The sequence below is a fragment of the Massilia sp. SYSU DXS3249 genome (genome assembly GCF_053668055.1).
Genome location: NZ_JBSIPX010000001.1, coordinates 168,745 through 225,188, shown reverse-complemented (window position 1 = coordinate 225,188; position 56,444 = coordinate 168,745). Strand labels below are relative to the sequence as shown.

The following is a 56,444-nucleotide window of genomic DNA, read 5'->3' as shown; positions in this document are numbered from 1 at the left end:
TACAGGTAGATGTCGCTGTCGGCCGTGGTGTTCGGCTTGCCGAGCGCCAGCCAGCGGCCGTCGCGGCTGATGCTCTGCACGGTGCGGCCGGTCTCGTTCTTGTAGACCAGCGTGCGCGCATAGGTCTTCGCGTCGTAGCGGTACAGGTCGAAGAATTTCGGGTCGCGCTCGTTGGTGGCCACGTAGAAGGCATTGCCGTCGGGCTGCCAGCCGGCGAAGGAGGCCTTCAGCTTGTCGCCCGGCGTCAGGTCGCGCTCGCTGCCGTCGAGTTCGCGCACGAACAGGTGGTTCTGCTCGTTGCCGCCTTTGTCGCGCGTGAACAGGATGCGGTCGTCGTTGTAGAAGAAGCCGACCGCATAGGTGCTGTCCGTGGTCGACGCCGTCAGCGCGCGCGGCGTGCCGCCGGTGACCGGCAGCACATAGGCGTTAAAGATGCCGGAAGCATTGCTGGAAAACAGGATCTGCTTTTCATCGCGGCTGAAGGAGGCGCCGGTGACCGAGGTGGTCGCCATGAACTGCTCGATGGTGTAGCGCTTGGGCAGCTTCTGGGCTGCTTTCGCGCTGGGCGCCGGGGCGGCGGCATGGGATGGGAAAGCAGCGGCCAGGCAGATGGCCAGTGCGGAAAGACGGACAACATGGTTGAAACGCATGAATTCTCCCGTTCTGATGACGATGCGCCGCAAGCGGTGCGGGCATGGCGTATTGACGCCGCACAAGTGTTGCAAGAACCACATCCAGTGTCAATGCGAAAGAATCCGGTTATGCTGGCGGGATGACCGAACTCGAGCGCCTGCAATCCGCCGCCAACCGCACCGAACTGGCCGCCGGCCGCAGGCTCGCCCTGCGCGCCGGGCTGGCGCAGGGAATGACGCAGGAAGCAGCGCTGCGCCTGGTGCTGGAAGCGAGTGCCGGCGCCGCCGGCTTGCCTGCGCTGCTGGCCGAACGCGAGGCCCTGCGCCGCGCCGAGGCGGCCCGCACAGTGCAGCGGGCGGAAGCACGCGCGCAGGCGGCAGCCGTGCGCGCCGCCCGCCGGCTGGGTACCTCCACCGCCTGGCGCGCCTGGTTCGACGGTTCGGCGCGGCCCAACCCCGGACGCTGCGGCATCGGCGGCCTGCTGCGCGGCCCGGCCGGCGAACTGGTCGAGCTGTCCCGCGCGGCCGGCTTCGGCAACAGCAGCGAGGCCGAATACCTGGCGTTGATCGCAGTGCTCGAGGCGGCGCTCGCGCAGGGCGCCTTCCCCCTGACCGTCTACGGCGACAGCCAGGTCGTCATCGACGACGTCAACGGCCCGGCCGCCCAGGGCGCGCCGGTGCTGGGCCCCTATCGCGCGCGGGTGCACGCCTTGCTCGCCGCCATGCCGGCCGTCACCCTGCGCTGGGTGCCGCGCCACCGCAACCTGGAAGCGGACGCCCTCTCGCAGCGCGCCAGCGACCTGCCGGCGAGCGATGTCGATGCCTTGAGCCTGCTCTAAGCGACAGTTGCCCGGCGCAAGCGACCGAAAAATGACTGTCGGAAATCTTTACAAGCAGCATTAACGCCGACAGCTCAGCAGAAGCAAGCCATTGATTCTGCATAAAATTTTACTGCTGGCATGGAGCGTGCTTTGTACGTACGCATACCTACAACGCCAGGAACAGTCCAACATGAAAAACCTCAAACAACTCGCTTGCAGCGTAGCGCTGGCCCTCGCCACCATGGGCAGCGCCCAGGCCTCGGTCCTGATGACCGACTGGGTCTTCAACCCGAACGGCGGCGGCTTCGAGAAAGGCCAGCTGGTCGGCGAATACCTGGACACCAACGGCAAGGCCTTTATCGAGCTGAGCGCCTATGGTGAGAACTCGTTCACCTTCACCGAGCACGCCGTGTTCAACCTGTTGCAGGCCGACAGCAACGGCTCGACCTTCTCGTCGGCCTTCCCGGGCGGGAACATCACTGCGACCCTCGAGGCCAGCGGCCGCGGCAATTTCAGCGGCGCCTTCCGTTTCGAAGAGGGCACGATCCGCATGTACCAGAACCCGGTCAAGGGCCAGTACGCCTCGAAGAACGGCATCTATGGCGCCAACCTGGGCAACCTGATCGCCGAATTCAACGTCCTGGTCGGTGGCGGCGGCAGGGTCGACGCCAACGGCAGCCCGCTGAACAACGGGCAGGTTACCGTCCATGCGGCGGCTGCGGCCGGCAAGCTGGCCGCCGGATACTTCTTCAACAAGGATGGCGTCGACCTGTCGACCCAGCCGACCTTCGCGTTCGCCTTCACCAATGCGAATACCCTGAGCAACCCAAACTCGCCGGCGACCCCGAACCTGGTCAAGGAAGTGGCCTGCGAGTTCGCAGGTTTCACGGGCGTGGGCTGCAGCGGCACCACCCGCTACAGGAACGTGAACGGCAAGCACTTCTTCATCAACGCTAACGGCCAGTTCAAGCTGGCCGAAGTGCCGGAGCCGGGTTCGGTCGCGCTGTTCGGCATCGCCCTGGCCGGCATCGGCGCCCTGCGCCGCCGCCCGCGCAAGGCCTGATCGGGGAATAAAAAAACCAAAAAAGGCCCGGCGGGATGCAGATCCCGCCGGGCCTTTTTTATCCTTCTACTTTTTTAAAACTTCAGTTCCAGCGTCGCACGCACCGACGGTCCTGCCGGGAAGCTGAAGTTGCGCACCACCAGGCCGCGGCCCGGCTCGAGGTAGCTCTGGCGGTTCACGAAGTCGTCGCCCAGGATGTTCGACATGGCCACGCGCAGCTGCTGTTTCGGCGTGAACTTGTAGAGCGCGAAGGCTTCGAGGTCGCGCCGGCCCTTCAGGAAGGAAGTCTGGCGTTCGGAGACGCGGATCGTGGCGTCCTGGCGCCAGGCCATGCTGGAGCCGAGCTGGAGGTTGCCCTTCTTGTAGTCGATGCCGAGGTTGCCCGACAGCGGCGCCTGGCCATCGAGGCGGTTGTCCGGACCCGGCACGCCGTCCACTTCCGACCAGTTGGCGCTGACGCTGGCACGCAGCTCGATCGCCGGCGCGTCCTTCATGATCGCCTTCAGCGGGAACTTGGTTTCCAGTTCCAGCCCGCGCGTGATGGCCTGGCCCGCATTCATCGGCATCGCGACCCAGCGCGCGCCATCGAAAGTGACCAGGTGGCGGGTGTAGTCGTCGATGCGGCGCATCGAGGCGCTGATCGACACCAGCGCGCCTTCGGCCCAGAAATGCTCGTAGGAGGCGTCGAAGCCCAGCGCCAGTTCCGGCTTCAGGGCCGGGTTGCCCGAGAAGTCAGGATCGGTCGAGCGGTTGTCGATCGAGGTCTGGCGGCGCGCCAGCAGCTGCTGCATGTTCGGCGCCTTGTAGGTGCGGGTGACGGCGAAGCGCACCTGGTCGCCCTTGGTTTCCGGGATCTTCCACAAGGTCTGCGCCACCGGACTCCAGACGTTCGAGCTGGAGCGGGCATCGGGGAAGGTGTTGCCGGTGGCGCGGGTGCGGATGCCTTCCCAGCGCGCGCCCAGATAGACCGACCAGCGCGGGGTCAGGTTCCATTCGTCCTGGGCATAGGCGGCAAAGCGCGTCACTTTGGCGTCGAACTGCTCGCCGCCGTTGAACAGCACCGGGAAGACGAAGCGCCCGGCTTCGGTCTCGGTGCGCACGTCTTCGCGCAGTCCCCAGCCGCCGTCCCAGCCCATGGCCAGCGCGTGGCCGTTGCCCAGCGTCTTGCTGTACTTGCCGGTGGTGGTGGCGCCCAGCTCGTCGGCTTCGAGCACGATGTCGGTGTCGAGTGCGCGCGGGGCGCCGGCCGGGGTCGAGCGGCGCTGGACCGTCGTGTTCTGGCCCCAGACCGCGCTGCCCTTGACGTCGAGCCTGGCGCCGTCGGCCATCTTGTGCACCCAGTTCAGTTCCGTGCGCACGACGTCGTTGTCCGAACGGGTGGACGAATCGGCCAGCGGGTATGGTGCGGGCGCGCCCAGGGTGGTGACCGTCGTCTCGCGGTTCTGGTTGCGGAAGCGCGCCACGTTCACGAAGGTCTGCGAGGTCACCGTGTCGCCGTTCGCCAGCGTCCAGTTCAGGCGCGGGGCCAGGTTGAACAGGTTCAGGCGGCCCTTCTCGTCGCCGACCGTCTCGCGGTACAGGACCTGGCGGCCCTCCGCGTCGTAGACCGTCTCGTCGCTCGGCGGCCGGCGTGCGAACTGTTCGTACATGGCGCTGCCGGCGATCGCATACGACATCTTGCCCAGCTTGTCGGAGAGCTGGAAGTTGGCCGTCGGGCCGGAGAAGCCGCCGCCGTCGCGCGCGCCGATCTTGAATTCGCGCTGGCCGGTACGGATGGCCTTCTTCAGCACGATGTTGATGGTGCCGGCTACCGACTGCGTCGAGAACTCGGCGCTGGCGGCGCGCAGCACTTCGATGCGCTCGATGACGTCGGGCGAAATCGAATCGATCGAGAAGCCGGCCGGCGCGCGTTCGCCGTTGATCAGCACCTGCGTGTAGCCGGCGCCCAGGCCGCGCATGCGGATCTCGCCGCCGCGCCCGTTCGGGCTGCTGACGGTGATGCCGGGCACGCGCTTGAGCACGTCGGCCACGCTGGTGTCGCCGTACTTGGCGATTTCTTCCTGGTTGACGACGATCTTGGTCGCGGTGTCGTCGCGGCGCGGGTCGTAGCCCTCGGCGGTGCCGCGCACTTCGACCGTCTGCATTTTCTGCTCGGGTGCGGACGCTTGCGGCGCCTTGGGCGCTTGCGGCTGAGTTTGGGCGGCGCTGGTGTTCGTTGGCGTTTCCTGCGCATGCAGGGGGAAGGCGGCGGCCAGCAGTGCGGCCAGCAGCGTCAGGCGAATCGAGGATGGGATATACATATCAGAGAGACAATTTTATGAGATCGTATTGTCCGCGAGATTCTCCGGTTTGGGTTGCCCGAGGGAATATATTTTCGATATGCATGTTGGACGGACGCCACCATGCGCCAGCCTGCCCGCGGCGGACGATGCGCTACACTGCGCTTCGCCGCCCGCGCAAACAGTTATATGCACAGGCACGGCTGTTATTTATAATTCGCCATCACCACAAGTAATAAGGGCTGCCATCGTGTCCGACCGCTTCAAAGTATTGCCGCAATATGTCCTGCCCAAGCAGGCCTTGACCTCGTTCGCCGGGCGCGTGGCCGGCCATCGGGGCGGCAGGATGACGACCCGCCTGATCCGCTGGTTCGTCGCCAAGTACGGCGTCAACATGGACGAGGCGGCCAACCCGGACATCGCCAGCTACCCGAGCTTCAACGAATTCTTCACCCGCCCATTGCGCGACGGCGTGCGTCCGCTGGCGCAGGCGGACTTCGTCTGTCCGGTCGACGGCGCGATCAGCCAGTTCGGCGCGATCGACGACCACCACATCCTGCAGGCCAAGGGCCACAAGTTCACGACGACCCAGCTGGTCGGCGGCGACGCCTCGCTCGCTGCCCACTTCCAGCACGGCAGCTTCGCCAACCTCTACCTGAGCCCGAAGGACTACCACCGCCTGCACATGCCCTGCGACGGCCGCCTGACGCGCATGATCTACGTGCCGGGCGCCCTGTTCTCGGTGAACCCGACCACGGCGCGGGGCGTGCCCGGCCTGTTCGCCCGCAACGAGCGTGTCGTATGCGTATTCGAGTCCGAGGAATTCGGCACCTTCGTCATGGTGCTGGTCGGCGCCACCATCGTCGGCAGCATGGCAACCCCGTGGCACGGCGTGGTCAACCCGCAGCGCCTGGGGCGCCTGAGCGAATGGACCTACGACACCACGCCGGTCGTGCTGAAAAAAGGCGAGGAGATGGGACGCTTCCTGCTGGGGTCGACGGTCGTCATGCTGTTCAAGGAAGAGACGATCGAGTTCAACAAGGAATGGGCGCCGGAGCGCAAGGTGCGCCTGGGCGAAATGATGGGCAACCGGCCCCTCTGATGGCGCTTGCGGCAGCGCGCTGCATGATCCCTGCGTCGCGGCGCCTTGCCGCCTGCGCGTGCTTCATGCTGGCTGCCGCGGCGCCGTGGCAGGCCTGCGCGACGCCCCCGCCGCCGCCCAAGCCTTGCGTTCCCCTTCCCGCCAGCGTGTCCATCGACGCGCTGCGGGCCATCATCACGGGCGACGGCGATTATTACCGGAAAAACTGCGCGGCGACCGACCTGGCGGCGCGCGGCGCCCCGGCCCTCGCCGTCGCCCTCGGCCTGCTCGACAGCCGCGATGCCGACACCGTGCACCTCGGTTTCGCCGTGCTGGCCCGGATGGGGCCCCCGGCCAGAACCGCGATCCCGCTCCTGATTGCCAGAAGTGCCGATCCGGCCCACCGTTATGCCGCGTTCGACGCGTTGGGCCAATTGGGGAAATACGATCCCGAACGTGTCGTTCCACACCTGGCAGCGATGATGGAACGCCCGTACGACCCGGACATGTCGCTCGACGCTCCCCTGGCGCTCGAAGCCTTGCGCGAGATCGGCGCGCCGGCACGGACCGCATTGCCGGCCATCCGGGCTTCGCTCGAACGGGCGCGGGCGGAAGGCACGCTCATGCATGTCGTGGCGGCGGAACGCGCGCTCGCCGCGCTGACGCCGCCGCCGGCTGCCGGCCGGAAGTAAGCGGCTATACCGCAGCCCTTAGACGGCGTCCTTGCCCTCCCCGCCGAATACTTCTTCCATCATGTCGAGGAAAGCCCGGGTCTTGGCCGGCATCAGGCGCCGTCCCGGGAACACCGCCCATCCCGTCGCCGTCGGCATGTCCCACTCCGGCAGGACCCGCACCAGCTCTCCCTTCTTCACCAGCGGCAGCGCGAACAGTTCGGAACTGGCCGCGATCCCCGCGCCGCTGCAGGCGATCCGCGCCAGCAGGTCGGGCGAGTTGGCCGTCAGGCGCGCCGGGAGCGCGCGCTCCCAGCGCACCTTGCCGCGCGTGAGCACCCAGGGCAGCGCGCCGCCGCTGCGGCTCAAGAGGCACAGCACGTCGTGCCCCAGCAGGTCGTCCGGATGCTCGGGCAGCCCGCGCACGGCCGTGTAGCATGGCGAGGCATACAGGCCGAAGCGCTGCAGCGTGACGCGGCGCGCGGCGAGCGAGCTGTCGTCCGGCAGGTCGCCCATGCGGATCGCGATGTCGAAGCTCTCCGCCACCAGGTCGACCCGGCGCGGCGACAGGTCCAGCTCCACGTTCACCGCCGGATAGCGCTCGAGGAAGCGCCCGATCATGGCGCTCATGCCGAGGTTCGCGAAATCGGCCGGCAGCGAGATGCGCAGGCGTCCGCTGGGCTCGCCCTGGCGGTGCTGCGCCAATGCGCCGGCGGCTTCGGACTCTTCCAGCACGCGGCGCGCATGCTCCAGCAGGCTGGCGCCGAACTCGGTCACCACGAGTTTCCGGGTGGTGCGCTGCAGGAGGCGCTCGCCGAGGCGGGACTCCAGCAGCGCGATGCGCCGCGAGACGGTGGACTTCGGCTGGTTCACGCGTTCCGCGGCGCGGCTGAAACTGCCCGCTTCCACGATGCGCGCGAACAGCAGCAGGTCGTTCGGTTCGACTTCCATGGGATTGTTCCACTGGCTGAATAATGTTATCCATTCTAGCGTCTTCCGCTACGTTTTTGGAATGGCTACACTGGCCTCCATTGAAACACCAACCATTCAACGAGGAAGCCACCATGAACATTCTGCAAATCACCTCCAGCCTGCGCGGCGCCGAATCCGAATCGACCCGTGTCGCGGGCAGCATCGTCGCCAAGCTGGTCGCCGCCAACCCGGGCGCCCAGGTCGCCACCCGCGACCTGGCACGCGATCCGCACCCGATGCTCGACGAAGCGGCCCTCGGCGCCCTGTTCACCCCGGCCGGCCAGCGCAACTCCGAGCAGGCCGCGCGCGTGGCCCTCGACGACGCCCTGATCGCCCAGGTGCAGGCGGCCGACGTGGTCGTGATCGGCGCGCCGATGTACAACTTCGGCATCCCGGTGCAGCTGAAGAACTGGTTCGACGCGATTGCCCGTGCCGGCGTCACTTTCCGCTATACCGAGAGCGGCCCTGAAGGCCTGCTGAAGAACAAGAAGGTGTTCGTGGCCACCGCCCGCGGCGGCATCTACCCGGTCGAAGCCGACCCGCAAGTGCCCTTCGTGCGCATGCTGCTGAACTTCCTGGGCATGAGCGACCACACCTTCGTCTACTCGGCGGCGCAGTCGATGGGTCCGGAAGCATCCGCCAAGGGCCGCCAGGAAGCCGACGACGCCATCGCCGCCGCACTGGCCTGAGCTGATTCCGATCGGGCGTTCCCGCGCCCGGCATCCAGGAGAACATCATGACTGAAGCACTCATCGAACACACCGTCACCAGGGGCCGCGGCGTCGAGCGCCTGATCGCCGGCCAGTTCGTCATGGACGGCGCCGGCGTGAAGATCAACCGCGTGCTGACCGGACCGCTGCAGCGCCGCCTCGATCCCTTCCTGATGCTCGACGCCTTCGGCAGCGACAAGGCGGGCGACTACATCGCCGGCTTCCCGGAGCACCCGCACCGCGGCTTCGAGACCGTCACCTACATGCTGTCCGGGAGCATGCGCCACCGCGACAGCGCCGGCAACGAAGGTCTTGTCACCGACGGTGGTGTGCAGTGGATGACGGCCGGGCGCGGCGTGGTCCACGCCGAGATGCCCGCGCAGACCGAGGGGCTGATGGAAGGCTTCCAGCTGTGGCTCAACCTGCCGGCGAAGGACAAGATGCGCGCGCCCTGGTACCGCGACATCCCGAACGCCGAGGTGCCGCGCTTCACCCTCGACAACGGCGTCACCGTGCAGGTGATCGCGGGCGCCAGCCATGGCGTGGCGGGCGCGGTGCAGCGCGAGGTCACCGAGCCGCTCTACCTCGACGTCGAACTGCCGGAGGGCGCCGTTTTCGAGCAGCCGCTGCCGGAGGGACACAATGCGTTCATCTATGTGTTCCGCGGCGAGGCGGTGGTGGCCGGACGCGGCGTGGCGCAGGCGCGCATGGCGATCCTCGACAACGCGCCGGGCGCCGACGGCGTCGTCATCAAGGCGTCGCAGCCGACCCGCCTGCTGCTGCTCGCCGGAAGGCCACTGAAGGAGCCAATCGCGCAGTACGGTCCGTTCGTGATGAATACCCAGGCCGAACTGCAGCAGGCAGTGGAAGATTTCCGGGCGGGGCGCTTCGGCGAGTAAAACAGCTTTCCCCGCGGCTGGGCGGTCGATGGATCGCCCGCCGCGCTTGCGTTACACTCCCGGCATGCGCACTTCCCGCCCTCTTCCATGCCTTTGATGCCCATCGTGCTCGACCTGCTCTCGCGTGCCAGCCATGCGCTCGGCTTCGAGACCATCGACCGTTTCCCCTCCCATCACCCGTATGCGCGCACGCGCTGGGACCGGGCCTACTTCGACATCGCCTCCGACCTGAAGCCCGAGGCCATCGAACGCAGCCTGTGCGCATCGATCGCCAACACGCCTTCGGTGTTCGCCCACATCGTCAACCCCACGCCGGCCATGCAGCGCACGCTCCTGGGCCTGATCGACACCCGCCTGCGCCGCTCCTGCGGGGCGCCGACCGACCTGGTCGCGCTGCTGGTCGAAGCCTACCGCAGCCCCTACACGCTGGAAGCGCGGCCCGGCCTGCGCGCGGCCATCGAGGCGACCCAGGGACAGGACATGCGCGAGCGCGTGCATGCGACGCTCGCCTTCCTCGGCGCGATGCCGGCCGCATTCGACGTCATCGACATCATCGAGTAAGAGGACTGAACACCGGCGTCGCCAGGTTGCTCGGCACCCAGCGCTCGCGCAGCGCCATGAAGGGCGTCTCGACGACCCGGTACAGCAGCCACCCGGACAGCACGCTGAGCGCCAGCAAGGCGACGATGGCCACCCCCGACTGCGGGCCGTAACCCAGTTTGGCGAGCCACTGCGCGCCGACCGAGCTCGCGCCGCGGTGCGCCAGGTAGATCGCGTAGGACCAGAGGGCGAGGCTGCCGGCGCCGGGCACACGCAGGTCGCGCAGCAGCGAGCGTTCTGAGAGCGCCGCCAAAATCAGCAGGCCGAAGCCGAGCGCCAGCAGCGGGTAGCCGAACACGGTCGACGCGAAGCTGTAGCGGTCGGCCAGCAGCATCCAGAAGGTGCAGGCCGTGACCACCGTCCCGGCCGCCAGCCAGCGGTTGCCGTGCTGCGCCAGGCGCGTCCACAGGCCGGGATACCGGTTCTTCAGCAATGCCAGCGCCACTCCGGCCACCAGTTCGTCCAGCCTGCAGAAGCTCGAGTAATAGATGAGCTTGTAATAGAACCAGGTCCCATACTTCTGGCCGTCGACGTGTTCCAGCCAGAGCTGGGTCCGCAGCAGCATGCCGCCTGCCACCACCAGCGCGATCGCGATCCAGGCGGCGGGAATGCGCAGGCGCAGGGCCGCGCCCAACATGGCCAGCGCCGGCAGCAGCAGGTAGAACTGCTCCTCGATCGCCAGCGACCAGCTGTGCGAGAAGGCCGTGCCCGGCTCCAGGCCCAGGTTTTGAGTGAAGCTCAGGTAGCGCCACAGTGGCGCGAGCGGCGCCCCCTCGCGGAAGGCCGGCCACAGGAAATAGATCGCGAGGATGACGAAGTAGTTCGGCAGCGTGCGCAGCAGGCGGCGCGCGTAGAAATTCTTCATCGACAGGCCGGCGCTGCTGCGCATGGCGGCGAAGATCTGGTTGCCGATCAGGTAGCCCGACAGCGCGAAGAACAGGTCGACCCCGACCCAGCCGATGCGCCCGACCCAGCCGAAGGTGTGGTCGTCGTTCGAGACGAACAGCGTGTAATGGTGCAGCACCACGAGGGTGACGGCGAGCGCACGCAAGGTATCGAGGCCGTGCAGGCGCGGGCTGCGGGAAGTGCTCATCGGAAGGCAGGAGAAAAGGACTGCCGGATCATGCCACGCCCACTCCACATCGGCCAGGGTTTCCCGATAAAATGGCAGCACCGATATTTCCCTGGATCACTACGCATGAGCTCCGCACCTAACCTGCAATTCAAATTCGTCAACTATACCGGCATGGGGGAAGGTCCGAGCGTGATCATCATGGGTGCGACCCATGGCAACGAAATCTGCGGTACCGAGGCGATCCGGCGCGTCATGGCCGAGCTCGACAGCGGCGCGCTGCGCATCGCGACCGGCAGCGTCACTTTTGTGCCGATCGTCAATCCCCTCGCCTACGCAAAGAACGAGCGCAACGGCGACCGCAACCTGAACCGCAACCTGTTCCCGAAGGACGATCCGCAGGATTTCGAGGACCGCATCGCCAACTGGCTGTGCCCGCTGCTGGCCCAGCACGACGTGCTGCTCGACCTGCACTCCTTCAATGCCGCCCACGGCGAGCCCTTCGTGATGGTCGGCCCTGTCAACAACGACGGCCCGCTGGAGGCTTTCCGGCATGCGGAGAAAGAACGCGCGCTGGCACGCCGCCTCGGCGTGCGCCGCTTCGTGACGGGCTGGATGGCGGCCTACGGCGGCGGCGTGCAGCGCCGTACACGCAACACCGGCGGCAATGCGGCGGAACTGGAAACGGTGCTGCGCTACGGCGTCGGCACTACCGAATACATGCGCACCACCGGCGGCTATGCGCTGACGCTCGAATGCGGCCAGCACGTCGACCCGCAGGCGCCCGAGGTGGCCTACCGCGCCATCATGAACACCCTGGCCTTTTTGAAACTGATCGATGCGCCCGAGCCGGAGCCGGTGCCTTTCGAGGAGATGGAAGCGCTGCAGATGGTGGTGGTGCACGACAAGCAGGACGCCGGCGACGCCTTCATCAAGCCCTGGGCCAGTTTCGACCCGGTCAGCGAGGGCGAGCAGATCGGCACGCGGGCCGACGGCACGCCGGTCGTGGCCGAGTTCTCGGGCCGTATCCTGTTCCCGGACGCAAAGGCCGGCGCCAACTCGGAGTGGTATTACCTGACCCGCCCGAATCCGCAGTTCGGGCGCGATTGAGGATTGCAGCGTATTGCAGCAGCTTAACGGGGCGCCGACGCGAATGAACACGACTAACATGGGCTCTCACGTGCACCACGGCTTCCCCGACGTTTCGCCCTTCCATGCCCTGCTCAACGGCATCGACTGGAGCGCCTCCCCCTTGGGGCCCGTGGCTTCCTGGCCGATGTCGCTGCGCGCGAATACCAACCTGATGCTCGACGCCATGGTGCCGATGTCAATCGTCTGGGGCCCGGAGCGCATCCTGCTCTACAACGAGGCCTATACCCAGTTCCTGGGCGAGAAGCACCCGGCTGCGCTGGGCCGGCCGCTGGACCGCGTCTGGCCCGAGATCTGGGACGAGATCGGCCCGCTGGTCGACCGCGCGCGCGCCGGCGAAGCCTTCCACCTGGAAGACGTGCCGCTGCCGATCGCGCGCAAGGGCACGCCCGAGCCGGCCTGGTTCACCTTCTTCTACTCCCCGCTGCGCGGCGACGACGGCCAGCTCGCCGGCATGTGCAGCACCGTGGTCGAAACCACCAGCCGGGTGCTCGCCGAACAGCACGTGCACCAGCTGAACCGCACCCTGGAGGAGCGCGTCGCGACCGGCACCGCCGACCTGCGGCGCAGCCAGTCGCACTTGCAGACGCTGTTCGAGCAGACGGCGGCGGGCGTTGCGGAAATCACCCTGGACGGGCGCATCCTGCGCGCCAACCGGACCTTCTGCCGCATCGTTGGCCGCTCGCCCGAGGAGGTCGCGGGCATGCGGCTGGAAGACCTGATCCACCCGGAAGACCTGCCGGACAACCTGGAACTGCTGGGCCGCATGCTCGCCAACGGCGAGCCTTTCGAGGTCGAGAACCGCTACCTGCGCCCGGACGGCAGCGTGGTCTGGGTCGCCAAGATCGTGGCGCCGGTCGTCGAGCCGGGGGCGAGTATGCCATCGAGCGTCATCGCCAACGTGGTCGACATCAGCCGCCGCAAGGAAGCCGAGATACAGCTGCGCGCGAACGCCGAGCGCCTGCGCCTCGCGCTCGACGCCGCCAAGCTCGGGATCTGGAGCTGGGACGTGGCCGACGAGAACCCGGTGTGGGAAAACGACCGCCTGTACGAGATGGTAGGCCTGGTACGTGGCAGCGCCCCGGTCGACACCGTGCGCCTGCTGGCCGAATTGATCCATCCGGACGACATCGCGTCCTACCAGATCGCGATGGCGCACACGCTGGCGACGGGAGAACCCTTCCGCTTCGAGGGCCGCTTCCACCGCGTGTCCGACCGCGCGCTGCGCTGGTTCGAGTACACCGGCGCGCTGCACCGCGACGAAGACGGCCGCCCGCTGCGCATGGTCGGCACCACCGCCGACGTCACCGAGCGCCGCGAAGTGCAAGAGCGGCTGCAGATGCGCGAGGAGCGCTACCGCACCCTCCTGACTTCGATCGACGAAGCCTTCTGCGTCATCGAACTGGTGTTCGACGCCGGCGGCGCCGTGGTCGACCACCGCTTCCTGGAAACCAACCCGGCCTTCGAGCGGCATACGGGCCTGGCCGACGTCGTCGGCAAGACCGTGCGCGAGGTGGCGCCGGACGTGCAGCCGCTCTGGAACGAGCTCTATGCGCGGGTGGCCGCGAGCGGCGAAGCGCTGCGCGTCGTCCAGCACGAAGCGGCGCTCGGGCGCTGGCTCGACGTGTTCGTCGCCCCGGCCGACGCGAATGCCGGCAACCGGGTCGCGGTCGTCTTCCGCGACATCACCGAGCAGCGCCGCGCCGACGAAGACCTGCGCGCGCTGGCGGCCGACCTGGCCCAGGCCAACCGGCGCCAGAACGAATTCCTGGCCACCCTCGCCCACGAGCTGCGCAATCCGCTGGCGCCGATCAAGACCGGCCTCGACCTGATGCGCATCGGCCCCGACAATCCGGCGGCGCTGGCCAAGGTGCGCGGCATGATGGAGCGCCAGGTGAACCACCTGATCCACCTGGTCAACGACCTGCTCGACCTGGCGCGCGTGCAGAGCGGCAAGGTCGAGCTGAAAAAGACGCGCGTCGCGCTGCAGGACATCGTCGCCAACGCGGTCGAGACGGCGCTGCCGCTGATCGAAGGCAAGCGGCATGCGTTCGACGTGCAGCTGCCCGAGACCCCGCTCGTGCTCGACGCCGACGCCAACCGGCTGGCCCAGGTCATCGGCAACCTGTTGACGAACGCGGCGAAGTACACGCCGCTGGAGGGCAGGATCACGCTGGCGGCGCAGCAGGAAGGCGACGCGGTGCGCATCGACGTGCGCGACAACGGCATCGGCCTGCCGCCGGACGCCCTGCCGACGCTGTTCGAGATGTTCAACCAGGGCCGCCACGGCATGGACTACGCCCAGGGCGGGCTGGGCATCGGCCTGAACCTGGTCCGGCGCCTGACCGAGAAGCACGGCGGCAGCGTCAGCGCCGCCAGCGAGGGAGCGAACCGCGGCAGCACCTTCACGCTGCGCCTGCCGCTGGCGGACGTGCAGGAAGCTGCTGCGCCCGCGGCGCCGGCCGCCGCGACGGCAGGCGCGCGCCGCCCGCTGCGGATCCTGGTCGCCGACGACAACCACGACGCCGCCGAGCTGCTGGCCCAGCTGCTGCTGTCGCAGGGACACGCCGTACGCACCGTCCACGACGGCAGCGCCGCCCTGCTCGCGGCCGAGGCGCAGGCGCCGGACCTGGCCCTGCTCGACATCGGCATGCCCGGCATGACCGGTTACGAAGTGGCGATCGCCATGCGCCGCCTGCCGGCCCTGCGCCACACGGTGCTGGCGGCGGTCACGGGCTGGGGCGCGCAGCACGACCGGGAACGGGCGCGCGAGGCCGGCTTCGACCATCACCTGACCAAGCCGGTCGACTTCCAGCGCCTGGAGCGGCTGCTGGCGGAGGTGGGGGAAATGCGTGGAACAATGAGGGAGTCAGCGAGCGGAACCGCCGGCTAGGACGGGTCGTAGCGGGGAGGCGAACGGCGTGGCCGTTGTACGCGCCGCGGTTCTGGTGGATAATTCGCAGCATGAACGATACCGCAACCCTCCCCCCGCTCCCAGACCGGCTCTCGATCGACCCGAGCAGCCCTTTCCATAACCGCGACGTCTTCCAGCACGAAGTCGGCATCCGCTTCAACGACAAGGATCGCCACGACGTCGAAGAGTATTGCCTCAGCGAAGGCTGGATCAAGGTCGCCGCCGGCAAGACGCTCGACCGCAAGGGCAAGCCGATGCTCATCAAGCTCAAGGGCAAGGTCGAAGCCTTCTACCGTTAAACGGCTGCGGCGCGCATGCGCACCGCTTCCTTGCGAGTGATACACGGCGCCCTGGTGGCGCCTTTTTCTTACACGGCGCCTCAGGCTGGCGTCAGCAGTTTCAACCCCGCAATCCCGAGCGCGATCAGGCCGATCGAACCGATGCGCAGCGCACCGGCCGGTTCGTTCAGCATCAGCATCCCGAAGGCGGCCGTGCCGATGGTGCCGATGCCGGTCCAGACCGCATAGGCCGTGCCCAGCGGCAGGTGGCGCAGGGCCAGCCCCAGCATGCCGACGCTGCCCGCCATCGTCGTCAGGGTGAACACCGACGGCCACAGGCGCGTAAAGCCCTCCGTGTACTTCAGGCCGACCGCCCACGCCACTTCCAGCAGCCCCGCCACCAACAGGAAAAACCAGCTCATCTCGTCCTTTCGCGGGCCCTGCCCGTTCTTGAAAATGGCCGCGAGTATAGCACTGCGTACCCAGCGGTTCGCTCGTGCCTGGGCGCGTGCGGCCTCCGGCGCGGCCCGGCCTGTCGCATGGCGCTGCGACGGGGCGTACATACGTTTTTCGAGGCGTTTTTCCTGCTGGAGCACGCGTTGCACTCATGCTATTCTTGCGCGATTCGCATTCAGCGCCCGCCGGGGCGCCCCTCTGAGGAACGACCTTGACCATTTTTGCACCGCGCTTCGCCCCCTCCGCCATGGCCCTGGCCCTGGCCGCCGTATTCGCCCTGAACGCCACTGCCCACGCCGCCCCGGCGCCCGCCCGCGCCGAGAACGCCTACCTGTCGCAGCAGGACGCCGCCGCCCGCGCCGCGCGCGTCTCGAACGTCGATTACGCGCTCGAGTTCACCCTCACCGGCAAGGAAAGCTTCAGCGGCGTCACCACCGCCAGCTTCGACCTGGCTGACACGGGCTCGCCCCTGACGATCGACCTCGACAAGGCGACCGTGAAATCGGTGACGGTCAACGGCAAGACCGTGCAAGCCAAGTACAACAACTGGTTCGTCACCATCGCGGCGAACGACCTGGTCAAGGGCCGCAACACCGTCGTCATCGCCTACGAGCGCCTGCACAGCACCAACGGCGAAGGCCTGCACCGCATGGTCGACCCGGTGGACGGACGCGTCTACACCTACTCGCACTTCGAGCCGGCCGCCGCCCACCAGATGTTCGCGGTCTTCGACCAGCCCGACCTGAAGGCCACCTACCAGGTGACCGCACTGGCCCCGGCCGACTGGCACGTGGTCACGACCACCCGCGAGACGGGCATCGAGAATGCTGGCGCGATGCGCCGCTGGACCTTCCCGACGACGAAAAAATTGAGCCCCTACAATTTCTCGCTGCACGCCGGGCCGTACAAGGTGTGGGAAGACAAGAGCGGCAAGTACCCGATGCGCCTGTTCGCGCGCCAGTCGGTGGCCGCCCAGGTCACGCCGGAAGACTGGTTCCGCTACACGAAGCAGGGCCTGGCCTTCTTCGACGACTACTTCGGCATCCCTTACCCGTTCGAGAAATACGACCAGCTGCTGGTGCCGGACTTCCTCTATGGCGCGATGGAAAACGCCGGCGCGATCACCTTCGCCGAGGCACGCTTCCTGCACAAGGCGAAGATGACCGACGCCCAGCGCCTCTCGCTCGCCTCGGTCATCATGCACGAGATGGCGCACCAGTGGTTCGGTGACCTGGTCACCATGCAATGGTGGAACGGCCTGTGGCTGAACGAAAGCTTCGCGTCCTTCATGGGCACCCTGGCCACGGCCGAAGCAACCGAATTCAAGGACGCCTGGCAGAACTTCTATTCGACCGGCAAGCAGGCCGCCTACGTGCAGGACCAGAAGGTCACCACCCACCCGATCGAGGTGCCGGTGCCCTCGACCCTGAACGCCTTCGACAACATCGACGCCATTACCTATTCGAAGGGCGCGTCGACCCTGGTGCAGCTGCGCCATCTGCTCGGCCCCGACACCTTCCGCAAGGGCGTCCATAACTACCTGACCAAGTACTCGTACCGCAACGCGAAACTGGAAGACTTCATCGGCAGCCTGGGCCAGGCGGCCGGGCGCGACCTGTCGGGCTGGACGCGGGAGTGGCTGTACGAGCCGGGCGTGAACACGATCGCCGCCAACTTTACTTGCAAAGGCGGCGCCAACGGCAAGATCAGCGCCTTCACGCTGCAGCAGACGGCGCCGAGCCGCGCCCTGCCGACGCTGCGCGAACAGCGCGTGCAGGTCGCAACGTTTACATTGGTTGGCGGCAAGCTGACGCCTCTGCAAACCGTACCGGTGACGTACAAGGGCGCCACCACCCGTGTGCCTGGCCTGGTCGGCAGCGCCTGCCCGGACCTGGTCTATCCGAACTACCAGGACTGGGGCTTCGTGAAGGTGCAGCTCGACAAGCGCTCGTTCGAGACCGCACGCGGCAACCTGGCCAAGGTCGACGACGCCCTGCTGCGCACCATGCTGTGGCAGAGCCTGTGGGATGGCGTGCGCGACGGCAAGCTGCCGCTCGACGAATTCATCAAGACCGCCCTCGTCAACGCGCCTCAGGAAAAGGACTACACGCTGCTGGGCGACGTGCTCGGCAAGGTGGCCATGGCGCGCGAATACCTGGACCTGATGGGCGACAAGTCGGCCTGGGCCACCCGGACCCGCGCCGCCCTGGAAGACATGGCCTGGAACGGCGTGCTCTCCTCCAAGGGCAACGACAACTTCCAGCGCCGCTGGTTCGGCAGCTACGTGAGCCTGGCCAACACCCCGGCCGCGCTCGACCGCCTGGCCGCCATCGTCGACGGCAATGCCCCGGTCGAGGGCCTGGCCATCAACCAGGACCTGCGCTGGGCCATCATCCGCCAGCTGAACCGTTACGACCATGCGGGCGCCGCCGCGCGCATCGACGCCGAGCTCAAGCGCGACAATTCCGACGCCGGCCAGGCCGCCGCGCTGGCCGCCTCGGTCAGCCGCCCGGATCCGAAGGTCAAGGCGCAATGGCTGGGTACGGTGGAAGACCTGCAGACCAAGCTGCCCTTCTCCAAGGTGCGCACGGCAATGAACAGCCTGTACCCGGCCGAGCAGAACGCGCTGGGCGAACAGACGGCGGCCAAGCGCCTGGCGCAGCTGCCGTCACTCGACAAGGCGGCAGGCCCGGTCTACATGCGCGCCTATGCCGGTTCGCTGATCCCGGCCAGCTGCACGCCGGCCAGCGTCAAGCGCCTGGACGCGGCCGTCGCGCAGATGAAGGACCTGTCGGCCGGCACCCGCCGCGCTCTGCTCGACGCGCAGCAGGAAGACCAGCGCTGCGTCACCATCAAGGGCGCGATGACGGCGGCGAAGCAGGAGGCCAAGTAAGCCGCCAGCTTAGCTGCCAAGCGAGCTGCCAAGCGAGCTGCCAAGCGAGCTGCCAAATAAGCTGCCAAGCGAGCGGTAAGGCAGCAGCCAGGCAAGCGGCCGAGTACGCGGCCAAGTACGCGGCCAGGTAAGCGGCCAGGTAAGCGGCGAATGCGCGGCATGCACCTCGATGGCCTGGCCGCCGCGGCGCCTTTCCCCAGGCGTCCGCTGGCGCCGCTCGCGCTTACGCTGGGCCTGCACCTGCTGCTGGTGCTGGCCTGGCTGGGCGGCGCACCACACCAGCCCGCCGGCGTAGCGCCGCCGCGCGAGCAGGTCTTCGTCTTCGTACAGCCGGTTGCCAGGCCACGGCCAGCCCAGGCCGTGCCCCAAGCTTCCTCCCAGCCGCGTCCACGCCCGGACAACCCCGCCGAGTCTGCCACGGTTGCGGCGCCGTCGCGCGTCCCTCCCATGTCCCGGTCCGAACCGGAAGCGATTACCCAGCCGCCGGCGGACGGGGAAGCGCCTGCATCCGAACCTGCATCCGACTCGACATCGCACGCCACATCGCGGCCCGCCCCCGCGCCTGGCGACCTGCTTGCCACCTCGAAGGCGATGGCCGGCAGTGTGGACCGCGCCCTGCGCAAGGGTTCCAGCCCGATCACGGCCGAACCCGACCGGAAATGGGAACGCTTCGCCGAGGCCTTCGCGGCCGCGCGCAAGGACGTCGGCAACACGGTCACGCTCGACAGTTATACGGCGCCGGATGGCGTCATCATTTACCGCAAGACTGCCGGCAGCCGGGTCGCCTGCTACCGCAGCGGCAGCGCCGGCGGCCCCGTGACCGCCTCCGGCCGCCCGCTCGACACCAGCGGCGCCGGCTCCGTGCCCTGCCCGACGGGCGTGCCCTGGATGCGCCAGTGACTCCTTTTCCGCTTCCTCCTTGCCCTGTCTTTTCTTCAGTTCTCCCCACCCCGCCGGGCCGAGCACGACTCGGCCATGCGGCGCCAGGCGCCTGTCGCGCCGCAACCGGTCGGCGGCTGCACTTCGAGCAGGCGGCCGATATCGCGCGGTGCCAACTCGTTCACTTTCGTGTCGCGGTTGATCGGCAGGCAGACTGCGTCGTACCAGGCCGCGTCATGCGGGCGTGGCACGGGCAGCGGCCCGCGCAAGCGAACGGCGGCAGCCTCGCACTCGGCACGGCTGCGGTAGACGCCGCGCAGGCTGCTGCTCTCGAGCGTGACCTCGAGGTGAGCCTGCAGATACAACAGCAGGACGATCGTGAACATGCTTCTTGGATGCCTGTATGGGCAATCCGGTTCGGCGCGCACGCCTGAGGTGGATCAGGAACGGCCGCGTTGCCGGGCATAGGCTGGGCCAACCATGAAAGGACAGCCATGCCCAAGCTCATCTCCTGGAACATCCAGTCGGCCCGCAGCGCAGGCGGTGGCGCCGATCCCGGTCAGGTCGTCGCCACGCTCGACCGCTTTTCCGAGTTCGACGTGCTCTGCCTGCAGGAGGTCGCCTGCGGACTCGAGGCCCGCGACGGCTCGCGCATCGAGGATCAGTTCGCCGCTCTCGCCGCACGCCTGCCCGGCTACAGCGCCAGTCACGCCACCCCGCTCGATACGCTCGCGCCCGACGGCGGCCGCCGCCGGCTCGGCAGCATGGTGTTCTCGCGCTATCCGGTACTGCAGGTGCTGCGCCACTTGCTGCCATGGCCGGCCGACCCGAAGGTGATGAGCATGCCGCGCGCCGCCCTCGAAGTCACGCTCGCCACGCCGGGCGGGCTGCTGCGGGTGGTGTCGGTCCACCTCGAATACTTTTCGCCCCTGCAGCGCGGCGCCCAGGTCGACCGCCTGCGTGAACTGCACCGCGAAGCCGTGCTGCACGCGCGCCAGCCGCGCCCGGGATCGCCCGAGGCCGGCGCCTTCGCCGCCGTACCCCGCGCGGCGCCCGCCGTCCTGATGGGCGACTTCAACATGCTGCCCGATTCGCCCGAATACGCCCGCCTGCTGGCGCCCTTCACGGACGGCACGCCCGCCCTGCGCGACGCCTGGCGCCTGGCGCAGCGCGGGCGGCCCCATGCGCCCACCGTCGGGCTGCACGCGGACGGGCCTGACGCCGGCCAGCCGTTCGCCTTCGATTTCGCCTTCGTCAGCAGCGACCTTGCCGGCCGCGTGCGCCGCGTGGAGGTCGCCGGCGCCAGGACCGGTTCGGATCACCAGCCGCTGCTGCTCGAACTTGGCTAGCCAACCGCTGGCCCCGACCGGGCTGCGCGGTCAGCCCAGTCGTTTGGCGGACGCGGCGAGCGACCCGGCAAGGGGCTAGAATGGCGGTTTTGCCGACAGCCGCGCCACGGCTCGCCGCCATGCGCTACAAGGGCGCCCGCGCGCGCCGCGTGCCGCTGCGTGGCGCCCTGCCGCTGCAGGCTAACGCCGCCTGCCGGCTGGCCGGCGCCGCCCGTTTTCGAGGAACCGATTTGACCTGGGATTTTCCGCAACCATTCACCCTCCCGCTCGCGCCAGGCGCCGGCGACATCGATGGACTGAACCACACCAACAATGCCGTCTACGTGCGCTGGTGCGAACAGGTCGGCTGGGCCCATTCCGAAGCGCTGGGCCTGGGCATCGGGGACTACCGCCGCCTCGACCGCGCCATGGCGATCCGGCATGCCGAATACGACTACATCCTGCCCACGCTGCTGGACGAAGCGCTGCTGCTGGGGACCTGGCTGGTCGGCGGCGACGGCAAGCTGTCGATGGAGCGCCGTTTCCAGCTGGTGCGCGCGAGCGACGGCGCGACCGTGCTGCGCGGGCGCTGGGAGCTGGTCTGCATCGACATCAGCGCCGGCCGCCCGCGCCGCATGCCGCCGGAATTCCTCGCCGCCTACATGCCGCAGGTCGTCCCGCCGGCCGCATCCGACAGCATTCCGCCCTGAGCATCCCGGCCTGGGCACCGGCCTGAACATGGCGGACTCAGGCATACATGGGCTCGTGCAACGCACCTTGCGCCCGCTCAAAGGCAAACTTGAGCGAACCGGGCCGGGCGACGTTCGCGCCGAGGGACACTTAGTTGGTGTCCGCCGTCCACGAGGAACGCTATGTCCTGCCCAGCCGTTCGCCCTGCCAACCCCTTTTTCGCAGTGCTGTTCTGCGCCGTCCTGCTCGTGCTCGACGGCTGCCGCCTGCGCGACGGCTCTTCCGAACAACTGGTGATCCCCGAGGTCGTGCGCACCAACCTCTATGTCGCGCCAGGCGGCTCCGACGCCAACCCCGGCACCCAGGCCGAACCCTTCCGCACCATCAAGCGCGCGGCCCAGGTCGTCACACCCGGCACCACGGTGTACGTCGCGCCGGGCCAGTACACCGGGGGCTTCCGCACCACGGTCAGCGGCACCCTGGAAGCGCGCATCATTTTCCAGTCGATGGAGCGCTGGGCCGCGAAAATCGTCCCGCCGCTCGATTCGAACACCAGCAGCGCCTGGGACAACCGCGGCAGCTTCGTCGACATCGTCGGCTTCGAGATCGACGGCACCCACTACCAGAGCGGCAACAAATGGCTCAGCGGCATTTATAACGGCGGCTCGCACAACAGCATCCGCCAGAACCACGTGCACCATATCGGGCTGGACGTTCCCTGCGAGAGCGCCGGCGGTTCCGGCATCGGCGTCGACAGCTACTACAAGGGCAAGCATGCCGAGGTCATCGCCAACAACGTGCACGACATCGGCCCGCTCGACTGCCGCTACCATCACGGCATCTACGTCAGCACCCAGGCGCGGGTGCGCAACAATGTCGTGTACCGGGTATCGGGCGCCGGCATCCACCTGTGGCACGACGCGCACCGGGTCGACATCACCGGCAACACGGTCTCCACCTCCGGCTCGGGCATTGTCGTGGGCGGCGGCGACTTCTACTATTCGAAAGGACCGAACGACTACACCGTGGTGGCCAACAACATCGTCTTCGACAACCGGCACGGCATCCTAGAACAGGGGGCGACCGGCGACAACAACCGCTACGAGAACAACCTCGTGTTCCAGAACGCCGTCAGCGACTGGCGCCTGGCGCCCGGGCGGCAGCATGTCGGCACCATCGCCGCCGAGCCGGCCTTCGTCGAGTACAGCCGTACCGGCACCCCGGACTTTCGCCTGAGCGCCAAATCGCCCGCCATCGGCAAGGGCGCCGCCCTCGACCCCGAACAGGACTTCCAGGGCAAACCGCGCACGAAGGCGACCGGCTTCGATATCGGCGCCTTCCAGCACTGATCAGCTGCCGGAGCCCTGCGCATTCCCGGAAAATAAGGCTGGTGGAGTCGGGACGCCACCCTACGCATGGCGCTAAACGTAGGGTGGAGTCCTGACTCCACGCGTGTGTCCGCCGCGCCCTACCGCCGTTCCTGACCAAGCTTCCTCAACACGACTTCGCACCTGCACTGCATCCCGCCTAATACGCTTCCTCCATACAACAGGCCAACGTTTTTGCTTGTCGCTGTTGCCGTAGCGCTATAAAATCCTCCGCTTTGTTTTGCGTGCGCCCAAGTTTTGTTTCCTTGTGCGAACGACAAACGGCGAACGAGACCGCGGCCTGCGGCAAGCAAGACGGAGAAAACATGACTGACCACCTGCTGCGCCCTGCAGCCCTGCCTACCTGGGGCCAACGCACCGCCCTGCGCCTGCTGAACCTGTTCGGCTGGAAGCTGCGTTACAAACCGCTGCCCGGGCCGCACGGCATTGCCGTCGTCTATCCGCATACCTCGAACTGGGATTTCCCCATCGGCCTGCTCGGCAAATGGGCGGTGGGGTTGCCGTTCCGCTGGCTGGCCAAGGACTCGCTGTTCCGCGGTCCGATGGGGCGGGTCATGCGCTACTGGGGCGGCGTGGCGGTCGACCGCCGCGCACCGATGGGCGCCACGCGCCTGCTGGCCGATCGTATGCTGGGCGAGGAATGGTGCTGGGTCGCGATTACGCCGGAAGGCACGCGCAGCTACCGGCCGCACTGGAAAAGCGGCTTCTATCACCTGGCCGTCGCCGCCAAGGTCCCGGTGCTGCTGGTCTACCTCGACTATGCGAAAAAGGAACTCGGCCTGGTGGACACGCTGGAGCTGACCGGCGACCAGGACGCCGACATGGCGGCCATCGCCGCCGTCTACAAGGGCAAGCAGGCGCTCTACCCCGAGCACGCCGCGCCGGTCGAGCTGGCGCCGCCGCATACCGGTCCCGAGCGCCGCAAGCGCGCCTGAATCAGGTCCGTGCAGGGACGCCGGGACGCCCGCTTAGCCCTGCGCCTGCTTCCGATCCGGGCGCAGCGCGTCCTGCCGCTCCCGCACGAACAGCGTCTTGTAATAAATCGCGGTGGCGCGCCAGGCGCCGTCGGGCGTGGCGCAGTATTCCGGCAGTTCGCCCACCCGCGTATAGCCGAGCCGCTGGTACAGGCTTTCGGCGCCCGACCCCGCTTCGGTGTCGAGGAACAGCAGGCCGCGCCGCAGCGCCAGCGCCTGCATTTCCGCTGCCGCCATCAGGGCGCTTGCCGCTCCGGCCCGGCGCGCGCCGCTGTGCACCAGCAGCTTCTGCACCTCGGCCCGGTTGCTGCCGTTGGGCTTCATGCAGAGATCGAGCTGTACCGTGCCGACCATGACGTGGTCACGCCAGCCCACCAGCAGGATACGTGAGCCGGCCGCGACCGCCTCCTGCACCTCGCGCCAGTAGGCGTCGGCCGCGGCCTCGCCCAGCGGCGACACGAAGCCGACCGATGCGCCATGCGCGACCGCGTCCAGCAAGAGCGCGCGCAACTGCGCCGCGTGTCCCGCGGTCCCGGCGGCGTCGAGCATCCGAATTTGCATCATTTGTCCCCCAAAGTCGTCGACTCCCCGAAGTCTGCAGGAATCATGCCCGCTTTCCAAGCCTGTGCCGGATCGAACCTGCACCAGCATGGTGCGGGTTAAAGGCCGTGCACGATAAGGGAACCCCAAAAGCGGGCAGCATGCCGCAACAGGCGCCGCGGGCGGCCGAGGCGCTACAGCAATCGACCGCGGCCTCAAGCCGGCGCCAGCGCGTCCCAGGCCATGGCCGTGCTGAGGAACACCTTGCCGCCCAGCGCACCGAGCAGCTCGCTCTGCTTCAGGCGGTCCATCACCGGCCCCTTCACTTCGGCCAGGTGCAGCGTCACGCCGCGCGCCGCCAGCATCGCGTTCAGCTCGCCGAGGGCGAACAGCGCCGAGGTGTCGATCGCGTTCACGGCCGACAGCACCAGCACCAGGTGGCGCGTGTCGGGCCGGGCCGCCAGCTCGTCCTCGATGCGCTCATTGACGGCCTCCACGTTGCCGAAGAAGAGCCCGGCGTCCACGCGCAGCATCAGCAGCCCGGGCGAGGTGTCGGCCGAGTAGCGTTCGACGTTGCGGAAGTGCTCGGTGCCGGGAATGCGTCCCAGCACTGCGATGTGCGGCCGGCTGGCGCGCCAGATCAGGGCGCCCATCGACAGCGCCACACCGATCACGACGCCCGCCTCGACGCCGAGCGCCAGCACCCCGGCCGCGGTGGCAACCAGGGCCGCCGCATCCGCACGGTCGTAGCGCCAGCTGGTCATGAAGGTGCTGGTGTCGAGCATGCCCAGCACGGCGACGATGATGGTCGCCGCCAGCGCCGGCAGCGGAAGGAAAGCCAGCCAGCCGGTCGGCGCCGTCAGCGCCAGGGCCAGCAGGCCCGCCGCGAGCAGGCTGGCGAGCTGGCTGTTGGCGCCGGCGGCGAAGTTCACGGCCGAGCGCGACATGCTGCCGGTGACGGGAAAACCGCCGGTCAGCGCACTGCCGATGTTGGCGGCGCCCAGGCCGATGAGTTCGTAATTGCTTTTCAGCTTTTCGGCGCGCTTGAGCGCCAGCGTCTGGGCGCCCGACATGCTGATCAGGAATACCATGAAGCCGATCAGCAGGGCCGGCTGCAGCAGCGCCTGCCAGTGCCCGCTCGAGGTCGCCAGGTTCAGCCCGGGAAGCCCGGCAGGCACCGTCCCGACCGTCTTCACGCCCAGCGCGTCCAGGCCGAGCAGCGGCACCAGGGCGGTGGCGCCCAGCACCACCACCATCGGCGCCAGCTTGGCCCCGATGTCGGCGGCGTTCGGCGACAGTCCGGCCGCGCGCAGCAAGGACGCCAGGCGGCTGCGGGCCAGCAGCAGCACGGCCAGCGATCCCAGCCCGAGGACGGCGCTCGGCAGGTGCAGGCCGAACAGGGGCGCGCCCAGCATGGCCGGCACCTGGCCGAGCGCGATGACGACCGCCGATCCGATGGTGAAGCCGCTCATCACGGGACGCGAGAAGAAATTGGCGATGAAGCCGATGCGCAGCAGTCCGCAGGCTAGCAGCACCAGGCCCGACAGCAGGGCCAGCTGCGCGGCCAGCACCGTGTACAGGGTGCTGCCGGGAGCGGCGAGCGGCGCCAGGGCCGAGGCGGTCATCAGCGAGATGATCGCCATCGGCCCCACCGATTGCGTGCTGCTGGTGCCGAACAGCGCATACAACACGGGCGGCACGATGCTGGCGTACAGGCCGACCACCGGCGGCAGTCCCGCCACCAGGGCATAGGCCATGCCTTGCGGGATCATCATCATCGCCACCACCAACCCGGCGCTGATGTCGCCAGGCAGCATGGCGCGCCGGTAGTGCCTCAACCAGTACAGCATTGCTCGTCCGTTTCAAAAGCGCAAGGGTAGCATGGGCGGGACGAGGGCCGGTACTTTGGATTGGTGCATGGCCGGTCATTTTTCACACGAATCCACCGGCGCCAACGTAGGGTGGGCACCCCGTGCCTACGCGGAAGCGTGAACATTGTTGGCAGCGGCTACTGCGTACCGTTAGCGTATGAAGCGATCGTCAACATTATTCAGGTCAGACGCTAACTCTGTTCACCCGTCCGCGTGGGGTCATTGAAGCCGGGGCTTCAATGACGGTGCCCACCCTACCCCCGATCATCGTGCTCCTGGGCAGGTCTACAGCATCGCCAGTTCAACGCAATTGCGCCCTGCCCGCTTGGCCCGTGCGAGCGCGGCGTTGGCGCGCACGGTCAGCGAGTCGGCGCTTTCCTGGTCGGCCAGCTGGGCCACGCCGAGGCTGATGGTGACCTGGTCGACGCCGGGCATGGCGGTCGACTCGATCGCGGTGCGCAACTTCTCGGCCATCTTGAGGCCGTCGATGGCGCTCGTGTGCGGAGCGATGACGAGGAATTCCTCGCCGCCCGAACGCACCAGCACGTCGCTGGCGCGCACCAGGCCCTGGGCGGCGTCGGCCACGGCGCGCAGCACCATGTCGCCGACCGGATGGCCATAGCGGTCGTTGACCATCTTGAAGCGGTCGATGTCGAAGGCGATCAGCGCCAGCGGGTGGCGGTAGCGGCGCGCGCGCTTGATTTCGGTCTCCAGCAGCGCTTCGCCGTGGCGGCGGTTGGCGACCGCGGTGAGCGCGTCGACGGTCGACAGATGGGTCACGCGCGCCAGCATCTCCTCGCTTTCGCGGTTCAGGTCGGCCATGCGCAGGCCGCCCGCCACCAGGTCCGCGACTTCGGCCAGGGCCTCGAGCTCGGGCCCGGAAAACGTGCGCGCGGCGCGGAAGGACAGGCAGAGCGAGCCGCGCGGCGTGCCGGGTCCGCTCGAGGAAATCGGCAGGCCGAGCACCATATCGATGCCGTGTTCGCGCAATGCGTCGGCCAGCTGCGGTTCGCCCGACTTGCCTGGTTCGTCGAGCAGCGCGACGGTGTTCGCGCTGGCCGCCAGCAGGCCCGGAAAGGCGTGGCGCAGCGGCGACTGCAGCAGGCGCTCGCCGCGTCCCAGCACCCGCGCCAGGTTCAGGCCGCGCGCACCTGGCTGGCTGTCCTGGGCCAGCAAGCGCAAGTCGCCGCCCGGCTCCAGGTGGAACAGCGCGGCATGGACCACGCCCGGCCAGGCGCACAGCGCGCGGCACACGCGCTCGCCCATCGCGCCCTGCTCCTCGCCCTCGCCGATCGCCGCGCGCACCTCGGCCCGCAGTGCCTGCAAGCCCTGCTGCTCCTGTTCGCGCGGGCTCAAGGGAGGCACCGGCGTGGGCCCGGCCAGCAGGCGCGCGGCAAGCGCCTCCCGCAGGGCCTCGTCCGGCAAGGGCGTGATCGCATACTCGACCGGCCCGCAGGCCATCAGCGCGGCCAGCCAGCGGGCGTTCGCGAAGGGGCACAGGACGAAGGTCGGGGCCCCGGCGCGCGCCGTCACCAGCGCGGCCAGGCCTGCGTGGTCGAGCTCGGGGTCGAAGCGGTCGAGATCGATCACGAGCAGGTCGACCTGCTCCCCGGCGAGCAGCGCGAGCGCGCGCTCGGTGCCGTCGGCCAGTGTCAGCCGGCCGAACAGCGCGCCGCAGGCGGCCTCGAATTCGCCGCGGCGACCGGCAGCCGGGTTCACGAACAGCCCGGCGTGGGTGGCTTGCGGCTGGGCCGGCTGGGGCATGGTGATCTCCTTGACACGCAAATGATGAAAAAACGATGCCAATTTTGACACAATTACCCCCGCCCGAACAGGCAATTGGCGCGCTGTGTGTGGGACCGCACCGTCGCGGGGAGTGGCGCGGCCGATACTGGGCCGGTCTCGAACTTAAGCTCAGAAGGATGCACGATGGCCAACCAGGACGACGTCGCGAATCACCAGAAGGCAATCCAGAACCGCCAGGACCAGATCGACGCCAGCGGCGCCGCCGGGCAGCAGGGCGAGAAGCCGGTGCAGATCGGGGCCGAGCAGCCGGTGCCGCCGATGCCCGGGCAGCACCTGGCCAAGCCCGGCCTGGAAGCCGAGATGGAGGTCAAGCCGCGCTTCATGGCGGAGAACTACAAGGGCAGCGGCAAGCTCGAAGGCCAGGTGGCGATCGTCACCGGCGGCGACTCCGGCATCGGCCGCGCGGTGGCGGTGCTGTTCGCGCGCGAAGGCGCGGACGTCGCCGTCCTCTACCTGAACGAACACGAAGACGCCGCCGAGACCCAGCGCGTCATCGAAGCCGAAGGCCGCCGCTGCGTCACCATCGCCGGCGATGTCAAGGACATGGACTTCTGCCAGCAGGCCGTCGACAGGGTGGTGGCCGAGTGGGGCCGCCTGGACGTGCTGGTCAATAACGCCGCCTTCCAGATGCACGCCAACTCCCTGCTCGAGATCACCGAGGAGCGCTTCGACGAGACGATGCGCACGAATATCTACGGCTACTTCCACATGGCGAAGGCCGCCCTGCCCCACCTCAAGCGCGGCGCCTCCATCATCAACACCGGTTCGGTCACCGGCATCAAGGGCTCGAAGATGCTGCTCGACTATTCGTCGACCAAGGGTGCGATTCACGCCTTTACGATGTCGCTGGCGGCCAACCTGCTCGACAAGGGCATCCGCGTCAACTGCGTGGCGCCCGGCCCGGTCTGGACCCCGCTCAACCCGGCCGACCAGTCGCCGGACAAGATCGTCCACTTCGGCGAGAGCACCACCTACGGCCGCGCGGCCCAGCCGGAAGAACTGTCGCCCGCCTACGTGTTCCTGGCCTCGAACGCCTGTTCGAGCTACATCACGGGCATCGTGCTGCCGGTCACCGGCAGCGTCGGCGAATAAGGAGAATAGACGATGGCACGCAGCATGTGGAAAGGCGCGATCAGCTTCGGGCTGGTGCACATCCCGGTCGAGATGTACCCGGCGGTGAGCGACAAGGGGCTCGACCTGCACATGCTCGACCGCCGCGACTTCTCGCCGATCGGCTTCAAGCGCTACAACAAGAACACCCAGAAGGAAGTGGGCTGGGACGACATCATCAAGGGCTACGAGTACAGCGACGGCGAATACGTCGTGCTGTCCGACGAAGACCTGCGCCGCGCCAATCCGGAAGCGACGCAGACCATCGACATCCTGGCCTTTGTCGACGCCGGGGACGTGCCGCTCATCTACTACGACCAGCCCTACTACCTCGCGCCCGGCAAGGGCGGCGACAAGGTGTATGCGCTGCTGCGCGACGTGCTCAAGCGGGTCGGCAAGATCGGCATTGCCCACGTCGTCATCCGCGTCAAGCAGCACCTGGCGGCGCTGGTGTGCGTGGGCGACACGATCGTCATGAACACCTTGCGCTACGCGGACGAGATCCGCGACCCGGGCGAACTGAAAATCCCCGCCAAGGACGCGAAGAACGCGTCGATCACGGACAAGGAACTCAAAATGGCGATGGCCCTGGTCCAGGGCATGAGCGAGGACTGGGAGCCGGACCAATACCACGACAGCTACCGCGAAGACGTGATGGCCCTGATCGAAAAGAAGATCAAGGCCAAGCAGACCAAGACCATCACCATGCCGGACCCGGACGAAAAGCCGGCCAAGGCCACCAACGTGATCGACCTGGTCTCGCTGCTGCAGGCCAGCCTCGGCAAGAAGCCGGGTAAAGCCGTGCTGGATGATGACGAGGACGACGACGAACCGCCGCCGCCGAAACGCGCGCCAAAACCGGCAGCGGAAGACGCCGACGACGACGCCCCCGCTCCGCGCACGCGCAAGGTCGCCGAGCGTGAGACGGAGGAAGTCGCCGCCAGCGCGAAGCCCAGGCGCGCCGCCGCCAAGCCGGCGGCAAAAAAGGCCGCCACGAAGGTGGCCACCAAGGTTGCCGCCAAGGCCGCACCCGTGCGCCGCAAGAAGGCGGCGTAAGGGATGGACGAATTCCTCGACTTCCTGCAATGGCCCGCGATGGCGGTCAGCCTGTACGCCGCCTTCATGATCGGCTCGAAAAAAGCCGGCAAGCGCATCTTCGGCTTCTGGATGTTCATTCTCAGCAATGTGCTGTGGATTATCTGGGGCGTGCACGACGAAGCCTGGGCCCTGATCTCGCTGCAGGTCGCGCTGATGGCGATGAACGTGCGTGGTATCTTCAAGAACGAATCTTGAGAAGCGGGGGCCCCGCGCCGCGTTCGCCAGGACGGTGGACCGGGCGCAGGCTCATTTGAAACGGCAGCATTCGGCTGCTCAACAACGGAGGTTTATATGCGTAAGATGATCATGATGGCGATTGCCGGCTTTATCTGGAAGAAAATCCAGGCCCGTGTGTTTACCAGCGGCCACGTGCAGAAATCGGCACGCCGCTTCTGACCCGACAGGTGTGACGTGCGGCAGGGAGGCGCTTCGGCGCCTCTTTTTGTTTCTTTTAGTCAAATCCTATCGCGCGCATCAGTTTAATCAAATTTACCGATTAGCCAGCCACGCCTAGAATCTCTTCATCAAATTAATCATTTGCAATGAGGAGAGCACAATGCCCCAACCCCGCCTGACCACCGCTTCCGGCATCCCGGTCGCCGACAACCAGAATTCGCTCAGCGCCGGCCCGCGCGGTCCGCTGCTGCTGCAGGACTTCCACCTGATCGAGAAGCTGCAGCACTTCAACCGCGAGCGCATTCCCGAGCGCGTGGTGCATGCCAAGGGGTCGGGCGCCTATGGCACCTTCACCGTCACCCACGACATCCGCCACTTCACCAAGGCGAAACTCTTCGGCGCCATCGGCAAGCAGACCGAGACCTTCCTGCGCTTCTCGACCGTGGGCGGCGAAAAAGGCAGCGCCGATACCGAGCGCGACCCGCGCGGCTTCGCCCTGCGCTTCTATACGGAAGACGGCAACTGGGACCTGGTCGGCAACAACACCCCGGTGTTCTTCATCAAGGACCCGATCAAGTTCCCCGACTTCATCCACACCCAAAAGCGCCTGCCCGACAGCAACCTGAAGTCCGCCAACATGATGTTCGACTTCTGGAGCCGCGCACCGGAAAGCCTGCACCAGGTGACGATCCTGTTCTCCGATCGCGGCACGCCCTACGGCTACCGCCACATGGACGGTTTCGGCAGCCACACCTACAGCCTGGTCAACGATGCGGGCGAGCGGGTCTACGTGAAATGGCATTTCAAGACGCGCCAGGGCATCAAGAACCTCGCCGCCACGGACGCCGTGCGCGTCGCCGGCAGCGATCCGGACCACGCTCAGCGCGACCTGTTCGAGGCTATCGCCGCCGGCAACTATCCGCAGTGGGACGTCAAGGTGCAGGTGGCCACGTCCGAGCAACTGGCCGACTGGGAAGCGCGCACCGGCTGGAACCCGTTCGACCTGACCAAGGTCTGGCCGCACGGCGACTTCCCAATGCTGCCGGTGGGCGTGCTGGAACTGAACCGCAACCCTGCCAACTACCATGCCGAAGTCGAGCAGGCCGCCTTCTCGCCGGCGAACCTGGTCCCGGGCATGGGCTACTCGCCCGACAAGATGCTGCAGGGCCGCCTGTTCGCCTACCACGACGCCCAGCTCTATCGGGTCGGCACCAACCACCAGCACCTGCTGGTGAACGCGCCGCGCTGCCCCTTCCACAACCAGCAGCGCGACGGCGCGATGGCCATCGTCAACCACGGCGCCGCGCCGAACTATGCGACGATCGAGGCGGTCGGCGCGGGTGCCACCGGCATGGGCCACGGCGAACCTGAACTGCCGCTGAGCGGCAACGCCGGCCGCTTCGACTTCCGCGGACAGGAAGACGATTACACGCAGCCGGGCAACCTGTTCCGCCTGATGACGGACCAGGAAACGCAGAACCTGTGCGAGAACCTGGCTGGCCCGCTGAGCCAGGTGAACGAGGAGATCCTGGAACGCCAGCTGCGCCAGTTCGACCGGGCCGACCCGGACTACGGCCGCGGCGTGCGCGCGGCACTGGAACGGCTGGGGCGCAAGGCTGCTTGATAGGTTCCATCGTGTGATCCGTCTCGGGGCTTCACGCGGCGGTTGAACGCGTGGACGGCGCTGACGCTGCGGCTGTTCCTCGTCACGGGTGTAGCCGTCCACCCTACAGTCAACTGTAGGGGTGGAGGAGGCCAGTGGCCTCCTCCACGGCTTCACCGGAGTCCCGACTCCACGCGTCAACCGGCGCCAGACCTGCCGCGATGTGTCGAACGGCCGCTGAACGGATCCGCCGCTACTCCTTGTCGTACCCCAGCTTCTTCATCGCCGCCGTCAGCGTCTTGGCCGCCTTCGCATACCCCGCCCACGGCGCGTTGCCGATCGCCAGGCGTTCGCCGATGTTCTGCACGTTCCACTGGCTGCTCGAGGTCAGTCCGGGCAGTTCGTCCCAGCTGAGCGGCACCGACACGCCCAGGCCGGGCCGCGCGCGCACCGACCAGGCGCAGACCGTGGTCGCGCCCTGGCCGTTGCGCAGGTAGTCGATGAAGATCTTGCCGACCCGGTTCTTCGGGCCGCTCTTGAAGGCGATGCGGTCGGGCAGGATACCGGCCAGGTGCTTGACGATGGCCTGCGAGAAGCCCTTCACCGTGTCCCAATCGAGGCCGCCCTTGACGGGCACCACCACGTGCAGGCCCTTGCCGCCGCTGGTCTTCAGGAAGGACGGCAGGCCGAGTTCGTCGAGGAAGGCTTTCATCAGCTGTCCCGCTTCCTGCATCGCCGGCCATTCGACGCCCTCGCCAGGGTCGAGGTCGAACACCATGCGGTCGGGCTTGTCGTAGGCCTTCGAGGTCGCGTTCTGGGTGTGGAACTCGACCGCGTTCCACTGGGCGGCCGACAGGATGCCCGCGATGTTGCCGACTTCGAGCATCGGCGGATGCTCGGGGTCGAGCGCATTGTCCATCTGCTTCATGCCGGGCAGCTTCTTGATGTCGGCATGCTTCTGGAAGACCAGCTCGCCGGCGATCCCGGCCGGCGCGCGCACCAGCGAAACCGGGCGTGCCTTCAGGTGCTCCATCATGAGGTCCCCGACCTGGGCGTAGAAGCGCACCAGGTCCATCTTGGTGGCGCCGCTCTTCGCATCCACCACGCGGTCCGGGTTGGTGATCTTCAGCGTGGCCGGCAGCTCGACATCGGACGTCGCCCTCGCATCGGCTTTTGCTTCAGCCGGGGCGGCGCTCTTCTTGCGGCTCGTCTTCTTCGCCGGCTTGGCTTCGCTTTGGGTGTCTGCCTGCATGTTGACCTCCTCGATCGATTGTGCGGTTTCGCGCGTGATGCCCTGGGCCGGCTTGTCGGTGCGCAGGCCCTGGAACACCGGGTGGCGCACCGAGCCGGTATTCGTCCATTCCGAGAAGCTGACCTCGGCGATCAGCTCGGGCTTGACCCAGTGGTGCTTGCGCCCCGGGACCGAGCGCGGCGGGAAGGGGCTGACATCGGTGTCGAGCGCCTTCAGCCTGGCCGTGACGTCGCGCAGGCTCTCGGCGTTGAAGCCGCTGCCGACATTGCCGGCATAGCGCAGCACGCCTTCCTTGTCGTAGGTGCCCAGCAGCAGCGAGCCGACCCCGGTGCGCGATCCTTTCGGGTCAGTGTAGCCGGCGATGACGAATTCCTGGCGCTGCCCGCATTTCAGTTTGATCCACTCCGGCGAGCGGCGCGAGACGTAATGCGAGTCGCGCCGCTTGCCGATCACGCCTTCCAGGCCGATCTTGCAGGCGGCTACGACCAGCCCTTCCGGATCGTCGCCGAACTCGTCGGAGAAACGCACCTTGTCCGACTTGGCCGCGCCCTTCAAGGCCGCTTCTAGCAATGCGCGCCGTTCGACCAGCGCCACGTTGCGCAAGTCGTAGCCGCCCAGGTAGGGAGCGTCGAACAGGAAATACATGATGTTGGCCCGGTTGCTGCCATCGAAGGCCAGCTGCAGCATGCCGAAGTTCGGGCGGCCGTTGGCGTCGTGGACGACGATTTCGCCGTCGTACCAGCCGTCCGGCAGCCCGATGCGTTCGAGCTCCTGCTGCAGCGGGCGCAGCTTGTCGGTCCAGTCGTTGTTGTTGCGGGTGATCAGCCTGACTTCGCCGTTCTCGATGCGGGTGAGCATCCGATAACCGTCGAACTTGACCTCGAATACCCATTCCTCGGGATTGGGCGGCGGGCCGTCGACCAGGGTCGCCAGTTCGGGGGCGAATTCTTCGGGCAGCGCCGCTTCGACTACGCCTTCGGGCAGGCCCCGGGCGGCATCGGCCTTGCGCGTTTTGCCCGCCCCTTTGCCCGCCCTCTTGGTGTCCACCTTCTTGGCCACCTTCTCGACCGCCTCCACGGCTGCCGCGTCCGCCTTCGCCTTGGTCGTACGCGCCGCCTTCGCCGCCGGCTTGTCTTTCACCTTGGCCGGCACCTTCTCGCTGGTACCCGGCATCGGCAGCGCCTTGACGCTGTCGGGCAGCTCGTCGACGACCGAGAATTCCTCGGCCGGGCGCGCATAGTCGTCCTTTTCCTTGATGAGCAGCCAGGATTCCTGCCGCTCGTCGCCGCGTCCCTTCATGCGCACCAGCACCCAGTTGCCCTGCATCTTGTGCCCGTGCAGCCGGAACTTCAGGTTGCCCTTGCGGTAGCCTTCGCGCGGATCGCCTTCCGGCTCCCAGGTGCCCTTGTCCCAGATGATGACCTTGCCGGCACCGTACTGTTTTTCGGGGATGGTGCCCTCGAAATCCGCGTAGGAGATCGGGTGGTCCTCGACGTGCACGGCCATGCGCTTGTCGTGGGTGTCGTAGCTGGGACCTTTCGGAACGGCCCAGCTTTTCATGGTGCCGTCGAGTTCGAGGCGGAAATCGTAGTGCAGGCGGCTGGCCCAGTGCTTCTGGATGACGAAGGTCAGTGCGTCCTTGCCGGGCTGGCCGCCCTCGGCGGGCTCGGACGTGATGGCGAAGTCGCGCTTGGATTTGTAGAGTGCGAGTGCGTCGGGCATGGCGGGCTCCTGCGGTGTGCCGATGGAACCAGTCTAGGCCGCGCAGGCCAACGCGACTGTACGGCAGCTAACCGAGTGCCCTGGCGATGATTGTAACGAGTTGTAAATACCGTCAACAAGCTTGATCCTGGTCGCGTTATCGGCCTGGCAGCATCTTTTTCATCCATAAAAGGAAGCCCACTATGAGCAAGATCGTCGCAGCCCTCGTCGCCGGGCTGTTCGCCAGCCCTGCCTTTGCACAGAGCAGCGCAAGCAGTCCGACCACACCGGCCACCAAGGCGGAAGCGAAGGAAGCAAAGGAGACGGCCAAGGCCGATGCCAGGGTGGACAAGGCCAAGCCTCGCAAACAGGCCGCCGGGGACAAGGCTGAAGCCAAGTCCGAGGCGACTGAAAAGAAGGCGGAGATGAAAGCCGACGCTGCCGAACAAAAAGCGGACGAAGCTGCATCGACCGCTGCACAAACCAAATAAGCTTCACATAAAACCACGCCGCCCAGGCCCCGCCATATCCCAAAAAAGACAGGGTGCGCCCTGTCTTTTTTTCGCGCCTTTTTTTAGTCCACCGGCACATGCTCTACAATGTGCCGTCCTCACTCCGGAGCGCGCCATGCAAAGAATCGTCTTCCTCGACCGCGACAGCCTGATTGCCACGGTGCGTCGTCCCGCCTTTGCCCACGACTGGATCGATCACGCGTCCACCGCCCAGGACCAGGTGGCCGAGCGCCTGCGCGGCGCCACGGTTGCGATCACCAACAAGGTGCCCCTGCGGGCGCAGGCGCTGGCCCAGCTGCCGGAGCTGCGGATGGTGGCGGTGGCCGCGACCGGCACCGACAATGTCGACCTGGCCGCCTGCCGCGAGCGGGGCATCGTCGTCAGCAATATCCGGAATTACTCGCACGTGTCGGTGCCCGAGCACTGCTTCACCCTGATCCTGGCGCTGCGGCGCAACCTGCGCGCCTACGTGGCCGACATCGAGGCCGGGCGCTGGGAGCATTCCACCCGCTTCTGCCTGCTCGACCACCCGATCGGCGACCTGGCCGGCACCCGGCTCGGCATCGTCGGCTACGGCGCGCTGGGGCGGCGCGTGGCCCAGATCGGACAGGCCTTCGGCATGCAGGTGTGCACCACTTCGCGCTCGCCGGTGAGCGAGCCCGGCGTGACCCAGCTCGAACTCGACGAGCTGCTCGCCACCAGCGACGTCATCAGCCTGCACCTGCCGCTGAACGAGCAGACCCGCCACATGATCGGCGCGCGCGAACTGGGACTGATGAAGCCGACCGGCCTCCTGATCAACACCGCGCGCGGCGGCCTGGTCGACGAGGCGGCGCTGGCCGAGGCGCTGATGCGGCGCACGATCGGCGGCGCCGGTTTCGACGTCCTCAGCAAGGAGCCGCCGGCGCCCGACAATCCGCTGCTGGGACTGCGCCTGCCGAACTTCATCCTCACGCCCCACGTGGCCTGGGCCAGCGCCGGCGCGATGCAGACCCTGGCCGACATGCTGGTCGAGAACATCGAAGCCTGGGAAGCGGGCCGGCCGATCAACGTCGTCGGCTGACCCTCAGGCCTGCACGCCAGGCTGCGCCTGCGAACCGGTCCGCGCCAGCGGCAGCTCGAGCACGAAGGCCGTCCCCTGGCCCGGCCCGGCCTCGACCCGGATCGTGCCGCCGAGCAGGCCGGTCACGATGGTATGGGCGATGTTCAGCCCGAGCCCGGTGCCGCCCTGCCCCATGCGGGTCGTGAAGAAGGGATCGAACACGCGCGCCAGGTGCGCCTCCGGAATCCCGCGGCCATCGTCCTCGAAGGCGATGCGCACCCAGTCCGTGCCCAGGCGCTCGGCCGACAGGCGCATCCTGCCGCCCGGCCCCTCGAAGGCGTGCAGCAGCGCGTTGTTAACGAAGTTGATCAGCACCTGGCCGAGCGGCCCCGGGTAGCTGTCCATCACGATCCCCTCGGGCACCTCGATCTCGAGGGTATGGCCCGTCAGGCGCACCTTGTTCATCAGCGTCGCCACGATCTCATGGCAGGCACGCCCCAGCTCGAAACGGCGCTGCTGGGCGCTGGCCTGGTCCACCGACACCTGGCGGAAGCTGTCGACCAGCTCGGCCGCCCCGTGCAGGCTGCGCACGATCAGTTCCGAGGCCTCGCGCGCGGCCCCGACATAGCCGGCCAGTTCCGAGCGGCGCAGCGCGCCTTCTTCGAGGTCGTTTGCCAGGCGCAGCGTCTTGTCGTGCAGGGTGCTGGCCATCAGCAGGCTGTTGCCGATCGGCGTGTTCAGCTCGTGGGCCACGCCCGCCACCAGCGATCCCAGCGAGACCAGCTTTTCCTGGGCCGCCAGCTGGCTTTGCGCGTCCTTGAGCTGGCGGTAGGCCTGGGCGTTGTCGAGCGCGACGCCGACATAGGCGGCCAGCGTGCGCAGCATGTCCAGGTGCACGCGCTGGTAGGCCCCGGGTGCGAAGCTCTGCACGCAGAGCGCGCCCAGCACCCGCTGGCCGAGCGCGACCGGGACATACAACAGTGACTGAGGCAGCCTGTCCCCGGGTGCGCAAGGCAGCGCGTCCGCGGCCAGCCTTCCCGGATCGGCGCCCGGCAGGTACTGCGCCGACTCGGCGCGCAGGTCGTTGATGAACACTTCGCGCGCATGTTCGATGCACCAGGCCGCAAGCTGGTGCGCATTGCATCCTTCGCCGGGGGCGGGCCGGCAGCGGCGCCCGTCGACCACCGCATACGGCAGCGCGAAGGGCGCGCCGCCGGCCTGGGCCACGCAGACGTAGAACACCGGCGCGTCCATCAGCACCTGCACATGTTCGTAGAGCGTCGCCATGATCGCCTCGGTATCGAGGTTGGCGGTCAGGCGCCGGCCGATGTCGGACAGCAGCGCGATGTTGCGGCGCGCCGCGTCGGCAGCTTCGCCCTGGCGCTCGGCCTCGCGCTTGCGGCCCTCGGCCGCTTCCTTCTGCAGCAGCAGCTCGGCCGTGCGGGTGCCGACCTCGCGCTCGAGCACCTGCTTTTGGCCGACCAGCACGCGCACCCGCAGGCGGTAGGCGAGGACCGCGCTTGAGGCCAGCAGCGCCAGCGCCAGCAGCCGGAACCAGGCCGTTTTCCACCAGGGCGGCGTGACGGTGACCGCCAGCGTGGCCGGCGCTTCGCTCCAGACGCCGTCCTTGTTACTGGCCCGCACGCGGAACACGTAATCGCCCGGGTCGAGGTTGGTATAGCTGGCGAAGCGCTTGCCGGCGCCGGTCGCGATCCAGTCCTCGTCGAAGCCCTCGAGGCGGTAAGCGTAGCGGTTGCTGGCGGGCGCCGCGTAATGCAGCGCCGCGAATTCGACGGCGAATACCGGTTCGCGGTGGGTGAGCGTGATCTTGCCGATCGTGCCTGCCGCGCCGCCCGCCGCCGGCGCCGGCAGGGCCCGCGGCTTGTTCGAGACCAGCAAATCGGTGATGTGCACCTGCGGCGGATAGGGGTTGTCGCGGATCGCATCCGGCAGGAAGGAGCTGACGCCGTCGACGCCGCCGAAATGCAGGCGCCCGTCCGGCCCGCGCGCGCCGGCGCCGATGAAATAAGTACCGACCGACAGGCCGTCCTTGCCCGTGTAGTGCCGGAAGCGGCCGCTGTCCGGGTCGAGGCGGCTGATCCCGTTCGTCATGCTGGCCCACAGCCTGCCCTGCGCGTCTTCCAGCACGGCGCCGATGGGCGGGGCTTCGCGCGCCTCGCTCAGGGGGAAATAGCGGAAGCCGGCCTTGCCCGACGCCGATTGTTCCAGGCGGTGCAGTCCGCCCGCGGTGCCGACCCAGAGCCGGCCGCGCGCGGACAGCATCAGTTCATGGATGCGGTTGTGGCGCAGGCTGGCGGGGTCGCGCGGGTCGTGGCGCAGGTGGGTGAAGACGCCGGTCGCGGGGTCGAAGCGCTCCAGGCCGTTATCGGTGCCTATCCATACCACGCCGTCCTTGTCCTCGACCAGCGAGTACAGCGTGTTGTCGCCGAGGCTGGCCGGGTTGGCGGGATCGTTGCGCCAGGCGTCGCGCAGGCTCAGGTCGGCATTCAAGCGGAAGAGCCCGGCGCGCGTGACGACCCACAGCCCGCCATCGCGCGAGCGTACGACGTCGCGCACCGACCCCGTGCCGATGCCCGGCAGGGCAATCTGGCGGAACGGTCCGCCGTTGGCGTCGCACCAGGCCAGCACCCCTGCCCCGCCCACCCACAAGCGCCCGTCCACGATCCGCAAGCCGTGGATGACGTCGGCCGGCACGCTGTCCGGCCGCTCCGGACGGTGCCGGAACTGGGTCGTCTGGCCGCTTGCCGGGTCGAGCAGCACAAGGCCGCCGCCATTGGTGGCGAGCCAGATCTTGCCGTCCGCGCGTACGGCGATGTCGCGCGCCTTCTCGAAGCCGATGCGGTAGCCAGTCGCGGGACGAAAGCTGAAGTGCGAAAACCCGCCGCTGGCCAGGTCGGTGCGGCTGACGCCGCCAAAGCGGCTGCCGACCCAGAGCGTGCCGGTGCGGTCGACCCGTATCGAGGCGACCTGGTTGTCGGACAGGCTGTGCGGGTCGAGCGGGGCGCTGCGGTAGGCGACGAAACGCCCGCTGGCCGGATCGCGCCGTTTCAGGCCGTCGAGGTCGGTGCCAGCCCAGAGCGTGCCGCCGCTGTCGTGGTAGAGCGCCGGTACCCGCACCTCGCCCACCCCTTCCTCGGCGCTGACGGCGCGCCGCTGCGGGGTGGGCGTCGCAAAGTTCCAGGCTTCGAGCCCGGCGTCGGTGCCGACCCAGAGCGTATCGCGCGGTCCCATCGACAGCGCCAGGATGCGCGCGCTGCGCGGGTCGCTTCCTGGGGGAGCGAAATGTTCGATCCGGGTGCCGCCGGCGGCGAGGCGGCCGACGCCGTGGCCCGTCCCTATCCACAGCACGCCGCGGGCGTCGAACGCGATGGCGGTGACGGCGCCGCCCGCATTGTCCGCGTCCGCGTCCGCATGGCCGACCGTGGCGCTGGCGCCGGTGGCGGGGTCGAGGCGTTTCAGGCCGTCGCTGGTGCCGAGCCAGAGCACGCCGTCGCGGTCGGCGGCGATCGCATTCACGCTGCGGTTGGCGGTGGCGCCACCAACGCCGTGCAGCGGGTAGCGCACGAACTTGCCGCTGGCGGCGTCGAAACGGGCCAGGCCGCCCTTGGTGCCGAACCAGAGCCGCCCTTCGGCATCCTCGAAGGACGCGTTGACGAAACTGTCCGGCAGCGAGCCCGGGTCGAGCGGATCGGTGCGGTAGGTGGTGATCCTGTAGCCGTCGTAGCGGTTCAGGCCGGACTGGGTGCCGAACCACATGAAGCCCTGCCGGTCCTGGAGGATGTTCAGCACCGACTCCTGCGACAGGCCCTGCCCGATCGAGACGTGTTCGAAACGCAGGTTGCTCGGTCCGGCCGCACCGGCCTGCGGGGCCAGGAACAGCGCTGCCGGCAGCGAAAGCACCGCCAGCAGGCGTGGCGCGGTGTACAGCGCGCGCAAGGTAAAGCCCGACATAAGAATCTTCAAATCGATACAGACCAGCTAATGTAACCGAGTACGGGAAGCGGATGAAACAAGTGTTGAAATAAATTAAGACTTCCGCAATCAGGATGGCGCTGCTATAATTCGCCTCACGGGGCGGCTGTAGCTCAGCTGGATAGAGTACTTGGCTACGAACCAAGGGGTCGTGGGTTCGATTCCTGCCAGCCGCACCAACCAATTCAAAAGATGGCCCGGAAGCGATTCCGGGCCATTTTTCATTTCGGGTCCTTGTTCGGGGCTGCCAGGTCTGCTGCCCTCGCATCCCTGCTTCCCATTTTGCATGCATGCCGCTATAATGCGTGCCTCGGGCGGCTGTAGCTCAGCTGGATAGAGTACTTGGCTACGAACCAAGGGGTCGTGGGTTCGATTCCTGCCAGCCGCACCATCAGTTTCAAGAAAATGGCTCAGAAGCGATTCTGGGCCATTTTTCTTTTCCCCTTCCCGATCCGGGCTTTGCCCGACCGAGCCAGTTCACAAGTGCCGCTTTGCAATTTCCGCATGCTCCGCTATAATGCGTGCCTCGGGCGGCTGTAGCTCAGCTGGATAGAGTACTTGGCTACGAACCAAGGGGTCGTGGGTTCGATTCCTGCCAGCCGCACCATCAGTTTCAAAGAAATGGCTCAGAAGCGATTCTGGGCCATTTTCTTTTGCCGCTGCGCTTTTCGCCGGCGGCACCCGCGGCAGCAACAAGGGCCTGGCCTGCCAGGATTGCAATTGAACGCTTCCCAATTCGCGCCCATGCCGCTATAATGCGTGCTTCGGGCGGCTGTAGCTCAGCTGGATAGAGTACTTGGCTACGAACCAAGGGGTCGTGGGTTCGATTCCTGCCAGCCGCACCATCAGTTTCAAAGAAATGGCTCAGAAGCGATTCTGGGCCATTTTCTTTTCCATCAAGCCTTTTCCGCGATACATCGTTTGCCTCCACGGCTTTTTCGCCACGAGCGCTGCGTCGACGCGTGCAAGTCTTAAACGAGGCTTAGCTCAGCAGAGGAATCCCACTTTTCTTTTTGTAGGAGCAGGCCGACGATTTTCGGGCAATACCCAGCAGTTTGCCGCTCTACAATTGCTTTTGCTTCGCTCTCCTATGAAGCACCGGCTTCCTGAACACTCTACCCCTCTTCTTGCACTCAGGAAGCGGGTGTGGCCGCAAGAACACACCTCTTGCATAAGGCTTCCGCTTGCCCTCCCCTTTGCTAGCATAAAAGTCCCCGATTGCCATCACCCGGCCGCAGGACGCGGCCGGATCGCCACAACCCGGCCGCAGGACGCGGCTCAACGCTTCGAGAGGTAGCTATGAAAAAATCATTAATTGCTGCAATGGTGTTGGCAAGCGCCAGCTTCGGCTCCGCCGCGCTGGCGCAGGACGACATCGGCAATTCGCCGCAGGCACTCGACCTGGTCGACGATACCGCCTACTTCGGGGACAGCTTCACCGAAGGCAATAACGGGAACAGCTTCGCCGACCGTTTCACCTTCACCGTCGACAACGACATCCCGATGAACATGGACGCCATCGTGGCCTCGATCAGCCGTAGCGCCGATGTCGGGCTCGACATCACCGCACTCGGGGTTTACGACGATACCGACACCCTGGTCGCCACGGGCAGCTCGCTGCGCACGGGCGCCACCGATGTCTGGACCGTATCGGGCGACAACCTGGAGAACGGCGACTATTACATCCGGGTGAACGGCAACCTGGTGTCGGACGACGGCGCTTCGTTCGGGGGCGCGGTGATGCTCATGCCGGTGCCGGAACCGGAAGCCTACGGCATGATGCTCGGCGGCCTGGGCATACTGGGCTTCCTGGCACGCCGCCGCAAGGCCAAGCGCGACTGAAGGGGGGATGTAAGAAGCCGCACAACGGAAGCGCGCAAGCGCCTCCGTTGTGCATCCCGCTCAGGTGCGGAGTTTCTTGATGATGCTGCGATTGCCGAGGATCTCCTCGATCTGCTCGAAGCGCACCGGCTTGACCATGTGGTGGTCGAACCCGGCCTCGAAGGCGAGCTGGCGGTCCTTTTCCTGGCCCCAGCCGGTGACGGCGATCAGGGTCGTCATCGCACCGCAGGAGAGCTTGCGGATGCCGCGCGCCAGGTCGTAGCCCGACATCTGCGGCAGGCCGATGTCGAGGAAGGCGTAGTCCGGGCAGAAGCGCGCGGCGGCGGCCAGCGCGTCCGGGCCGTTGTGCGTGATGACCACGCTGTGCCCCATCGCGGTCAGCAGCGCGCCGATGCTGTTGACGAAGTCGACGTTGTCGTCGGCCAGCAGGATGCGGTAGGTCTCGGTGCTGATGAAGGCGGCGGGCGTCGGCTTGGTCGGCAGTTCGGGCTCGACCACGATCGGCAGGCGCACCGTGAAGCGGCTGCCGCGCCCCAGCCCTTCGCTCGAGGCGGCGATGGTGCCGCCGTGGAGCTCGACCAGTTTGCGAGCCAGCGACAGTCCCACGCCCAGGCCGGCGTTGGTGCGCTCCAGGGTGGAGTCGACCTGGACGAACATCTCGAAGACCGAATCGAGCATCTCGGGCGCCAGGCCGATGCCGGTATCCATCACTTCCAGCACCAGCGTTTTCTCTTCGACCCGCGCCGAGAGCGTGACCCGGCCGCCGCGGTTGGTGTACTTGGCGGCATTGTTGAGCAGGTTCGACAGGATCTGCGCCAGGCGCGTGGCGTCGCCGTGCAGGAACACGGGGCGGTCCGGCAGGTCGATCGCCAGTTCGTGGCCATGCAGTTCGATGTAGGAGCGCACCACTTCCAGCGCGTCGTTGACCACCGCCTTGAGTTCCACGCGGCCCATCTTGATGGCGAACTTGCCGGTATTGATGCGCGAGACGTCGAGCAGGTCGTCGACCAGGCGCACCATCTGGCGCAGCTGGCGTTCCATGATGTCGGTAGCGCGCTGGGTGGCCTGGGCGTCGCCGCTGCGGATGCGCAAGATGTCGAGGCCGGTGCGGATCGGCGCCAGCGGATTGCGCAGCTCGTGGGCCAGCGTGGCGAGGAATTCGTCCTTCCTGCGGTCGGCCACGATCAGCGCGTCCTCGGCCTTCTGGCGCACGTCCATCTCGTGCTCGAGCGTGCGGTTGGCGGCCTGCAGGGCTTCGGCGCGGCGTCCGATCTCGGCCAGCATGTCGTTGAAGGCCTCGACCAGCACCCCGATCTCGCCGCTCTCCTGGCCCGGCACGCGCAGCGTGAAGTCGCGCCGCTGCATCACCTGGCGCGCCACGTTGGTGACCGATTCCAGCGGGCGGGTGATGGCCGCCTGCAGGCGCGAGGCGACCAGGGCCGCGATCACGAGCGCGCCCAGCATCACGCCGCCCAGGATCAGGCCGTAGTTGAGCAGGCGGTCGACCAGGCCGTAGCGCGAACGCAGGTAGACGGTGCCGATGTGCTCGCCGTTCTCGACGATCTTGTGCCAGACCTCGAGTTCGCCCCGGGCGATGCTGTGGCCGGGCGGGCGCGGCGCCGCCGGCAGCACCGGATCGAGGCCGCTCCGGGCATAGGTGGCGAAACGCGCGCCGCCTGCCGTGTAGACGGCGCCGGCCAGGATCTGCGGGCGCGCGCGCAGCACCGACAGCTGCTGCTGGGCAGTGGCGGCGTCGTTGAAGAAGAGCGCCGGCGCGGTGACGCTGGCCATGATGTCGGCCTGGGTGGTCAAGTCGTCGACCCCGTAGCGCTGGAAGGTGCGCAGGTCGAGCAGCAGCATGGCGATCGAGGCCGACAGCAGCGCCGCCAGCGTCGTGAAGACCGCCATCTTGATCAGTTTGCTACGGACGGAGCCGGCGTCGCGGGCACTCATCAGCTTGTTCCTTTTACTACGCGGTTGGCGACCGTCAGCAGCCGCGAACTGAGTTTCACGTTATTCTTCTCCGCCGAGTCGAGCGAGACGTCGAAACGCACGCGGTCCTCGATGATCCTGAAATTGATGACGCTGCCGTACTGCAGGCCGAGCTCGCACTCTGTGACAGACATCAGGGCCGCCGGCGCACCACGCAGGATGCGGGCGGCGCGGGCGTTGTCGCTGCCGGCCACGAACAGCAGGTGCACCGGCGCGCCGAGTTCGCCTTCGCGCAGGTTGCGCACCTGGATCGGGCGCCCGAGTGCCTGGCGCCCGGCCACCACGCGCGCCAGCTCGGCCGCCATCTCGTCCGAGCCGACCACGCCGATCGTCACCGGCGCCCCGCTGTCGCCGAAGGCGCCGGCCGGGAACTCGGCGTAGGCGAGGAATTTGTACAGGAAGGCCGCCTTCACCCGGCGCTCGAGCACCTGGCCGGCGCTGGCCTGGGCCGATGCAGGCGCCGGCAGCACCGCGCCCGCCGCCAGCAGCGCCGCGGCGCAGGCCAGCGTCCAGCCGACCACGCGACCCTGAACGGGCCGGCGGGCAAACTGGGTCAGCAATCGGGAAAAGCGGTGTCGAATCATTGGCCGGGGTTAAATTGGGAGGTCGCGCCTGCGGTCCGTCTGCAGTCGATCGCACTCGAACGCCGGGCGCACACCCGGTTCGCCCGACTTGGAGCTGCCTGCCGCCCGGCCGGATGTGGCCATTGGGGCAAACGCTCGAGCATGATAGCCGGGCACGGTCGATTGTGACAGCTTTGCCTCGGCCAAAGGAAACTTTTGGGATGCAAGCCTGCCCTGCGAACACGGTGCAGCCGAAGCGCCTCATGATATGTTTGCCATAGTAAAACATTTTCAGGCGCGCACCAAGCGTGCACGTGCAGACGAGTTCTCCCCTTCAGCTATTCGTGAAACGTATGACGGTCATTGGAAATGGAAATTGGAATCTTTTATTTCCGTGCGGCATAATCCTTCCTGTCTCCTCTATTGTCCTCCTCGGAACATAGATTCAGCCCGCTCCCTGAGCGGGCTTTTTTTTTGCCCCTCGAGGCCGCGGCAGATGGGGCTTGCGCAGTCCGACTTTGTTATCATGCTGCCAATCCCTTCCCACAGCGCGCAAGGAGAACGCATGATGGCCACCTCGCCGGCAGGGCCACGGACGCTCGAATACTGGTTCGAGTTCGGCAGCACCTACAGTTACCTGTCCACGATGCGCATCGAGGAGGCCGCGCGCGCCGCCGGCGTCATCGTGCTCTGGCGCCCTTTTCTGCTCGGGCCGATTTTCCGCAGCTTCGGCTGGGACAGCTCGCCTTTCGTCCTCCAGCAAGCCAAGGGCCGCTACATGTGGCGCGACATGGAACGCGAGGCGGCCAGGCTCGGCCTGCCGTTCCGGCGTCCCTCGGTCTTTCCCCGGATCGCCCTGCTGCCGATGCGGGTCGCCACCCTCGGGGCGGACTCTCCCTGGATCGGCGAGTACTGCCGCCGCATCATGCTCAGCAACTGGGCCGACGACCGCGAGATCGACAATGAAGAGACGGTGCGCGCCGCGCTGGACGGCCTGGTGCCCGACCCCGGGCAGGCGATCGCGGCCGCCCTCGCCCCCGCCAACAAGCTGCGCCTGCGCGCGAGTACCGAAGAGGCCCAGGCGCGCGGCATCTTCGGTGCACCCAGCTTTTTCGTGGGCGAGGAACTGTTCTGGGGGAACGACCGGCTGGATGCGGCGATCGCGCTGGCGGCCGCAGGCGCCTGAGGGCGCCGCACCGGCGGCTCCCCATGCCAGCGCGCCGCCAACAGTGCGCCATTTAGTGTACGATTCGGCCATGTTTTTGAATACACAACAGGCCGCCTCCATGCACTCTCCAGGTAAGTCCGCCCTCACCAGTTCCACCTACGACTGGAGCGCCAGCACGCTGGGCGCACCCGCCGCCTGGCCGCAGCCGCTGCGCCTGGCGGCCGACCTGATGTTCAACACGCCGCTGCCGATGCTGTTGCTGTGGGGGCCGCAGCAGGGCAGCGTGCCCAGCCCCCAGCCCCTTCTCCTCTGCAACGAGGCCTATGGCCAGCTGGCCGGCCCCGGCTTCGCCCGTGTCCCGGGCGGCACCGTGCCGGCGGTGCTGCCGCCGCCGGTCGCGGCGGCCGGCGAGGCGGTGGCCCGGGCCTGGCGCGGCGAAGCGGCCTGCATCGCCGGCGCTTCCGTGAACTTCGGCGGCGGCGGCCAGGACCGCTACGACCTGCACCTGACCCCGGTCCCCTTCGGCGACGCGGTCGGCGGCGTGCTGTGCGCGCTGGCGCCGGCCACCGCGACGTCGTCCCAGTCAGCACCCCAGGCCGCGCCGGACAGCGGCACGCTCAGCATCCTGGTGGTCGAGGACAACCTCGATTCCCAGTACCTGGTCTGCGAAATGCTCAAGGCCTTCGGCTATGAAGCCGAGGGCGTGGCCCATCCGGACGACGCACTGGCGCGCCTGGCCGCCCACCGCTACCACGTGCTGTTCACCGACGTCAGCCTGCCGGGCATGTCGGGCGTCGACCTGGCGCGCCAGGCGATCGTGCAGTATCCGCACCTGAAAGTGATCTTTGCGTCGGGCTATGGCGACACGCTGCTGCGCCACCTCGACTTCCCTTACCAGTCGCTGCAAAAGCCGTATGAACTCGACCAGCTGCAAAGTGCGCTGGGCCAGGTCGCGGACCAGCTGCGGGTGCAGGCCTGAATGCGGCCCGTGCGCGTGCGACCATGCGAACCGGCCGGGCCAGGATGCCCGCGCGCCGGCCTGCCTGCCATGGGACCTGCTGTGGGTGCTGCCATGAAACCTGCTAGCCCTGCGCCTTGTGCGGGAGGGGCGCCGTGAGCCAGGAGCGCGACGACCTCGAGATGATGCGTTCGGCCGCGTTGCGTAACGCCGGCAACGTGATGGCGGCGCGCCAGAAGGCCGAGGCCGAACTGGTGGCCGCCCGCGAGGCGCTGCGCCAGGCCCACGAACGCATGGAAAACATGCTCGAGAGCCTGACCGACGCCTTCTGCGCGGTCGACTTCGAATGGCGCATCACCTATGTCAACGGACGCGCGCTCGAGCTGCTCGCGCCGCTGGGCAAGACCCGCGAAGGCCTGCTCGGCCACAACCTGTGGGAAGAATTCGAAGAACTCGACGGCACCAACCTGGCCATCGAAATGCGCCGCGCCATGGCCTCGCGCCAGACCGGCAGCCGCGAATTCTTTTACCCGCGCCTGGCCGTCTGGATCGAGGCGCGCATGTATCCGTCCCCGGACGGGCTGACCCTCTACTTCCACGACGTCACCCAGCGCCGCATCGACCAGCAGGCCCTGATCGACGGCAACAACCGGCTGCAGGTGGCCCTGGCCGCCGGCCGCCTCGGCGACTGGACCTGGGATGCGGCCAGCGACCGCGTCAACCTGGGCGAGCGCGCCGCCGCGATCCTCGGCCTCGAACCCGAGACCCCACATGCCTGGTCCGTGCTGCGTGCCCGGCTCAATCAACCCGACCGCGAGGCGGTGCGCCGCGCGGTCCTGCACGCCTTCGCCACCCAGACCGACCTGTCCATCGAATGCCGCCTGGTGCCCGACGGCGGCCCGGCGCGCTGGATCGCCCTGGTCGGCCGCGCCGATTACGCCAATCCTGCCGAGCGCGACAGCGTGGTCGGCATGACCGGCGTGGTCCAGGACGTCTCGAACCGCAAGAACGTCGAGGACAGCCTGCGCCAGAGCGAAGAAACCCTGCGCGCGCTGGCCAACACCATCCCGCAGCTGGCCTGGATGGCCCAGGCCGACGGCGCCATCGTCTGGTTCAACGAGCGCTGGTACGACTACACCGGCACCACGCTGGAAGCGGCAACCGGCTGGGGCTGGCAAAGCGTGGTCGAGCCGGACGCCCTGCCCGCCATGCTCGAGCACTGGCGCGCCTCGATCCGCACCGGCGAACCCTTCGAGATGGAATACCCGATCCGCGGCGCGGACGGCCAGTACCGCTGGTTCCTGACCCGGGTGAACGCCGTGCGCGACCGCCACGGCGTGGTGGTGCGCTGGTTCGGCACGAATACCGACGTCGACCAGGTCAAGCGCGCCGAGCAGGCGCTGCGCGAGGAATCGAAGGTGCTCGAACTGCTCAACAGCACCGGCAGCGCGCTCGCTTCCACGCGCGACCTGCGCTCGCTGCTGCAGGTCGCCACCGACGCCGCCAGCGGCATCGCCGGCGCGCGCTTCGGCGCCTTCTTCTATCACGGCAAGGAAAGCGACGGGCCGAAGTTCTCGCTCTACACGCTCTCGGGCGGCACCGCCAACGAGTTCCAGAGCTTTGGCGAGCCGCACGCCACCGCCCTGTTCGGCGCGGGCTTCCGCGGCGCCGGGCTGGTGCGCTCCGCCGACATCCTCGACGACCCGCGCTATGGCCAGTCGCCGACCCGGTTCAGCCTGCTGTCGGGCCAGCCGACCGTGCGCAGCTACCTGTCGGTGCCGGTCACGGCCGGCTCAGGCGAAGTGCTGGGCACGATGTTCTTCGGCCACCCGGAACCGAACATCTTCACCGAGCGCACCGAGCGCATCGTGCGCGGCATCGCCGCCCAGGCTGCGGTCGCGCTCGACAACACCCGCCTCTACGAAGCGGCCCAGCAGGCCGCCGAGGAGCGCAAGGTGCTGCTGGAGAGCGAGCGCGAGGCGCGCGCCGAGGCCGAGCGCTCGAGCCAGATGAAGGACGAATTCCTGGCCACGCTCTCGCACGAACTGCGCACGCCGCTGTCCGCCATCCTCGGCTGGGCCCAGGTGCTGCGCCGCGGCGGCAAGGATGAGGCCGACCTGCAGCGCGGCCTGCAGACCATCGAACGCAATGCGCGCGCCCAGGCCCAGCTGATCGAAGACCTGCTCGACATGAGCCGCATTACTTCGGGCAAGGTCCTGCTCGACATGCAGACCCTCGCCCCGCAGGGCTTCGTCGACGCCGCCATCGATACCGTGCGCCCGGCGGCCGACGCCAAGAACATCCGCATCGAGAAGGACTACGCGCCCGACGCCGGCATGATCGCGGGCGACCCTGCGCGCCTTCAGCAGGTGGTGTGGAACCTGCTCTCGAACGCGATCAAGTTCACCCCGCGCGGCGGCCAGGTGACGGTGGAAGTCAAAGGCGGCAACGGTTCGGTGACGGTCACCGTGCGCGATACCGGCGCCGGCATCGGCCCGGAATTCATTACCCACGTCTTCGAGCGCTTCCGCCAGGCCGACGCGTCGATGACGCGGCGCCACGGCGGCCTCGGGCTGGGACTGGCAATCGTCAAGCACCTGGTCGAGCAGCACGGCGGCCTTGTCCGCGCCGAAAGCCCCGGCGAAGGCCAGGGCTCGAGCTTCACGATCGAGCTGCCGCTGGCGAAAGAGACGCCCCGCCAGTCGGCGCGCAGCCGCATGATCCTCAGCAGCCCGCCGCCGGCCGCGCCCGAACTCACGCTGCGCGACCTCTCCGGCGTCTCGGTGCTGGTGGTCGACGACGACCGCGATGCGCGCGAGCTGATCCTGCGCATCCTGACCGACTGCCATGCCCGGGTACGCATCGCCGCCAGCGCGCGCGAAGCCTTCGAGGCGCTGCAGGCGGACTTGCCGGACCTCCTGATCAGCGACCTCGGCATGCCCGAGGTCGACGGTTTCGAACTGCTGTCCTGGGTGCGCGCCCTGCCGCGCGACCGCGGCGGCCTGCTGCCGGCGGTGGCGCTGACCGCCTTTGCCCGTTCCGAGGACCGCCTGCGCGCCCTGGAAGCGGGCTTCAGCTCGCATATTTCCAAGCCCGTCGAGCCGAGTGAACTGATCAACGCGGTGGGCTCGCTGGTGCGCCCGGCAAGCGTGCGTGCCGGCGCTCCAAAACGATTGTGATGTTCCTACTATCGGACGCGGCGCTGTCCTACAAGAAATTTTGTGCCCTTTGCTAGACTACTTGAAGTGGGAAAGTTGGATTACTTCAATGAAATTTGTTTCCATCCAGTACCTATTTCGACGAGAAGAAGCATGCCGAGCAGACAAGAAATTTTGAACGCCAAGATCCTGGTCGTAGACGATTCGCCAGACAATATCGAGCTGATGGAAGAGATATTGCGCGAAGAGGGCTACAGTAATGTGAGCTCGACCATGGAGCCGGAGCAAGTCTGCCCGCTGCACCGCGAGCACAACTACGACCTGATCCTGCTCGACCTGCAGATGCCGGGGCTGAACGGCTTCCAGGTCATGAAGAGCCTGAAGGAAATCGAAAAAGGCGGCTACCTGCCGGTACTGGCGCTGACAGCGCAACCGAGTTTCAAGATCGCGGCGCTGGAAGCCGGCGCCCGCGACTTCATCAGCAAGCCGTTCGACTTGCTGGAGGTTCACAAGCGCATCCACAATATGCTGGAAGTGCGCCTGCTCTATAAAGAACTCGCGCAGTACAGCCGCGCCCAGCAGGAACTGGCCCTGCACGACGCCCTCACCGGCCTGCCGAACCGCCGCCTGCTCGAGGACCGCATCGAAACCGCCCTGCAGCACGCGAACCGCAGCCACGCCAAGGCGGCCATCATGTACCTCGACCTGGACGGCTTCAAGGCGATCAACGACACCTATGGCCACGCCTACGGCGACGAGATCCTGAAAATGGTCTCGCAGCGCTTGCTGGCCTCGTCGCGCAAGGAAGACACGGTCGCACGCCTCGGCGGCGACGAATTCATGGTCGTGCTGGGCGACATCCACAGCCTGGCCGACGCCCAGGGGCCGGCCGCCAAGCTGGTCGAGACCCTGTCCGAGCCCTTCTTCATCAACGACCTCACCCTGCGCCTGTCGACCTCGATCGGCATCAGCATCTATCCGGACGACGCCGAATCGGTCGACGCCCTGATCAGCATCGCCGACTACGCGCTGTACGAAGCCAAGCGCGCGGGCAAGAACCGCTTCTGCTCGACGGCCGGTTCGCGCGCCGTGGCGGTCAAGCCGGTGGCCAAGCAGGCCGCGGAGCTGGCGCCGCATCGTTAATCATGTTGTAGGGTGGACTCGTCAATGAAGCCCCCGGTTTCATTGACGAGTCCACCCTACGCTCGCGATCATTCAAGCTGTAAACGACAACGGCGCACGTCACCGCATTGCTGCGGATCGGTGCGCCGGTTCAGGGCAGCAAACAATCAAGCCGTGCCGATATCCTTCGATTCGGTGTCCCTGGTCCCCACATTCGCCTGCCCGCACGCTTCCTGGTTATGCGCGGCGATCGCGCCGGCGCCCTGGTGGTCGCGGCTGGCGTCGACCTTGTCCGGCGCCACTTCGATACGAGTGATGCCCGAATCGACCGAGATCGGATCGCTGGCCGGGAAGGTCATTTCGACGGCGTCGTCGAGCAGGGTTTCCTTGGCGCCGATGCCCATTGGACGTTCGACGCTGGCCATCATTTCGATCGCCACGGCATGGGTGATGAACTTGAGCTGGGAAAGCTCGCGGATGGTGCTCACGCCGAGGCCCTCCTGCAGCGCCTTCGCCTCTTTCTCGCCGATGCCCTTGAGCGCCGTGACCGGACTGTCGACCAGCTCGTGCAGGGACTTTCCGTGGTACTGCTCGTTCACGATTTCATTGATGTTCATTTTTGTCCTTTCAAGTAAGCGGCCGGTTCTTCGTTGACAAGCTTGAACGGGTCACGGTTCCACTATCGCATAGGGTGCCAGCCCCGTATGTGCGCTGTCGAACACGCAAACAACACCCCGCACGATTGCCGGCGGACATCGTAAATTGCCGTGCTATCATTTGTAACACCAAAGCTTGTCTTTACTTTGGAAAACAGGGCGCCGTCTGCTATCCTTTCGAACCGGCAGCAGTACCGCCCATCCGACGAACGCAGCAGGAACGACGTGTCCACAACCGACAAACCCAAGATTCTGGTCGTCAATGACGATGCCGCAAGCCTGCTGGCCCTGACCAGCCTGCTCGACCAATGGGCGCACGAAACCGGCTATGAGGTACTGGCCGCGCGTTCGGGCCAGGAAGCGCTGCGCCAGGTGCTGCTGCACGATTTCGCGGTCATCATCCTCGACGTCAACATGCCCGGCATGGACGGCTTCGAAACCGCCGAGGCGATCCACCAGCGCGCGCGCTCGGCCGACATCCCGATTATCTTTGTCACGGCCTTCCTGGCCGACGAGATCGACCGCCTGAAGGCCTACCAGCGCGGCGCCGCCGACTTCCTGTTCACCCCGGTCATCCCGCAGATCCTGCACGCCAAGGTCTCGGTCTTCGTGGCCCTGGCCAACAAGAACGAGCAATTGCGCCGCCAGGCCGACAAGCTTTCGCAGCGCACGCTCGAGCTGACGGCCACCAACGAGCGCCTGATGAGCGAGATCGAGGAGCGCCAGGCCGCCGAGCGCAAGAGCCACCAGAAGGACGAATTCCTGGCCATGCTGGGCCACGAGCTGCGCAACCCGCTGTCGGCCATTTCCAGCGCCGCCGCGCTGATCGACATGCCGGGCGCGCCCGCCGAGATGGGCAGCCGTGCGCGCCAGATCATCCAGCGCCAGAGCCAGCACCTGTCGCGCATCGTCGACGACCTGCTCGACCTGTCGCGCGCGATGTCGGGCAAGATCCTGCTGGCGCGTAAGCCGGTCGACCTGGCCAGCCTGGTCGGCGCCTGCCTCGACACCTTCCGCGCCACCGGCCGCACCGGCGGCTACCGCATCAACGTCGACCTCGCGCCGAACTGGGTCGACGGCGACCCGACCCGCCTGGAACAGGTGGCGACCAACCTGATCGACAACGCGCTCAAGTACACGCCCGCCGGCGGCACGATCGACATCACGATCGGCGCCGAGGGCGAGGACGTCCTCCTGTGCGTGCGCGACACCGGCGTCGGCATTGCCGCCGACCTGCTGCCGCATGTGTTCGACGTCTTCGTGCAGGGCACGATCAGCCTCGACCGCGCCCAGGGCGGGCTCGGCATTGGCCTGTCGCTGGTGCGCCGCCTGGTGGAACTGCATGGCGGCAGCGTCAGCGCGACCAGCGGCGGCGCCGGCGACGGCAGCGCCTTCACCATCCGCCTGCCGCGCGCCCAGGCGCCGCAGCTGCCGGCGCCGAGCTTCGACAAGCCGGAAGAGTCCAGCAGCCGCCCGGCCGTGCTCCTGATCGAGGACAACGAGGACGGCCGCGAGATGATGGCGACCATGCTCGAGGTCTATGGCTATCCGGTGCTGCAATCGGGCGACGGCCTCGATGGCGTGGCGCTGGCCACCGCCCACCTGCCGACCGTGGCCCTGGTCGACATCGGCCTGCCCGGCATCGACGGCTACGAAGTGGCGCGCCGCCTGCGTGCGAACGCCGCCACCAGCGCCATGCGCCTGATCGCCCTCACCGGCTACGGCCTGGCCGAGGACCAGCGCCGCGTGCTGGAAGCGGGTTTCGACATGCACCTGGTGAAGCCGGTGGACATCACCCAGCTGCTGGGCGCGCTCGGCGAGCCGGCGGCCCTGCCGACAACCGGCTGAGCATTCCTGGCCGATAAAAAAAGGCCGCACGGCGCGCTCGCGCCCTGCGGCCTTTTCCGTTTCTGTACGGCCCCTTACTGCGAGGCTTCGATCTCCTGCTGGCGCGCCTGCATTTCCTGTCCCAGCGCCACCAGGTCGAGCTTGAGCTCGCGGGTTTTCGGGAACATTTCCTTCTCTTCTTCCTCGACGTGGTGCTCGACCATCTCGGACAGCACTTTGACTTTCGCGTCGTACAGGTCGTCGCCCGGATCCATCTCCATGATCTGTGCGATCAGGTCCTTGGCCGAGGCGTGCTCGACGACGGCCTCGTCGACCATGTCTTCGGTGTCGTCGCTCGCTTCGCGGGTGGCCGGGTAGAAGATTTCTTCTTCGATCGTGGTGTGCATGATCAGTGCATTGCAAATCTCGTCGGCGAGTTTTTTCTTGCTGACCTTGGCGCGGTCGGTCATGTTTTCGAAGCGTTCGAACATTTCCTCGACTTCGCGGTGTTGCTTGGTCAGCAGTTCGACTGCATCGACGGCGGCGCTGGTATTGTTCGGCATGGAAACTCCCTGAAGTTAAAGTATTAACAAGACGTCCAGGGCTCCAGCATCGTCCGAAACGCGCCGCGCGACCGTTCGGCAGCGCACGCTCGCACGGCAGCGTGCATCCTCCTGCTGTGCCCGGGCCTCGCCGTGCGCACTTCCCGGACCAAGCTGTTGTATGATTTGGGAAACATTCAACCGAGCCCACAATGACCGCACCGGCACCGCAACACCCCGACCCGGAACTGGAACGGCTGGTTGCAGAACGCACCGCCGAACTGACCGAGCTCGTCGCCCACCTGATGAGCTGCTGGGACGACGACCGGCGCCTGCTCGCGCGCAAGCTCCACGACAGCCTGGGCTCGTCGATGACGGCGCTGACCATGCACCTCGGGCTGCTCTCGAAGGGCCTGCTCGACCCCAAGGCGCTCGACCGCGCGGCCCAGATGAAGACCCTGCTGAACGGCATCATCGAAACCAACCGCAAGGTGCAGCTGACGCTGTGGAACGACAAGCTCGAATTCCTCGGCATCAAGGCGGCGCTGGCGGAACTGGTGGCCGAATTCGGCCAGGAGCACGGGCTCGAAGCCCGCGCCAGCCTGCCGGACGACGACGACGCCTATACCCGCGCCCAGAACGTGGCCCTGCTGCGCTGCGCCGAGGAAGGCTTGCGCAATGCACGCTGCCATGCGCAGGCCAGCCGCGTCGAGGTGATCCTGGATGACGACGGCGATCAACTGATGCTGACGGTGCGCGACAACGGCGTCGGCCTGGCCCGTCCGCCTTCGCCCGAGTCGCTGCACTGCCACGGCCTGCGCCTGCTGCGCGAGCGCGCGCGGGCGCTGGGAGGCAGCCTGCGCCTTTCGCAGGGGGCCGAAGGTGGCGCCATGCTGACGATGACGCTGCCGAGGCATTTGCCGGCCTGAGGGCTGATGTAGGGTGGACATGCAGCGTGGGCACAAGTGCCCACCCTGCGAACTCAATGCAACTTCACCAGCGGCGTCGTCCGGCGGATCAGGAAGCGTGCCAGCGCCAGCACCCCGGTGCGCATCGACCCCAGCACGGCCTGGTGGTGCATCAGGTGCAGGCTGGTGTACATCAGGCGCGCCATCATCCCTTCGACGAACCAGCTCGAGCCGCGTAGCGAACCCATCAGGTTGCCGACGCTGGTCGTCTTGCCCAGCGAAACGAGCGAGCCGTAGTCCTTGTAGGCGTAGGGTTTGTCGACCGCCGGCTTGCCCTGCGCGCGGCGCAGGAAGCCCTTGAGCAGGTAGTCGGCCTGCTGGTGCGCCGCCTGGGCACGCGGCGGCACCGGCTTGCCGGAACCGTCGATGCAGGCCGCGCAGTCGCCCAGCGCATACACGTCCGGCACGCCGGGCACGCGCAGGTGGGCGTCGACTTCGATCTGGCCGCCCTTGTTGGTCGGCAGCCCGAGGTTGCCGAGGAATTCCGGTGCGCGGATGCCGGCCGCCCAGACGCACAGGCTGGCCGGGTAGACGTTGCCTTCGTTGTCGGTGACGGCGTGCGGCTCGATGCGGGTGACGCGGCAGTCGGTGACGACGCTGATGCCGCGCTCGTTGAGCAGTTTCAGCGCCGCGGCGGAGACCCGTTCGGGCAGCGGCGCCAGGATGCGCGGCGCGCCTTCGAGCAGGGTGATGCGCACGTCGCGCTTGACCTGCAGGCGCGAGAAGCCATAGGTGGCATACACGCCGGAGGCTTCGCGCAGTTCGGCCGCGAGTTCGACGCCGGTGGCGCCGCCGCCGATGATGACGACGTCGAGCGGCTCGCCGCCGCCCTTCTCTTCGCGGGTCTGCTCGGCCACGGCCATCAGGCGCAGCAGGCGCAGGCGGAAGCGCTCGGCGTCCTCGGTGACGTTCAGGGAAATGGTGTGTTCGCGTGCGCCGGGCACGCCGAAGTAGTTCGCGGTGCTGCCGACCGCG

General features: G+C 67.3%; 45 protein-coding genes and 4 tRNA genes (2 of these 49 only partly in view). 33 read left to right on the top strand and 16 right to left on the bottom strand.

What is annotated here, in order from left to right:
- Positions 1-650: the start of a prolyl oligopeptidase family serine peptidase gene (locus tag ACWCIA_RS01025; protein WP_454160113.1), read on the bottom strand. The gene continues 1,300 nt to the left of window position 1, outside the view; only the first 650 of its 1,950 coding nucleotides appear in the window; the start codon lies at positions 648-650; its stop codon lies off the left edge, out of view.
- Between the two features lie 122 nt (positions 651-772).
- Between ACWCIA_RS01025 and ACWCIA_RS01020 the strand changes: the two genes are divergently transcribed.
- Positions 773-1,471: a ribonuclease HI family protein gene (locus ACWCIA_RS01020; protein ID WP_454160112.1), complete on the top strand. Its 699-nt coding sequence runs from the start codon at positions 773-775 to the stop codon at positions 1,469-1,471.
- A 172-nt stretch (positions 1,472-1,643) separates the two neighbouring features.
- On the top strand, positions 1,644-2,516 hold the full coding sequence (gene pepA / locus ACWCIA_RS01015) for a flocculation-associated PEP-CTERM protein PepA (protein WP_454160111.1): 873 nt from the start codon (positions 1,644-1,646) through the stop codon (positions 2,514-2,516).
- Positions 2,517-2,590: 74 nt separating this feature from the next.
- Here the strand turns inward: pepA and ACWCIA_RS01010 are convergent, their stop codons facing one another.
- On the bottom strand, positions 2,591-4,816 hold the full coding sequence (locus tag ACWCIA_RS01010; RefSeq protein WP_454160109.1) for a TonB-dependent receptor plug domain-containing protein: 2,226 nt from the start codon (positions 4,814-4,816) through the stop codon (positions 2,591-2,593).
- Positions 4,817-5,045: 229 nt separating this feature from the next.
- On the opposite strand from ACWCIA_RS01010, the gene asd reads away from it, so the two are divergent.
- Positions 5,046-5,897 (top strand): archaetidylserine decarboxylase, encoded by an 852-nt coding sequence (gene asd, locus ACWCIA_RS01005; protein ID WP_454160107.1) that lies wholly within the window; start codon positions 5,046-5,048, stop codon positions 5,895-5,897.
- On the top strand, positions 5,897-6,568 hold the full coding sequence (locus tag ACWCIA_RS01000; protein ID WP_454160105.1) for a hypothetical protein: 672 nt from the start codon (positions 5,897-5,899) through the stop codon (positions 6,566-6,568). Before asd ends, ACWCIA_RS01000 begins: the two co-directional genes overlap by 1 nt.
- Before the next feature lie 18 nt (positions 6,569-6,586).
- On the opposite strand, the gene ACWCIA_RS00995 is transcribed toward ACWCIA_RS01000, so the two are convergent.
- Positions 6,587-7,498 (bottom strand): LysR substrate-binding domain-containing protein, encoded by a 912-nt coding sequence (locus ACWCIA_RS00995; RefSeq protein ID WP_454160103.1) that lies wholly within the window; start codon positions 7,496-7,498, stop codon positions 6,587-6,589.
- 113 nt (positions 7,499-7,611) lie between these two features.
- Between ACWCIA_RS00995 and ACWCIA_RS00990 the strand changes: the two genes are divergently transcribed.
- The 3 genes from ACWCIA_RS00990 to ACWCIA_RS00980 all read left to right on the top strand — a co-directional run bounded on the left by ACWCIA_RS00990 (position 7,612) and on the right by ACWCIA_RS00980 (position 9,689).
- Positions 7,612-8,208 (top strand): FMN-dependent NADH-azoreductase, encoded by a 597-nt coding sequence (locus ACWCIA_RS00990; RefSeq protein WP_454160101.1) that lies wholly within the window; start codon positions 7,612-7,614, stop codon positions 8,206-8,208.
- A 47-nt stretch (positions 8,209-8,255) separates the two neighbouring features.
- Positions 8,256-9,128, top strand: a complete 873-nt coding sequence (locus ACWCIA_RS00985) for a pirin family protein (RefSeq protein ID WP_454160099.1) — start codon at positions 8,256-8,258, stop codon at positions 9,126-9,128.
- Between the two features lie 87 nt (positions 9,129-9,215).
- Entirely contained in the window at positions 9,216-9,689 is a 474-nt protein-coding gene (locus ACWCIA_RS00980) for a hypothetical protein (protein ID WP_454160097.1), read from the top strand.
- Here ACWCIA_RS00980 and ACWCIA_RS00975 read toward each other — a convergent pair.
- Positions 9,679-10,821 (bottom strand): acyltransferase family protein, encoded by a 1,143-nt coding sequence (locus tag ACWCIA_RS00975; protein ID WP_454160095.1) that lies wholly within the window; start codon positions 10,819-10,821, stop codon positions 9,679-9,681. The two genes, ACWCIA_RS00980 and ACWCIA_RS00975, sit on opposite strands and share 11 nt — an antisense overlap.
- Positions 10,822-10,926: 105 nt before the next feature.
- On the opposite strand from ACWCIA_RS00975, the gene ACWCIA_RS00970 reads away from it, so the two are divergent.
- From ACWCIA_RS00970 to ACWCIA_RS00960, 3 genes are all read left to right on the top strand, one after another.
- Positions 10,927-11,910, top strand: coding sequence for a succinylglutamate desuccinylase (locus tag ACWCIA_RS00970; protein ID WP_454160094.1), 984 nt, complete (start codon positions 10,927-10,929; stop codon positions 11,908-11,910).
- A 43-nt stretch (positions 11,911-11,953) separates the two neighbouring features.
- Positions 11,954-14,842 (top strand): PAS domain S-box protein, encoded by a 2,889-nt coding sequence (locus ACWCIA_RS00965; protein ID WP_454160093.1) that lies wholly within the window; start codon positions 11,954-11,956, stop codon positions 14,840-14,842.
- 71 nt (positions 14,843-14,913) lie between these two features.
- Positions 14,914-15,162, top strand: a complete 249-nt coding sequence (locus ACWCIA_RS00960) for a DUF3297 family protein (protein ID WP_379744899.1) — start codon at positions 14,914-14,916, stop codon at positions 15,160-15,162.
- Between the two features lie 80 nt (positions 15,163-15,242).
- Here ACWCIA_RS00960 and sugE read toward each other — a convergent pair whose 3' ends face one another.
- Entirely contained in the window at positions 15,243-15,563 is a 321-nt protein-coding gene (sugE, locus tag ACWCIA_RS00955) for a quaternary ammonium compound efflux SMR transporter SugE (protein WP_454160091.1), read from the bottom strand.
- 245 nt (positions 15,564-15,808) lie between these two features.
- Here sugE and pepN point away from each other — a divergent pair, with 245 nt between their 5' ends.
- Both pepN and ACWCIA_RS00945 read left to right on the top strand, forming a co-directional pair.
- Positions 15,809-18,490 carry an aminopeptidase N gene (gene pepN, locus ACWCIA_RS00950; RefSeq protein ID WP_454160089.1) on the top strand — a complete coding sequence of 894 codons (2,682 nt, stop codon included), beginning with the start codon at positions 15,809-15,811 and terminating at the stop codon, positions 18,488-18,490.
- A 150-nt stretch (positions 18,491-18,640) separates the two neighbouring features.
- Positions 18,641-19,390, top strand: coding sequence for a hypothetical protein (locus tag ACWCIA_RS00945; protein ID WP_454160087.1), 750 nt, complete (start codon positions 18,641-18,643; stop codon positions 19,388-19,390).
- 35 nt (positions 19,391-19,425) lie between these two features.
- Here ACWCIA_RS00945 and ACWCIA_RS00940 read toward each other — a convergent pair whose 3' ends face one another.
- Positions 19,426-19,755: a hypothetical protein gene (locus tag ACWCIA_RS00940; protein ID WP_454160085.1), complete on the bottom strand. Its 330-nt coding sequence runs from the start codon at positions 19,753-19,755 to the stop codon at positions 19,426-19,428.
- A 108-nt stretch (positions 19,756-19,863) separates the two neighbouring features.
- On the opposite strand from ACWCIA_RS00940, the gene ACWCIA_RS00935 reads away from it, so the two are divergent.
- From ACWCIA_RS00935 to ACWCIA_RS00920, 4 genes are all read left to right on the top strand, one after another.
- The gene (locus ACWCIA_RS00935; RefSeq protein WP_454160084.1) at positions 19,864-20,718 is read left to right on the top strand and encodes an endonuclease/exonuclease/phosphatase family protein; all 855 of its coding nucleotides are present in this window, start codon (positions 19,864-19,866) and stop codon (positions 20,716-20,718) included.
- An 80-nt stretch (positions 20,719-20,798) separates the two neighbouring features.
- Positions 20,799-21,407 (top strand): acyl-CoA thioesterase, encoded by a 609-nt coding sequence (locus ACWCIA_RS00930; RefSeq protein ID WP_454160082.1) that lies wholly within the window; start codon positions 20,799-20,801, stop codon positions 21,405-21,407.
- Positions 21,408-21,569: 162 nt separating this feature from the next.
- A complete protein-coding gene (locus tag ACWCIA_RS00925) occupies positions 21,570-22,736 on the top strand; it encodes a right-handed parallel beta-helix repeat-containing protein (protein WP_454160080.1) in 1,167 nt (388 codons plus the stop codon).
- Between the two features lie 344 nt (positions 22,737-23,080).
- Positions 23,081-23,710, top strand: coding sequence for a 1-acyl-sn-glycerol-3-phosphate acyltransferase (locus ACWCIA_RS00920; protein WP_454160078.1), 630 nt, complete (start codon positions 23,081-23,083; stop codon positions 23,708-23,710).
- 33 nt (positions 23,711-23,743) lie between these two features.
- Here the strand turns inward: ACWCIA_RS00920 and ACWCIA_RS00915 are convergent, their stop codons facing one another.
- The 3 genes from ACWCIA_RS00915 to ACWCIA_RS00905 form a co-directional block, all read right to left on the bottom strand.
- The gene (locus tag ACWCIA_RS00915; RefSeq protein ID WP_454160076.1) at positions 23,744-24,313 is read right to left on the bottom strand and encodes a GNAT family N-acetyltransferase; all 570 of its coding nucleotides are present in this window, start codon (positions 24,311-24,313) and stop codon (positions 23,744-23,746) included.
- 191 nt (positions 24,314-24,504) lie between these two features.
- Positions 24,505-26,139 (bottom strand): SulP family inorganic anion transporter, encoded by a 1,635-nt coding sequence (locus tag ACWCIA_RS00910; protein WP_454160074.1) that lies wholly within the window; start codon positions 26,137-26,139, stop codon positions 24,505-24,507.
- Positions 26,140-26,445: 306 nt separating this feature from the next.
- Entirely contained in the window at positions 26,446-27,924 is a 1,479-nt protein-coding gene (locus tag ACWCIA_RS00905; RefSeq protein ID WP_454160072.1) for a diguanylate cyclase, read from the bottom strand.
- A 165-nt stretch (positions 27,925-28,089) separates the two neighbouring features.
- Between ACWCIA_RS00905 and ACWCIA_RS00900 the strand changes: the two genes are divergently transcribed.
- The 4 genes from ACWCIA_RS00900 to ACWCIA_RS00885 all read left to right on the top strand — a co-directional run bounded on the left by ACWCIA_RS00900 (position 28,090) and on the right by ACWCIA_RS00885 (position 32,194).
- Complete coding sequence (locus tag ACWCIA_RS00900; protein WP_454160070.1) at positions 28,090-29,058, top strand: SDR family oxidoreductase; 969 nt, start codon at positions 28,090-28,092, stop codon at positions 29,056-29,058.
- Between the two features lie 12 nt (positions 29,059-29,070).
- Complete coding sequence (gene ku, locus ACWCIA_RS00895) at positions 29,071-30,132, top strand: non-homologous end joining protein Ku (RefSeq protein WP_454160069.1); 1,062 nt, start codon at positions 29,071-29,073, stop codon at positions 30,130-30,132.
- Positions 30,133-30,135: 3 nt separating this feature from the next.
- Positions 30,136-30,369, top strand: a complete 234-nt coding sequence (locus tag ACWCIA_RS00890; RefSeq protein WP_454160067.1) for a hypothetical protein — start codon at positions 30,136-30,138, stop codon at positions 30,367-30,369.
- Positions 30,370-30,730: 361 nt separating this feature from the next.
- A complete protein-coding gene (locus ACWCIA_RS00885) occupies positions 30,731-32,194 on the top strand; it encodes a catalase (protein WP_454160065.1) in 1,464 nt (487 codons plus the stop codon).
- Positions 32,195-32,426: 232 nt separating this feature from the next.
- Here the strand turns inward: ACWCIA_RS00885 and ligD are convergent, their stop codons facing one another.
- Entirely contained in the window at positions 32,427-35,147 is a 2,721-nt protein-coding gene (ligD, locus tag ACWCIA_RS00880) for a DNA ligase D (RefSeq protein WP_454160063.1), read from the bottom strand.
- A 182-nt stretch (positions 35,148-35,329) separates the two neighbouring features.
- On the opposite strand from ligD, the gene ACWCIA_RS00875 reads away from it, so the two are divergent.
- Positions 35,330-35,617 carry a hypothetical protein gene (locus ACWCIA_RS00875; RefSeq protein ID WP_454160061.1) on the top strand — a complete coding sequence of 96 codons (288 nt, stop codon included), beginning with the start codon at positions 35,330-35,332 and terminating at the stop codon, positions 35,615-35,617.
- Between the two features lie 136 nt (positions 35,618-35,753).
- Positions 35,754-36,701, top strand: a complete 948-nt coding sequence (locus ACWCIA_RS00870) for a D-2-hydroxyacid dehydrogenase (RefSeq protein ID WP_454160059.1) — start codon at positions 35,754-35,756, stop codon at positions 36,699-36,701.
- A gap of 3 nt (positions 36,702-36,704) precedes the next feature.
- Here ACWCIA_RS00870 and ACWCIA_RS00865 read toward each other — a convergent pair whose 3' ends face one another.
- On the bottom strand, positions 36,705-40,652 hold the full coding sequence (locus ACWCIA_RS00865) for a sensor histidine kinase (RefSeq protein WP_454160058.1): 3,948 nt from the start codon (positions 40,650-40,652) through the stop codon (positions 36,705-36,707).
- A 123-nt stretch (positions 40,653-40,775) separates the two neighbouring features.
- On the opposite strand from ACWCIA_RS00865, the gene ACWCIA_RS00860 reads away from it, so the two are divergent.
- The 5 genes from ACWCIA_RS00860 (at position 40,776) to ACWCIA_RS00840 (ending at position 42,515) form a co-directional block, all read left to right on the top strand.
- Positions 40,776-40,852 (top strand) — tRNA-Arg (locus ACWCIA_RS00860).
- Positions 40,853-40,987: 135 nt separating this feature from the next.
- Positions 40,988-41,064 (top strand) — tRNA-Arg (locus ACWCIA_RS00855).
- A 139-nt stretch (positions 41,065-41,203) separates the two neighbouring features.
- A tRNA-Arg gene (locus tag ACWCIA_RS00850) sits at positions 41,204-41,280 on the top strand.
- Between the two features lie 161 nt (positions 41,281-41,441).
- Positions 41,442-41,518 (top strand) — tRNA-Arg (locus tag ACWCIA_RS00845).
- A gap of 454 nt (positions 41,519-41,972) precedes the next feature.
- Positions 41,973-42,515: an FxDxF family PEP-CTERM protein gene (locus tag ACWCIA_RS00840; protein WP_454160057.1), complete on the top strand. Its 543-nt coding sequence runs from the start codon at positions 41,973-41,975 to the stop codon at positions 42,513-42,515.
- 60 nt (positions 42,516-42,575) lie between these two features.
- Here the strand turns inward: ACWCIA_RS00840 and ACWCIA_RS00835 are convergent, their stop codons facing one another.
- Together ACWCIA_RS00835 and ACWCIA_RS00830 are read right to left on the bottom strand one after the other, a co-directional pair.
- A complete protein-coding gene (locus ACWCIA_RS00835) occupies positions 42,576-44,468 on the bottom strand; it encodes a hybrid sensor histidine kinase/response regulator (RefSeq protein WP_454160055.1) in 1,893 nt (630 codons plus the stop codon).
- Complete coding sequence (locus ACWCIA_RS00830) at positions 44,468-45,028, bottom strand: YfiR family protein (protein WP_454160053.1); 561 nt, start codon at positions 45,026-45,028, stop codon at positions 44,468-44,470. Before ACWCIA_RS00830 ends, ACWCIA_RS00835 begins: the two co-directional genes overlap by 1 nt.
- A 610-nt stretch (positions 45,029-45,638) precedes the next feature.
- Between ACWCIA_RS00830 and ACWCIA_RS00825 the strand changes: the two genes are divergently transcribed.
- The 4 genes from ACWCIA_RS00825 (at position 45,639) to ACWCIA_RS00810 (ending at position 51,497) form a co-directional block, all read left to right on the top strand.
- Positions 45,639-46,256 carry a DsbA family protein gene (locus ACWCIA_RS00825; RefSeq protein ID WP_454160557.1) on the top strand — a complete coding sequence of 206 codons (618 nt, stop codon included), beginning with the start codon at positions 45,639-45,641 and terminating at the stop codon, positions 46,254-46,256.
- Positions 46,257-46,356: 100 nt separating this feature from the next.
- A complete protein-coding gene (locus ACWCIA_RS00820) occupies positions 46,357-47,217 on the top strand; it encodes a response regulator (RefSeq protein ID WP_454160052.1) in 861 nt (286 codons plus the stop codon).
- 134 nt (positions 47,218-47,351) lie between these two features.
- Positions 47,352-50,375, top strand: a complete 3,024-nt coding sequence (locus ACWCIA_RS00815) for an ATP-binding protein (RefSeq protein ID WP_454160050.1) — start codon at positions 47,352-47,354, stop codon at positions 50,373-50,375.
- Positions 50,376-50,507: 132 nt separating this feature from the next.
- Complete coding sequence (locus ACWCIA_RS00810) at positions 50,508-51,497, top strand: diguanylate cyclase domain-containing protein (protein ID WP_454160049.1); 990 nt, start codon at positions 50,508-50,510, stop codon at positions 51,495-51,497.
- Between the two features lie 146 nt (positions 51,498-51,643).
- Here the strand turns inward: ACWCIA_RS00810 and ACWCIA_RS00805 are convergent, their stop codons facing one another.
- Positions 51,644-52,093, bottom strand: coding sequence for a hypothetical protein (locus ACWCIA_RS00805; RefSeq protein WP_454160047.1), 450 nt, complete (start codon positions 52,091-52,093; stop codon positions 51,644-51,646).
- Between the two features lie 264 nt (positions 52,094-52,357).
- Between ACWCIA_RS00805 and ACWCIA_RS00800 the strand changes: the two genes are divergently transcribed.
- Entirely contained in the window at positions 52,358-53,980 is a 1,623-nt protein-coding gene (locus ACWCIA_RS00800) for a response regulator (RefSeq protein WP_454160046.1), read from the top strand.
- A 74-nt stretch (positions 53,981-54,054) separates the two neighbouring features.
- Here ACWCIA_RS00800 and ACWCIA_RS00795 read toward each other — a convergent pair whose 3' ends face one another.
- Positions 54,055-54,522, bottom strand: coding sequence for a hemerythrin domain-containing protein (locus ACWCIA_RS00795; protein ID WP_454160044.1), 468 nt, complete (start codon positions 54,520-54,522; stop codon positions 54,055-54,057).
- A gap of 191 nt (positions 54,523-54,713) precedes the next feature.
- Between ACWCIA_RS00795 and ACWCIA_RS00790 the strand changes: the two genes are divergently transcribed.
- Positions 54,714-55,430: a sensor histidine kinase gene (locus ACWCIA_RS00790; RefSeq protein WP_454160043.1), complete on the top strand. Its 717-nt coding sequence runs from the start codon at positions 54,714-54,716 to the stop codon at positions 55,428-55,430.
- 53 nt (positions 55,431-55,483) lie between these two features.
- On the opposite strand, the gene ACWCIA_RS00785 is transcribed toward ACWCIA_RS00790, so the two are convergent.
- On the bottom strand, positions 55,484-56,444 hold the 3' portion of the coding sequence (locus ACWCIA_RS00785; RefSeq protein WP_454160042.1) for an NAD(P)/FAD-dependent oxidoreductase. It continues 341 nt past the right edge of the window; only the last 961 of its 1,302 coding nucleotides appear in the window; its start codon lies off the right edge, out of view — the gene reads right to left on this strand; it ends in the stop codon at positions 55,484-55,486.

What these genes read in the sequence shown, in the direction of transcription:
- ACWCIA_RS00940 (WP_454160085.1), bottom strand. Translation starts at nt 19,755, where the DNA reads ATGTTCACGATCGTCCTGCTGTTGTATCTGCAGGCTCACCTCGAGGTC.
- ACWCIA_RS00900 (WP_454160070.1), top strand. Translation starts at nt 28,090, where the DNA reads ATGGCCAACCAGGACGACGTCGCGAATCACCAGAAGGCAATCCAGAAC.
- ACWCIA_RS00905 (WP_454160072.1), bottom strand. Translation starts at nt 27,924, where the DNA reads ATGCCCCAGCCGGCCCAGCCGCAAGCCACCCACGCCGGGCTGTTCGTG.
- ligD (WP_454160063.1), bottom strand. Translation starts at nt 35,147, where the DNA reads ATGCCCGACGCACTCGCACTCTACAAATCCAAGCGCGACTTCGCCATC.
- pepA (WP_454160111.1), top strand. Translation starts at nt 1,644, where the DNA reads ATGAAAAACCTCAAACAACTCGCTTGCAGCGTAGCGCTGGCCCTCGCC.
- ACWCIA_RS00975 (WP_454160095.1), bottom strand. Translation starts at nt 10,821, where the DNA reads ATGAGCACTTCCCGCAGCCCGCGCCTGCACGGCCTCGATACCTTGCGT.
- ACWCIA_RS00925 (WP_454160080.1), top strand. Translation starts at nt 21,570, where the DNA reads ATGTCCTGCCCAGCCGTTCGCCCTGCCAACCCCTTTTTCGCAGTGCTG.
- sugE (WP_454160091.1), bottom strand. Translation starts at nt 15,563, where the DNA reads ATGAGCTGGTTTTTCCTGTTGGTGGCGGGGCTGCTGGAAGTGGCGTGG.
- ACWCIA_RS00980 (WP_454160097.1), top strand. Translation starts at nt 9,216, where the DNA reads ATGCCTTTGATGCCCATCGTGCTCGACCTGCTCTCGCGTGCCAGCCAT.
- ACWCIA_RS00795 (WP_454160044.1), bottom strand. Translation starts at nt 54,522, where the DNA reads ATGCCGAACAATACCAGCGCCGCCGTCGATGCAGTCGAACTGCTGACC.
- ACWCIA_RS00945 (WP_454160087.1), top strand. Translation starts at nt 18,641, where the DNA reads ATGCGCGGCATGCACCTCGATGGCCTGGCCGCCGCGGCGCCTTTCCCC.
- ACWCIA_RS00985 (WP_454160099.1), top strand. Translation starts at nt 8,256, where the DNA reads ATGACTGAAGCACTCATCGAACACACCGTCACCAGGGGCCGCGGCGTC.
- ACWCIA_RS00965 (WP_454160093.1), top strand. Translation starts at nt 11,954, where the DNA reads ATGAACACGACTAACATGGGCTCTCACGTGCACCACGGCTTCCCCGAC.
- ACWCIA_RS00995 (WP_454160103.1), bottom strand. Translation starts at nt 7,498, where the DNA reads ATGGAAGTCGAACCGAACGACCTGCTGCTGTTCGCGCGCATCGTGGAA.
- ACWCIA_RS01000 (WP_454160105.1), top strand. Translation starts at nt 5,897, where the DNA reads ATGGCGCTTGCGGCAGCGCGCTGCATGATCCCTGCGTCGCGGCGCCTT.
- ACWCIA_RS00920 (WP_454160078.1), top strand. Translation starts at nt 23,081, where the DNA reads ATGACTGACCACCTGCTGCGCCCTGCAGCCCTGCCTACCTGGGGCCAA.
- ACWCIA_RS00970 (WP_454160094.1), top strand. Translation starts at nt 10,927, where the DNA reads ATGAGCTCCGCACCTAACCTGCAATTCAAATTCGTCAACTATACCGGC.
- ACWCIA_RS00840 (WP_454160057.1), top strand. Translation starts at nt 41,973, where the DNA reads ATGAAAAAATCATTAATTGCTGCAATGGTGTTGGCAAGCGCCAGCTTC.
- ACWCIA_RS00810 (WP_454160049.1), top strand. Translation starts at nt 50,508, where the DNA reads ATGCCGAGCAGACAAGAAATTTTGAACGCCAAGATCCTGGTCGTAGAC.
- ACWCIA_RS00875 (WP_454160061.1), top strand. Translation starts at nt 35,330, where the DNA reads ATGAGCAAGATCGTCGCAGCCCTCGTCGCCGGGCTGTTCGCCAGCCCT.
- ACWCIA_RS00990 (WP_454160101.1), top strand. Translation starts at nt 7,612, where the DNA reads ATGAACATTCTGCAAATCACCTCCAGCCTGCGCGGCGCCGAATCCGAA.
- ACWCIA_RS00935 (WP_454160084.1), top strand. Translation starts at nt 19,864, where the DNA reads ATGCCCAAGCTCATCTCCTGGAACATCCAGTCGGCCCGCAGCGCAGGC.
- ACWCIA_RS00820 (WP_454160052.1), top strand. Translation starts at nt 46,357, where the DNA reads ATGCACTCTCCAGGTAAGTCCGCCCTCACCAGTTCCACCTACGACTGG.
- ACWCIA_RS00930 (WP_454160082.1), top strand. Translation starts at nt 20,799, where the DNA reads ATGGCGGTTTTGCCGACAGCCGCGCCACGGCTCGCCGCCATGCGCTAC.
- ACWCIA_RS00825 (WP_454160557.1), top strand. Translation starts at nt 45,639, where the DNA reads ATGGCCACCTCGCCGGCAGGGCCACGGACGCTCGAATACTGGTTCGAG.
- ACWCIA_RS01010 (WP_454160109.1), bottom strand. Translation starts at nt 4,816, where the DNA reads ATGTATATCCCATCCTCGATTCGCCTGACGCTGCTGGCCGCACTGCTG.
- ACWCIA_RS00835 (WP_454160055.1), bottom strand. Translation starts at nt 44,468, where the DNA reads ATGAGTGCCCGCGACGCCGGCTCCGTCCGTAGCAAACTGATCAAGATG.
- ACWCIA_RS00870 (WP_454160059.1), top strand. Translation starts at nt 35,754, where the DNA reads ATGCAAAGAATCGTCTTCCTCGACCGCGACAGCCTGATTGCCACGGTG.
- ACWCIA_RS00910 (WP_454160074.1), bottom strand. Translation starts at nt 26,139, where the DNA reads ATGCTGTACTGGTTGAGGCACTACCGGCGCGCCATGCTGCCTGGCGAC.
- ACWCIA_RS00790 (WP_454160043.1), top strand. Translation starts at nt 54,714, where the DNA reads ATGACCGCACCGGCACCGCAACACCCCGACCCGGAACTGGAACGGCTG.
- ACWCIA_RS00865 (WP_454160058.1), bottom strand. Translation starts at nt 40,652, where the DNA reads ATGTCGGGCTTTACCTTGCGCGCGCTGTACACCGCGCCACGCCTGCTG.
- ACWCIA_RS00960 (WP_379744899.1), top strand. Translation starts at nt 14,914, where the DNA reads ATGAACGATACCGCAACCCTCCCCCCGCTCCCAGACCGGCTCTCGATC.
- ku (WP_454160069.1), top strand. Translation starts at nt 29,071, where the DNA reads ATGGCACGCAGCATGTGGAAAGGCGCGATCAGCTTCGGGCTGGTGCAC.
- ACWCIA_RS00805 (WP_454160047.1), bottom strand. Translation starts at nt 52,093, where the DNA reads ATGAACATCAATGAAATCGTGAACGAGCAGTACCACGGAAAGTCCCTG.
- ACWCIA_RS01020 (WP_454160112.1), top strand. Translation starts at nt 773, where the DNA reads ATGACCGAACTCGAGCGCCTGCAATCCGCCGCCAACCGCACCGAACTG.
- ACWCIA_RS00915 (WP_454160076.1), bottom strand. Translation starts at nt 24,313, where the DNA reads ATGATGCAAATTCGGATGCTCGACGCCGCCGGGACCGCGGGACACGCG.
- ACWCIA_RS00890 (WP_454160067.1), top strand. Translation starts at nt 30,136, where the DNA reads ATGGACGAATTCCTCGACTTCCTGCAATGGCCCGCGATGGCGGTCAGC.
- ACWCIA_RS00885 (WP_454160065.1), top strand. Translation starts at nt 30,731, where the DNA reads ATGCCCCAACCCCGCCTGACCACCGCTTCCGGCATCCCGGTCGCCGAC.